The organism is Hymenobacter elongatus (genome assembly GCF_004745955.1).
Lineage (GTDB): Bacteria > Bacteroidota > Bacteroidia > Cytophagales > Hymenobacteraceae > Hymenobacter > Hymenobacter elongatus.
On record NZ_SRLD01000043.1, the window covers coordinates 1 to 43,245 of the forward strand.

Genomic DNA, 43,245 nt, shown 5'->3' on the forward strand with positions numbered 1-43,245 from the left:
TGCGCACCGACACCTGGAAGATGGAGCTGCCCCACGCGCCCTACCTGTTCATGCTGGCCGTCGGCGACTTCAAAGTCTACAAAGACACCTGGCGGGGCAAGGAAGTGAGCTATTACCTGGAGCCCAAGTATGCGCCTTTCGCCAAGCAGATTTTCGGCAATACCCCCGACATGCTGGAGTTTTTCTCCCAGCGTTTGGGCGTCGAGTTTCCCTGGAATAAATACGCCCAGATTGTGGTGCGCGACTATGTGAGCGGAGCCATGGAAAACACCACGGCCACCTTGCACGGCGAGTTTCTGCAGCTCACCGACCGCCAGCTCGCGGACCGCGACTACCAGGACGAGTCCGTTATTGCCCACGAGCTGTTTCACCAGTGGTTTGGCGACTACGTGACGGCCGAGAGCTGGAGCAACCTGACGGTAAACGAGTCGCTGGCCGACTTCTCGGAAGGGCTGTATGCGGAGCACAAGTACGGGGCCGATGCCGCCGACTCCCACAACCACCGCAACCTACGCAGCTATCTACGGAGCGCGCCCGACGCGCAAAAGCAGCTCGTGCGCTTCCAGTACGACCAACAGGAAGACATGTTCGACCTGGTGAGCTACCAGAAGGGCGGTGCCATTCTGGACATGCTGCGTACGTACCTCGGCGACGACGTGTTTTTCGCAGGCTTGCAGAAGTATCTGAAGGATAATGCTTTCGGCAACGGCGAAGCCCATCAGATGCGCCTGGCGATGGAAGCCGTATCGGGCCAGGACCTGAATTGGTTCTACAACCAATGGTACTTCAGCACGGGCCACCCGGTGGTGAGCATCGAGTATGCCTGGGACGCGGCCAAAAAGGTACAGTCCGTAACGGTGAAGCAGAACCAGCCGGGCCAGACGTTTCAGCTGCCCTTCGCCATCGACTACTACGTGCGGGGCAAGGTGCAGCGCCAACGGGTGCTGATGACCCAAACCAGCCAGACGTTTACGATGCCGCTGACAGCCAAGCCGGACTTGGTGAGCGTAGACGCCGAAAAGACGCTGGTATGGCAGCAAACCGACAATAAGCCACTAGCAGAATTTGCCTACCAGTATGCGCACGCGCCGCTGTATGTGGCCCGGCGTGAGGCACTGCTGGCCGCCGCTGCCAAGCAAACCACCGACCCGGCTGCGCTCAAGCTGCTGTTGACCGGCCTGAATGATACGTTCTTCAACCTGCGCATGGTAGCAGCCGAACGGCTGGACCTGGAGGATAAGGCAGTAGCCAAAACGGCACTGCCAGCACTGCGCAAGCGGGCTGCCACCGAAGCGCACCCACACACGCTGGCGGGCCTGCTAACGGCCCTCGCCAAAGGGCACGACAAGCGCGACGAAAAGCTCTTCACCCAGCAGCTGGCCAAAAGTCAGTCGTATGCGGTGCAGGCGGCCGCGCTGCAAGCCCTGGCCGCCGTGAACCCGCCGCTGGCACTAAGCAAAGCCAAGGCCTTGGAAAATACGGACCAAAGCAGCTTGCTGCAAGCAGTAGTGGGCGTGTACGCCCAAAGCGGGGGCTTACCCCAGTGGGCCTTCGTGCGCGACCATTTCGACGCGGCGCAGGGTCAGGCCAAGTTTGACTACTTCGAAGGAATGGGTACCATGCTCGCCCGCCTCGACGACCCCAAAGCGTTTGCCGAGGATGTCGACCGGCTCAAAGCCGTAGCAACCCAGTACAAGAAATTCGGTGTAGACCAGCCTGTTATCGGGATGCTGCAGCAGGCCATCAAGCAGCAAACTACCGGCACCAACGCCACCGTAAATCAGGAAGTAGCCACCAAAGCGGTAGCCGAAATTGAGGCACTGAAATAACGATTTAGCCGACTACACCTCAGCACAAAACGAGAAAAAGAGCCGTAGCTTCCAGCTGCGGCTCTTTTTGCGTAGTGCAAAACGGGTATCCTGGCATAGCCAGAAGCCCTGACCAATCAGGTCGTACTTCAGCAGGCTCCCGGCTTTGGTGCCAGCCGCTACCGCCATGGCCAGCGCGCCCGCATAGGCGTGGTAGCGTCGTCGGCTGCGTAGAGGCCCGGCACTGTGATACGCGGCATCTCCTCAACCTGGATGTGCCCCACCTCCGTAAGGCCGCACCCCAAACTGGCTGGCAGCGAGGAATGCAGCCCAAACGGCACCCTGGCAGATAGGTCGACCAGCGGCACGGCGGGGGACATCGGCAACTACCACTTGGTGCAGTTGCCCATTGGTGTGCACCATTTCGCAGGTTTTCGATTGTACGATGGAAACGCCCTGCGGCCCCAGCCACGCGGCCTGGTCGGGGCTCCGCATCGATGGGCCATGAGTGAAGAACGGTAGGCAGGGAGTGCAATGGCGAATCAGGTGGGTGAACTCGAAGCCTGTATCCCCGTGTAGCACTCCCCATAGCTGGTCGCGCACCTCGTAGCTACCCGCATGAGGCGGCGGGTGTCGTTGCGGGCTGGAAAAGCAGGTGAACTACTCCTATCCGGCCGCAGTTAGTAGCCTTGGCGCTGAGTGGGGAGTTTTGAGGAACCTACTTTCACTCTCATGCTGAGCCCCGCGAAGCATCGCTACCGCAATATCATTGGCTGCGCTTGCAGCAAGAGATGATTCGAAAAGCCGACGCCATAAGCAGCATGAGAGGAAAAATGAAATTACAGGCTCACTCCAAGCTTCTTTGCCACTTTCCGGCTACCTCACCCTATCATCTGGCGTCCTTCCTTCGTATGACTTGCGCTGTTTCTGCTGCTACGGTTTGTATGCGTATTCTTTCCGCCGGCATTCTGCTGCTGCTGCACATCGGGTATTCCGCAGCCGCGCAGGGCACCACGCCCCTGCCGTCGGCGTTGGTACTGAAGCCGGCTACGCAGCGTTTTACCTCGGCTGAGTTTCATGTGGCCCGCGTGGTAGATGAGCGCGCTACTCGCACAGCAGTGGCTTGGCTGCTGCCTTCGGCCGCCAAGACTGGCGTGGCTCCCACCGTGCGCCCCGTCGATTTTCAGGGTGGCGGACGGGCGGCCATTGAGTCATTTATACGCCAAATGCTACCATGCGCTACCAGCCGCCGGCCGCTCACTATTCGGCTGCAGGAATACCAGGTAATCGAAACAGCCGTTGCGGGCTCCGTGGGCCAGATAGAGGGCCGCGTAGTCGTGAAGATGGCCCTGGACTGGCAGCGGCAGGGCCAGACGATTTTCCTGACCACTTACCAAGGCGCGGCCCGCTACCGCCGGCCGGCCGGCCCGACCAGCGTAGCAGTGGTGGAGCCAGTGCTCCGGCAAGCGCTGGCCGAAGCCTTGCGCTACCTCCACAGTTGGGTAGAAACGCAGGCTCCCGGCAACGTGAAGCTGGCCACCGATCTGCGCCTGCGCTTCACCGATTACCGCGACCAGACCGAGTCGGACACGCTGTTCTACGACCCTGCCCGCCCACTCGTCTGGGCTGATTTCACGGCCCTGCCCCACACGGGGCCCTATGCGGCGGCGGTGTTTCCGAGCTTTGCCTATGCCGGGCAGCCTCGGGTGGAAAAGGGCGTTCTGGTGCTCCAGCTCAGCCTAAAAGTGTTTGTAGTGCGCAGCTCGTCTTGGGTATCGGCGCAGGCGCGCGGAGCCTACGACCTCAACCACGAGCAGCGCCACTTCGACCTGGTGAAACTTGTAGCAGAACGCTTCAAGCGCCGGCTCACCCCAGAGCGCGTTACCCTACAGGACTACAACAGCATTCTGCAGTACGAATACCTGCTAGCCTTTCAGGAAATGAACCGGCTGCAGGAGCAGTACGACGCCCAAACCCACGGCGGCCAGAACGAAGCGGTCCAGGAAAGCTGGAACCAGCGCATCACAGCCGAGCTGCGCCAGTACGGGGTAACCAGCGCGGGCCAAGCCACTCCGGCCGCCCCAGAATCGGGAAACTAACGCCACCGGCTGCGGCCTACTCGCGCACCAGCCGCTTGTTGACGGGCCCCTGGGGTGTGAGCAGCCGGATAACGTACACGCCCGCAGCCAACGCGCTGACGTCGATGGTGACGCTGATACGGCCCTGGTAAGGGAGCACCTGATACTGTTGCACCACCTGGCCCAGATTATTCAGAACCTGAACCGGCACCGGCGCAGCCACTGCAGACGGAACAGCCACGACGAGCGTAGCGGTAGCATGCGTCGGGTTCGGATACAGGTCGGCGGCGGCGCTGGTCACCGATTTGGCGCGGGTGGCCAGAGGCACGAAGTTGAAGAAGTAGTGCCGCTCCGATTTTTCCATTGCCTTCAGCATAGAATTGTAGCGCTTCAGCTCGCTACGCAGGGCGGCAGTGCCGTCGGGCGTGTAGGTAACGGCCGTTTGCTCGCTGCGCTCAATACCCCAGACGCCGTTGTTGCGTTGCTCCCAAGTGTCTTCCAGCACGGTGCCATAGTCGTCGAAGGTGACGGTGAAGTGGTTGAAGTCCTGCCACTGTCCGTTGATAAAATACTGGTCCCAGGACTGGTAGGAGCCATTGGGTTGCCACACGGCGCGGGTCAGCGAGTTGGTTTCCCAAGCCGTACCGCTCCACTCCTGCTCGGCGTAGCTGGTCGGCAGCTCGGTGGCCCAGTCGAACCAGACCAGATCAGCTATCCGGGTATCATTCACCCAGCCCCCATTGCTATACCGCTGACCGATGATAGAGCTCCACTGGTTGGTGGCATTCAAGGCATATAGGTTCCGGCGCGCCAAGCGGTAAGCGCCCTGCGCCCATTCTTCCAGAACTTCTTCAATCAGCACGCCCGCGGAGGAGTACGAATTGGTGGCGCGGTAGCCGCCATCGGTGCGCCAGGCATCGTTCACCCACGTCTGCGACACCACTACTGTGGCCCGGTCGCGGGCGTCATAAGTCCATAGAACCCGCACCAGATTGATCCAGGGGGCTGTTACAGTGTCCCGAATTTGGACTAGCTGCCCGGTCAGATTTCCCCGGCTATCAAACGTGAGCTGGTCACGGTCGGTACCTAAGGGGCCTTGCGTAGAGTCGCCGCTCAGGGTTTGGGTGGTGCGCCCGGCGTCGTCGTAGGTGTAGGAAAACAGCAATGGATACTCCCAGGTACTGGTCATGGGGTTCCAATAGTAGCGCATCTCCCGGGCGGGGCGCACGCTCGCGCCTTGCTGCCGATATCCCTTGGTGTCCCTGAATGCACGAGCACCAACTTTCAAAGGCAGAGGCAATCCGAGCTTGGAACTTAAGCGTTGGCGACCTGCCCCTTGGGCCCGTGCCGCAGGTGTGCCCACCACCACAGTCAGCATCCAACACAGGAACAGGAACCGATAATAGCGAGTATTCATCCTTAACGAGAGTGAGCAACGGATAAGAAAAAACCCATCGAATATACGCCCCAAAGGAGCGACGTTACAACTCAGACCCGGCAATTAACTCAATGAGGCTGCCGAGCAACATCGGCTGACGTGCCCTAGGGACACAAAAAATGACCGCAGCCAAAGGCTGCGGCCATTTCGACCACACATAGACTAGTACCAGGCAGCGGGGCCGCCAGATGACTCTAACTGACTTTGCTCAGCACTGATTCTTCCTTATCCGCTTTGTGCTGCTCGGCATCATCGGGAGGAGTGGTCACTTTGCCCTCCTGAATCTTCTCAGCCACTTTCGCCGCGTGCTCTACGGCCTCTACGCCATAGATATGCTTGAAATCATTGAGCGTGTCGGTTTCAACTTTCAGATCGTGCAGCAGCCCGTCGTGGATGTCATAGACCAAGCCATGCAGGTGGAGCGGATTGGATCGTTGCAGCGCGTTCTGGATGATGTTGGTTTTGGCTAGGTTCCGCACTTGCTCAATGACGTTGAGCTCGACCAGGCGCCGTAGCTGCTGCTCCTCGTCGGTGATGCTCATAAACTCCTTTTCGTGGAGGCGCACTACATCTTTGATGTGCGTGAGCCAGTTGTCAATCAGGCCGTATTGCTTGCTGCCTGCCGCTGCCGCCACGCCGCCGCAGCCATAGTGGCCCACTACCATGATGTCCTTCACTTCCAGCACCTCCACGGCGTATTGCAGCACCGAGAGCAAGTTCATGTCGGAATTTACTACGAGGTTGGCAATGTTGCGGTGAACGAACATTTCGCCGGGGCCAGTGCCGGTAATGGCGCTGGCGGGCACCCGCGAATCGGAGCAGCCAATGAACAGATAGCGAGGCTTTTGCCCTTTGGCCATCTTATGAAAATACTCCGGATCGGCGGCTTTCTTTTCGCCAACCCACTTGCGGTTATTCTCCAGGATTTCGTTCATCGGAGAAGATGAAGCGGTGGAATCGGAAGCGCTCATATGGTAGGTGGTGGTTAAATGTGATGGGATACGTATACCGGGAGCCTACGCCTAGTGGCCCAGCACTTCTACCCGCGGAATGCCCCGCAGCTCCAGCTCAATATTGCGCTCAGCAGCCGTGACACGGAAGCTCTCAATGGCTTCGAGCACATCGTAGTCGATAACCTCCGAGTCGGTGCCATCGAGGATAATACGGGAACCGGCCGGCAACCGCTCGAAAGTGGTGACGATGCTGGCCTTGTTGAGGAACGAAACATGCTCGCTGAGCTTGAGATGCACCACGCCCGGCTCATGGGTGGGCGCGGTGTGGAGGTAGTACGCCGATTCGAGGTTGGCCTTCAGAATATAGAAGATGCCGACGGCTAAGCCCACGGCAACGCCTTTGAGCAGATCGGTAAAGAGAATGGCTACCACTGTAATGATAAACGGCAGAAACTGCCCCCAGCCCAGCCGCCATTGTGAGTGGTACAGGGCCGGCTTGGTCAGCTTAAAACCGACCATTAGTAGTACTGCGGCCAGCGCCGAAAGTGGAATCAGATTCAGCACGGAGGCCAGGAACAGCAAGCTGCCCAGCAACAACAAGCCGTGAATAAAGGCTGACATCTTAGTTTGGCCGCCCGCGTTGATGTTGGCCGAGCTGCGCACGATAACCGCCGTCAGGGGCAGGCCGCCGAGCAGACCGCTAATCAGGTTGCCGACGCCTTGGGCTTTCAGCTCCCGGTTTTGGGCCGTGTGGCGCTTGTGCGGATCGAGCTTATCGACGGCTTCCACGCTGAGCAGCGTTTCGATGGAAGCCACGATAGCAATAGTGAAGGCTACTACATAGGTGTTGCCACGCATCAGGGCCGACCAGTCGGGAAACGTCAGCTCCTTGGTCAGGTCAGCGAAGGAGGAAATGCTGGGCAGCTTCACCAGATGCTCAGGCCGCACCTGCAAGTTAGGCGCTACCTGGCTTAGCAGCAGATTCAGTAGAATCGATAATACGACTACAATCAGCGCGCCGGGCACGAGACGCAGGGCAGTGATGCTGCGCACGGGCTTGCTTTCCCAAATCATGAGCACAACCAGGGAAACCAAGCCAATAAGGGCCGACCCCCAACTGATGGCATTGCTGGAGGCCACGATGGCACTAAACGTGTTCAGGCCATCGAACTGCAGGAAATCCATATCCTCGAAGTAGTCGGTATCGGCTCCGAAGAAGTGAGGAATCTGCTTGAGAATCAGAATCAAGCCGATGGCGGCCAGCATGCCCCGAATAACGGACGAAGGAAAATACATGCCTATGATACCCGCTTTCAGGAAGCCCAAAATCAGCTGAATAGTGCCCGCCACAACGGTAGCGGCCAGCACGGCCTCGAAGGAGCCCAGCGTGCTGATGGCCGACAGCATAATAGCCGTGAGGCCGGCGGCCGGGCCGCTTACGCTTAGCTGGGAGCTGCTGAGCCACGAGACAACCACGCCGCCCACAATACCGGTGATAACTCCCGACAGCAGAGGCGCGCCCGATGCCAGCGAAATACCCAGGCACAAAGGCAGCGCCACCAGAAACACGACCAGCCCCGCTGGCGCATCTTTGGAGAGAGAGTGCAGATAGTTAGCCGGAACCGGCGTGAGAGCCGGTGAGCCGGAAGTAGCAGAATCAGCCACGGGGGCCGGAGTAGTCTGGAGCATAAGGGAGTGGCATGCGGTAGTGAAAGCGCTGCCCGGATAAGACACAGGTTCGCCACGATGTGACGCGAAACTACGTTTCAGTAGTTAAGACGGCGTTAAAAAAGCATTAAAAGCAGATTAAAACGCGGCTATCCTTTTTCTACTCACGCAGCAAAGGCAGGGCTAAGGTTACCTTGGTGCCACTGCCCAACTCACTTTCCACCCGGATGTTGCCGCCGTGCAGGGCCATAATCTTGGCCGTGAGCGGCAGCCCGATACCATGGCCCGGCACGTTGCGCACGGCATCGGCCCGGAAGAATGGTACGAATACCTGCAGGCGGTCAGCTTCGCTCATGCCCACTCCCTCATCGCGCACGTGCAGCTGCACCTGCTTCCCCACGCAAGCCAAGGTGGCCATGATAGGCTGCTGGCTACCCTGGGAGAACTTACAGGCATTCTCCAGCACATTCAGTATTGCCGACAACAGCAGCGGCTCGTTGCCGCGCACCCCGAAGGCCTCCCCGTGAGCGGCTGGTTCTCCAAATTCCAGATCGATGCGGCAGGTGGGCTGCCGCCGCAGCACTTCCTCGTGGGCCTGCAGTAGCAGCTCATCGAGCCGCACCAGCCCCAGGGGCACCTGCGACGGGTCGTCGGAGGCACGGGCAATCTGGAGCAGGCCGTTGGTGAGGGCCGTGAGCATCCGGGCCGCGTCGAGCGTGCTTTGCAGCACCCGGCGATATTCGGTGAGGCTGCGCTCCTGCAGCAACGCTACTTCCAGCTCGCCGATAAGAGCCGTGAGTGGAGTGCGCAGCTCGTGGGAAGCATCGCGCACAAACGTGCGCTGCCCGGCAAAGGCGGTTTCAAGCCGGTCGAGCAGGCTGTTGAAGCGCTGGGCCAGGTGCGACACCTCGTCCTGCCCATCGGACTGCGACAGGCGGCGGTGCAAGTCGGAGGCCGTGATGCTGTCGACTTCCTGCACGATGCGCTGCATGGGCCGCAGTGCCTGCCGGGCAAAAAACCACCCACCAATGCCCACGATGCCAAAGATGATAAGCAGTCCCCCAGCCAGAATCTTGCGTAGCGTCCGTTGCTCCACCTGGCTGTCGGCATCCACCGACGAGGCTACCACCACGAAGTCGCCCCGACGGGCATCGCGGTAGAGCAACCCGACAGTCTGGCCATGGTTGGGCCGCAGCTCAACTGTTCTACCGGCTTCGCGCACCGCCGCCAGAAGGCTGCCGGGCACAGGCTGGCGGGTTTGCTGGCCTTCCCGAAATACGACGCGGTTGCTGGCATCATACACCCGTACCTCTTCGGCGGGCAGCGTCCGGTAGAACTGGCGCAGGTAGCGGCGGTACGAGGCGCGGCTGGCATCGTCGCCCCGGTTGGTGCCGTCCAGGTATACGTGCGCAACGATTCGGGCCCGGGCAAACAAATTGTCGGTGAAGTAGTTGCGGCGCGACTGGTAGGTAAAGAAGTAGATTGCCAGTGAAAATAACAGCAAAGTGACAGCCAGAATAGCTGCGAACTGCAAAGCCAGGCGCGTGCGTATGGTCACGGATATGAAGAGTAAAGAAGATGAATTGTCAGGCCGGCATACCTACACAACCTTTTCAGCCCGAAAAGGAACGGAGCGCTCGTCGGTTTTCTCTGGCAGTAGAAGTAACAGAAGCAGGCCAAAAGTAGAAAGAAGCAGTGGGTAGCCTACCGCGGCGGTGGCGGCACCCAAGCGTGGGCAGCGGGTGTCGGGCCAACCTGTCTCTACTGACGCCTGATAACGCCCGGCCCGGCTTACCTTTGCCGTGGCTGTCCCCTGTCCCGCTGCCTTCTCGATGAACGACCCGGCTATTCGCGCCTTCCTGTATCCGTTGCTCACAGAGGGCATCTACGTCGATGAGCTGCCCACGGGCACTACCCGCGCCGACGTTGTGCACATCACCCCCGATTTTATGCACGGCTACGAGATTAAAGGCGACGCCGATACCTTGCAGCGGGTCAAAAACCAGCTGCGCTGCTACGCGGAAGTGTACGATTTCGTCACGTTCGTTGTCACGGAGAAGCACCTAGCCAAGCTGCTGCCGTTGCTGCCGCAGTGGGTGGGCGTGCTCGTGGCTTCCGACAGCGGCTTGCGCCCCCACCGGCCAGCGGCCTACAATGCCACCGTGGAGCGGGCCCCGCTGGCAAGCCTGCTGCTGCTGGACGAGGTGAAGCAGTACCTGCTGGCTTTGGGCTGGCGCGGCGTCAGCCAGCTGCGGCGCGCCGAGGTGCTGCAGCTGCTACGCAGCACCCACACTATTTCCCTGTCAGGGTTGGCGCAATACGCACGGGAGCGGCTGATTTCGCGCATGCCCCAGCGCCTGCTCGACCGGGCCGAGCGCAAGCTGGAGCGGCAGCGGCTGGCCCCGCTGCGCCGCAAGCGCCGCCTGAAGCAAGCCGCGACCCGCAAAAAGCGGCGCGGCACCGCTGTCAAAAAATAAGCGTCAGCTGCTGGCCCGCCGTCGCCTCTGCAGTGTGCAGGTTGGATATCGATACGCCCAGCAGCCGCACGCCTTTGGCCAGGGGCAGCAGCGTGGTCAGCAGCTCGCGGCATATCTGCTCCAGCAGCGCTTTGCTACTGAGCGGCACCAGCGTGGTGCGGCTGCGCGTAATTTGCTGGAAGTCGGCGTATTTCACTTTCACCGTTACGGTGCGGCCCGCTAGGCCGCCGCGCTGGCAGTAGGCCCACACTTGCTCCAGCTCGGGCTGCAGGCCAGCCACTAGCTCGTCGTAGGTCCATAGATCCTGCTCGAAGGTATTCTCGGAGCCCACGGATTTGCGCAGCCGGTCGGCCTTCACGGGTCGGTGGTCTTCGGCGCGGGCAATGGCGTGGTAATAGGAGCCGGCTTTGCCGAAATGCTGCCGCAGCCAGGCTTCGGGCTGCTGGCGCAAATCGAGGCCGGTGAAGATGCCCAGCTCGTTCATCTTGGCAGCCGTGACGCGGCCCACACCGTGAAACTGGCCGACTGTCAGGGTTTCGACGAAGGCTAGGCCTTGCCCCGGCCGAATCAGGAACTGGCCGTTGGGCTTGCGGTAGTCGGAGGCCAGCTTGGCCAAGAACTTATTGTACGATACGCCCGCCGAGGCCGTCAGCCCGGTTTCGACATGAATACGGGCCCTAATTTCCTCGGCAATCCGGGTGGCCGAGGGCATATTCTTCAGATTGTGGGTTACGTCGAGGTAGGCCTCGTCCAGCGACAGGGGCTCGATGAGGGGCGTGTACTCGGCGAAAATGGCGTGAATCTGATTCGAAACAGCTTTATAGACCTCAAAACGCGGCTTCACGAAAGTCAGCGCCGGGCACTTGCGGATGGCGACCATAGAGGCCATAGCCGAACGCACGCCGTACTGGCGCGCCTCGTAGCTGGCGGCCGCCACCACGCCGCGCTGCCGGGAGCCGCCCACCGCCACGGGCCGGCCGCGCAGCTCGGGGTTGTCGCGCTGCTCCACCGAGGCATAGAAGGCATCCATGTCGAGGTGAATGATTTTTCGGTTCTCTTCCGGCGGCACTGGTGCGGTTACGTGAGGCTGCAAAGGTAGGCGGTGGCCCCAAGACCCGGACACAGCGGCCAGCACTTTCAGCCGGATTCACCGGCCACTGGGTCGCACGAGCGACCCTGACGCTGCATGAATTGGCCAACAGGGTCTCGGCAAGTAGCCGGAAGCGCCATTATCCGGGTGATATAAGCCCATTCCTCACTAGCAAGCAGGCAGCGGAGCCTGGAGCAGGATTCTGCGGTAGCTCTCGCCCATACGCCGGCTGCCGGACTGTTGCGGCTCTCCTTGCCAGCCACGCTGGTTCGTGGCCTGTATGTAGTTCGCACCACTGCGTATACGCAACGGCTGCTGGTGGAGTAAGCAACTTCGGCACTACCGGCCACCACCGGCCCGCAGTCGGGCCAGATGCCCTCCCGCGGGAGCCTGTGGCTATACTGCTACTCCTCGCGCATCACGTAGCCCATACCCACCAGCGTATGAATCAGCTTGGGCGTGAAGTCCTTGTCAACTTTTTTCCGCAGAAAGTTGATGTATACGTCGATAACGTTGGAGCCGGTATCGAAGCTCGTTTCCCAGACTTGCTCCAGGATATCAACCCGCGACACGACACGGCCCTGGTTCCGCAGCAGGTATTCGAGGAGGGCAAACTCGCGGGCCGTGAGCTGCACGGGCTGACCGGCACGATGCACCAGCTTGCGGCTGGGGTCGAGGGTAAGGTCGGCCAAGCGCAATAGAATTTCACTGGCCGGGCTGTCGTGGCGACGGCGCACCAGCGCCCGGATGCGGGCCAGCAACTCCTGAAAGGCGAAAGGCTTGACCAGGTAGTCGTCGGCCCCGGCATCGAGCCCCCGGATTTTGTCATCGGTTTCGCCCAGGGCCGTGAGCATCAGAATGGGAACGGAGGAATTCTGGGCCCGCACCTGCCGGCACACCTCCAGGCCGCCCAGGCCGGGCAGCAGGTTATCCAGAATCAACAGGTCGTAGGTGCTGCTCAGGGCCAGCCGCAGCCCCGTGAGGCCATCAGTCGCAATATCAACGCTATGCGTTTGTTCGGTAAGGCCCTTATGGAGGAACGAAACCACCTTGGGCTCGTCTTCGACCAGCAGAATTTTCATGAAAACGGGTTTCGGCTACTACAGGCAACTAAGGTAGGATGTTCAGGATGGCCCTTTTCTTTAGGCATGGCCTACTCTTGAACACTTCGCATACTAGTACAATTATTTATAAGAATCATTTAAATTTAACTTGACTTTATCAAACATATACAATACGTTTATGGAAATATTCTATTAAAGAAAACTTCTGCGCTTTCCCGTTCTGTTTCCTCTTTCCGCTCCTAATAAGGTCGGTAAATGAAACGGCTTCCTCTGCTCTCTAGCCACCGCTCCAATGTCTACCAGCCGTTCTTCGTTCCTGAGTTGTGTTGTATTCCTGTTTATTCTGTGGGGCCTCACGGGGTGCGTCACCCAGCAAAAGCTGCCGTATCTGCAGAGCACCGAGTACACGACGAAAGCTCCCACCAGCGTTCCGAATGCGCGGCAGGAGTACCGGATTCAACCCAGCGACGTGCTCAGCATCCGGGTGCAGAGCGTGCAGCCCACGCTGAACGATATATTCAATATCACTGATAACCGCTCCATGTTTTCGGGCGACCCCAGCAGCCTGTTTCTGGCAGGCTACTCCGTCGATGCCACGGGCTTTATCAACCTGCCCACGGTGGGGCGGGTGAAGGTGCAGGGCCTGACGGTGGAAGAAGCCCAAACCCTGGCCCAGCAGCAGGTCAGCAAGTTCGTGCGCGATGCCAACGTGCTGGTGAAGCTGCTCAGCTTCAAGATTACGGTGCTGGGCGAGGTCAACAGCCCGGGGCGCTACTTCATTTATAACTCCCAGGCCACGCTGCTCGAAGGCCTGGGCATGGCCGGCGACCTGACCGAGTTCGGCAACCGTCAGAACGTGAAGCTGATCCGGCAGACGCCCACGGGCTCGGAGGTGCTGCTGCTCGACCTGACCGACCCGACCCTGCTTCGCTCTCCTTATTACTACCTGCTGCCCAACGACGCCCTCTACGTGGAGCCGATGGCAGCCCGCACCACCCGCGGCAATGCCAATAACCTGGGCATCGTCTTCGGCGGCATTTCGGCCATGGTGCTGCTGCTGAGCTATCTGAACATCTTCTAATCACCGCCTGGCGGCCTCTCCTAAAACCACACCTGGCATGGAACAACGCGCTACTTCCTCCTCCGACGAACTTGACCTGCACGAGCTGTTTTTTAAGCTACGCAACCGCTGGCCCTTATTTGCAGCGTCGCTCCTGTTGGCGGGCCTGCTGGCGTTTTTGTACCTGCAGGTGAAAGCCCCGGTGTACGACTTCCGCTCGTCGATGCTGCTCGGCAATCAGGGGTCGGGCTCGAAGCGGGCTCAGGAGCTGCTCCAGATTCTGGAAGTACAGGAGAAAGGCGTAAAAATGGAGGACGAAGTCGGGCTCCTGAGCTCAACCGACGTGGTGCAGCGCGCCCTGGTGCGGCTGCCCTTCACCGTCTCCTATTATGCGGTGCCGAACTCGTGGCTCAACTCCCTGAAACAGCTACAGGTGCGCGAGCGGCCCGTGGGCGCGGTGCCCTTCCGCGTGGTTCCTGACCCAAAAGTGCCGCAATTGACGGGGGTGGAGGTGGCCGTAGAGCCGCAGCCCAACGGCCGATTTCGGGTGCGGGCGCAGGCCAAGCGCGGCCAGCTGTTTCAGCTCCACACCGGCGAGATGGTGCGGGAAGTGCTCGACGTGAACCTCGACCAGACGGTAGCGGCCGGTGATACGCTGCGCACGCCCCTGCTCACGGCCGTCATTCAGGCCGAGCCGGGCTACCCGGCCGGCTCGGCCGATGAGCGCTATTTTTTCACCCTCAACAACCTGGGTGACCTGACGGGGGCCTACCAGGGCGGCCTGGCCGTGCGGCCCATCGAGCACGATTCCCGCATTGTGGAGCTGACCCTCAAGGACGTGGTACCGATGAAGGCCACCCAGTTTCTAGACACCCTGATGGCGGTGTATATCGAGGATGATCTGCGGGAAAAGAACATTACGGGCTACAAAACGGTGGAGTTTCTGGACAAGGAAATCGCCAAGCTCTCCGACTCGCTGCGGCACTCGGCGGCAGCGCTCAGCTCCTTCCGCTCGGCCCGGGGCGTGGTCGATGTGGGGGTTCAATCCAATGAAAGCATCCGCCAGCTCGGCGACCTGGGCATGCTGCGGGCCCGCGCGGCCACCAGTCGCAAGTACTACCAGAATATGCTCTCCTACTTGCGCGCCAACCAGGGGGTGACCCAGGTGGTGTCGCCGAGCAGCGTGGGCATTGACGACCCGGTGGTCAACAACCTCATTATGCGGCTCACGGACCTGAACGGCCAGCGGGCCGCGCTGGGCGTGAATGCCAGCAGCAACAATCCGCTGGTAACGGTGCTCGACGAGCAGATCCGGACCTCCAAGCAGGCCCTGATGCAGACGCTGACCAACATGACCCGCGCCACCGACATTTCGCTACGCGACCTGGACCAGCAGCTGGGCCGGGTGCAGGGCACCATCAATGCCATGCCCGAAAACGAGCGGCGGCTGGCCTCCCTGAAAAACAAGAGCGACTTCAACGACAAGAACTACAACTTTCTGGTGGAGAAGCGCGCCGAAGCCGCCATTGCCCTGGCCACCAATGCCACCGATAAGAAGGTGATTGACAAAGCCAAAATGAGCGGTGGCGGGGCCTCCGCTCCCAAGCCCGGCCTGGTAGTGCTGATAGCGCTGCTGGCCGGGCTGGCCACCCCAATGGCCCTGACGCTGCTGCTGGCCAAAGCCAACCGCCGCATTCAGAGCAAGGAAGACCTGGCGCGTATTACGGGAATACCGCTGCTGGGCGTGGTCGCCCACGGCTCGCACGGCGACAAAGAACGGATGCTGCGCGAACCCAAAGGGCCTATTGCGGAGTCGTTCCGGTCGATTCGGGTGAACCTGCAGTACCTATCGGCGGGGCTCGACAAGAAGGTTATCGGGGTTACGTCGTCGGTGCCGGGCGAGGGCAAAACGTTTTGCGCCGTGAATCTGGCGGCCGAGCTGGCCCAGAGCGGGCGGCGGGTGCTGCTGCTGGAGTGCGACCTGCGCCGCCCCACGGTAGCCAGCTACTTCGGGCTCGACTCGCACGATGAGCACGGGCTAAGCGCTTACCTGATAGGGCACAGCACGCTCGCCGAATGCGTGTATGCCAGCGGGGTGCCCAACCTGGATGTGGTCTGCTGCGGCCCCATTCCTCCGAACCCAACCGAGCTGCTGGAAACGCCCCGCATGGAAAACCTACTTACTCTGCTCCGGGCCGAGTACGACTATGTACTGGTCGATACGCCGCCGGTGGGCTACGTGGCCGAGTTCTTCGTGCTGCTGCGGCATCTGGAGGCCAACATCTACGTGGTGCGCCAGAACTACACCGACAAGGGCCTCGTGAGCCAGATCGATGAGCTGCACCAAGAGCAGAAGATAAAGCAGATCTATATGATTATCAATGACATGCACTTCACCAAAACGTACGAGTACCGCTACAAGAAAAAAGCCTATGCCTACGGTCGCTAGCTGCTGCTCAGCCGTCTTTCCCTCTCGCCCTTCGCCTCTCTAGTATGGCTTCCGTAAAAAATCTGACGACGACCACGCTGCACAGCATGACCTGGACGACGGCCGCCACCATCATTACCTCGGTGCTCCAGATCGGCTACACGGCCGTGATGGCCCGGATGCTGCCGCCGGCTGCTTTCGGGCTGGTAGCCCTGGCAGGCGTAGTGCTGCGCTTTGGTGGTTATTTCGCCCAAATGGGGATGGCGCAGGCCATTATTCAGAAACCGGAGCTGACGGAGGAAGATATTCGGGCGGCCTTCACGTCGTCGGCGCTGCTCGGCGGCTTTTTCACAGCCGCTATGGTGCTGGGCGCACCCCTGACCCGCTTCGTATTCGACCAGCCCGAAGTGGTACCGCTGGTTCGCACGTTGGCGCTGGGCTCATTCGTGGCCGGGCTTATTTCTACGGCCATGAGTCTGTTGCGCCGCAACATGCAGTTCCGGACGCTGGCTATTATGGATGTGGTGGCCTACGTGCTGGGCTACGGCGGCGTTGGCGTCGTGCTGGCGTGGCAGGGATTCGGCGTCTGGAGCCTGATATGGGCCACCCTGAGCCAAGGTATGATTCTGGGGGTGCTGGCCTATGCCGTTACCCGGCACAGTGTGCGTCTGTACTTCAGCTGGGCACACTACCGGCCCCTGCTCTCCTACGGGGCGCGCATTTCCTTCACTAGCTTTCTGGAATTCATTACCGGCTCGCTCGATACAATGGTTATCGGCCGCGTGCTGGGCACGGCGCTGCTGGGCATCTACAACCGGGCCTACATGCTCATCAGCCTACCGCTCTATCTGATAACGAACAGCGTCGCCAAAGTTATTTTCCCGGCTTTCAGCCAGCTGCAGGCCAATCTTGGCAAGCTGCGGGCGGTGTACCTGGCCAGCATCACGCTGGTGGCAGCTGTGGTGCTGCCGCTGGGAGCCGGCATGGCCGTGGCCGCGCCAGAGCTGGTACGGTCCCTGCTCGGCCCCGACTGGGATGCTTCGGTGCCCGTGCTGCGCGTGATGAGCGTGCCCGTAGCCTTGAGCATGATTACGATGTTTGCCGGGGTAATGTGCGACGCCCGCGCGCAGCTCAACCAGAAGATTGTGGTCAACATCGTGACGCTGGTAGCGCTGGTAGCTTGTTTCTGGCTGCTGCGGGGCTATGGCCTGCTGGGGTTTGCGTGGTCACTGCTGCTGAATGAGCTGCTGCGCATGGTGCTGTTCACTTACCTGATGAACCGGGACCTGGCCATCAGCTACAGCCGCCAGCTCGTCACTTACTTGCCCGGCCTCTGGCACGCGGCAGCGGTGGGTGGGGCGCTGGCCCTGGTTCGGTGGGCAATAGCGCCCCTGCAGCTGCCCGTATTTGTGGCCCTGGGGCTACTAGCTTTCACCGGGGCCATTGTGCTGGCCATCGTGATGCTGGCGCTGCCGCTGCCGCTGCTACGCCACGAGATGCACCGCGTCCTGAGTCGCCTGCACCCCACGGGAGCCGTGGGGCGGCAGCTGAACCGCTACATGCGCTTTCTGGAGCCGAGCGCGGAGTCGGTACCAGCCGAGTTTCACAACGCCTCCACCTCGATGCAACCCTAAGCAGGGGGCTATTTCCGTTCTATCCTTCTCCTCCGGCCTCGCTTTCTGCTGCCCGTCTGCTGCCCGTAGCTTTCCATTCCGATGAAGATAAATCTACGTTTTCTGTATGTGCTACCCCTGCTGGCCGTGTTTCTGACCGACCGGGCATTGGGCGAATTTGTGTTCGGCACGGAAGAAGTGCGGCCGCTGGAGCTACTGTTCGTGTACGGGCTGGCTGGCTGCTCTATTCTACTGGTGTTGAGCTACTACCGACGGCTGGAGCGGATGATGCAGCTCTGGTTCTGGCTGGTTATTGGCTGCGTGGTGGGCCTATGCCTGGAGTCGTATAGCGGCTGGGGCGTGTGGGCCAAGTATCCGCACGTATTCAGCAAGTTTAGCGTGATGCTGCCGCTGTTTGGCCTGTATGCCTACTACCGGCGCTACCCGGCTCCATCGTACCGGATACTGGTGGCCGTGATATTCCCAGGCCTGCTGCTGAGCCTGGTGGTGTTTCATCGGGACGCGCTTTCGCTCGGCTCCTTTCTGGAAACGGAGCGGGGCTTTAGCGTCACGTCGGCCTATCTGCTGCTGCTCATCGCCCTGTTTTGCCTGAACTGGTATCTGACCCAAGGCCACTTGCTGAGCGGGCTGAGCTTTCTGGTGGCAATGGCCCTGATTGTGTTTCTGCAGCACCGCACCGTGTGGGTGTGCTCGGCGCTGGCACTGGCCCTGAATCTGGCGCTGCTGGCCCTGCGCGTGCCGGAAGCGCACCAAATGGGCCGCCGCCTGACGCTACTAGGTACCATGTCGTTGGTGCTGGGCATGTCGAGCGGCCTGGCGGTGGTGCTCGACAACCCCGAGGTAGTGCGCAAGTTCATCGCCAACTTCGAAGACCTGCAACACCCTACCACCCAAGGCACGGGCACCTTCCGCATGCAGCAGCACGAGGCCTATGTGCCGCTGCTGGAGGAGCGCCCCCTGGCGGGCTGGCGGCTCGAAGGCTTCCAGGTGCCCATTCAGATGTATGATGAAGCCGGCGACCAGGTCTGGCCCGATTTCACGGGACACCATTTTCACAGCTTCTATCTGGACCGGCTCTTCTACTTCGGTATTGTGGGAGTGCTACTGGTGGCCTTCATACCGCTGTTTGCGCTGGGCCGCATCCTGCTGCGGCTCACACCCCTGTCGCCCGACCTGGTAGCGCTCCTCTCTTTTACCAGCACTTTTTTCGTGTTCGGCTTCTCCTACGACTGGCCCAGCTACTTGTACGGCGTCCTGGGCCTCATGCTGGCCGCCGTTTCCTACCAGCTGCACTCCGCCCCCACCGCGCCGTTGCCGGGGCGCCTGCACCGCCGCCCTACCGCCGCCTCACCTATTCCCGCCTGAGGCCTTCCAACCCTTCCCCGCTTCTTACTTCTCAAGCCCCTTCACTATGAAAGTCCTCTGGCTTGCCGCGTTTCCTGCCCCTCACGAAGCTCATCCGGCCCCCGTGCCCTGGATCTTCACCTTGGCCGAGCTGGTGTCCCGACACCCCGAGGTGGAGCTGACCATTCTCAACTTCGCGGAAGATATTACTGTACCCGTCGATGAGTTCGACAACAACGGCATCCACTTCATTTATCTGCGTGTGCCCCGGCGCCGGCACGATATCCTGTCGCTCTATCAGTGGCGCATCGCCATTATGGCCAAATACCTGCGCCAGCACTACCACCACTACGACCTGATTCATCTGCACGGCTCGGAGCTGCAATACCAGGTAGCATCCGCCGGCCTCGATATCCCGCAGCTGCTTTCGGTGCAGGGCCTGGTGTCAGAATACGCCAAGGTGGTGCCCAATCCGGTATCGAAGCTGAAGTTCCTGTGGATGCTGGCCGGCTACTACGAGTGCAAGTACATGCCGGGCATTGCCCATTTCTCGTGTCGCACGCATTGGGACAAAGCGCATATCGCCCGGCTAAACCCGCAGGCCACCATTCACCACAACTGGGAGTCGCTGCGCTCCGAATTCTTCGCGGCCCCCACTCCCACAGCCCCAAGCGGCCGGCCGCAGGTACTGTTTCTGGGCGGCCAGCAGGAAATGAAAGGCTTTCGGGAAACCCTGGTGGCCTTCGACCTGGCCCGGCAGCGCCAGCCCGAGCTGAAGCTGGTTTTCGGCGGGCGCGTTAACGAGGCCGAGGTGGAACAGGCCGTGCAGCAGGCCGGGCTGCGCCACATTCGCCCCCAGGATGTGGAGTGTCACGGCTTTCTGACGGCCGACGGTCTGGCCCAGCTGTGCCACGAGTCGCTGTGCCTGCTCCATCCTTCCTACATCGACAACAGTCCCAACACGATTTGTGAGGCCCAGGTGGCGGGCCTCCCCGTTGTGGCCTCCAACGTGGGCGGCGTCAGCTCCCTCATCGAGTGTGGCCACACCGGCATCCTCACCGACCTGAACCCGCGCAACCTGGCCGACAAAGTGCTGCTGCTCCACGACGACCCGGCACTGCGGCACCGGCTGGCCACGCAGGCACAAGCCGTGGCCCAAGAGCGCCACAACCCCGCCTCGGTGCTGCAAAAAACCCTCGATATCTACCACGCCATTCTCTAGGGCAGCCCGTCTGCCCTGCGGCCTATGCCACACCCCAACGCTTCTGCCCCGGCCACCCCAGCCGTTTTACTCCTGCTCTTCAACCGGGCCGATACGACGCGGGCCGTGTTCGAAACCATCCGGCAGGCACGGCCCGCCCGCCTGTACCTGGCGGCCGACGGCCCGCGCCCCGGCCACCCCACCGACGCGGCCACCTGCGCCGCCGCCCGCGCCGAAGTAGCGCACGTCGATTGGCCTTGCCAGGTGCACACCCTGTTTCAAACCCGCAACCTGAACTGCGGCGTAGGTCCGGCCACGGCCATCAGCTGGTTTTTCAGCCACGAAGAGGAGGGCATTATTCTGGAAGATGACTGCGTGGCCGCGCCCGATTTCTTCCGCTTTTGCGCCGAGCTGCTGGCGCGCTACCGTCATGATGCCCGGGTGCTGCACATTGGCGGCAACAACTTCGGCAGCGAAGCCCGCCAGCCGCTGCTCCCGGGAGCCGACTCCTATTACTTCTCGGGGCAGGTGAACAGCTGGGGCTGGGCCTCGTGGCGGCGCGCCTGGCGCTTGTTCGACTTTGAGCTGACCCACTTTGAAACGCTCCGGACGCAAGGTGTGCTGCGCAAGCACTATGGCGGCTGGCTCGAAGAGCAGTATTGGCTGCGCCAGTTCGCGGCCGTGCGGCGCGCCCCGGCCCCGCCCGATGTGTGGGACTACCAGTGGCATTTCGCCGTGGCGGCCCACGCGGGTCTTACCATCGTGCCGGCCGTGAATCTGGTGGGCAATATTGGCTTTGGCCACTATGGCACCCACACCCACGACGCGGCCGACGACTTCGCGGCCGTGCCCACGGCCGCGCTGCCCCTACCGCTGCAGCACCCCGTGGCCGTGCAGCGCGACTGCCCCCGCGACCAGCGACGCTTCCGTGAGTTCCTGGCCGGGCGCGTGGCCGCCAAAGCACGGCGGCTGCTCCGGCGCTTTCGCACGCCCGGACTTTCGGCTGCGCCGCCGCCCGTCCCACTTCCCGCGCCTGTACCCGCGCCGGTGCGGGCCGCCACCACGGCCGATGCATTCCTATAATTCTTCGAGCTCCTTCTCACCCCTGACTCCTACTTGTATGCTGTATATCGTTATTCCCGTTTTCAACCGGCTGAAATATACCCGCGAGTGCCTGTTGTCGCTGCGCGCCCAAACCCGGACGGATTTTCGGATTGTGGTCGTGGATGATGGCTCGACCGACGGCACCGACCAGATGCTGGCCCGCGAGTTTGGGGAGGTGGCTGTGGTGAAAGGCGACGGCAACCTGTTCTGGACGGCGGGCGTGAATGCTGGCATCCGGCACGCGCTGACGCTGGGGGCCAACCGCATCATGACCATGAACAACGATGTGCTGGTGCTGCACGACTTCGTGGAGCGGATGCTGTTTTGGGCCGAGAAGCACCCGCAAGCGGTGCTGGGCGCGCTGGAGCTGGATGTGGCCACGGGCAAGCCTATTTATGGCGGCGAGCGGCTCGACTGGCGTACCAATACCCGCCACGACCTGCTGGCGGAGCTGCCCGAGGCCGACCGCCACGGCCTGCACCCCGTGACGTATCTGCCCGGCCGGGGCCTGCTGATTCCGCTGGAAGTAATTGAGAAAATCGGCCTGTTCGACGAGAAACGCCTACCCCACTACCTGGCCGACTTCGACTATACCAGCGTGGCCCGTCTGCACGGCTTCGCGGTGTATTGCAACTACGACGCCCGCCTGAGTACCTACCCCGACGAAAGCGGCCAGGAGCAAACCCGCCGCCACCGCAGCCTGCACGGCTATTATCAGCATTTGTTCGGCATCCGGGGTGGTGGCAACCTGCGCAACTTTACCCATTTCACCCTCAAGAATTGTCCGCCGCGCTATATGCCCTATTACCTGCTCAATGGCTACGCGCGTCGCCTGGTGGGGTATTTTCTGCACTAACGCCTTTTTCCTTCCGCCTCTTTCCCTCACCTCCAGCCTACTCCTGCACCATGGTTATTCTTACGAAAGATTTCGACGGCTTCGGCAATCATTTGCTGCTCACGTCCCACTTCATTGCCAATACTGCCGAACACAACTACGAGCTGCTCATTCCCAGCTTTGGGCCCTACGCGCCGTTTTTTGAAGGCACGGCCCGCGACGATTTTGAAGGCCTGCCAGTGCGGCTGCGGGCGGCCCCGGCCGACGTCACCAGCCTACTGTACCAGGCGCTCCAATCCCGCTGGGGGTTTGGCATTCTGAACCGGCTGCCGTGGCTACAGCGCCGGCTGGGCCTGCGCATTCAGGGCGACGAGAATGACCGCAACAAAGACCTGAACGACCCAGCGTATCTGACGGAAGCCCGCAACGGCTGCCTGCTTATTCACGGCTGGCTGTTCCGCGACAAAACTAACTTCGTGCGGCACAGCGACCTGCTCCGGCGTATTTTCCGCCCCATTGCTCCCCATCAGCAGGCCATCGAGCAGGTAGTGGCCCGCAACCGGCAGGCGGCCGACGTGCTGGTGGGCGTGCACATCCGGCGCGGCGACTATGCCGGCTGGTATGGCGGGGCGTATCTGTATAAAAATGCGACCTACGTGCGCGCCATGCGGGAGATGAAAGCCCTGTTTCCGGCCCATGTGCGGGTGCGGTTCCTGCTTTTTTCCAACGAGCCCATCAGCGACACCGAATTTGCGGAATTCGATACCGGCCGCTCTACCAACCATCCCGTGGAAGACCTCTACGCCATGGCCGGCTGCGACTACATCATCGGCCCGCTGAGCACCTACTCCATGTGGGCTTCCTTCTACGGTCGGGTGCCGCTTTTCCACCTGCACCGCCCCGATCAGGCCGTGACGGCCCTCGAAGATTTCACGGTATTCGAAGACCAGAAGACAGAACAGTGGCAGTCGGATCTGGTGGTATAAACAGGTATCGGGCAGCCTGTTTTGCCTGTTCTACTCGGTTTAGCGTCCGCCAGATGAGCATGACAATTCCCAAACACGCTTTAAGCGGCCAACCTCAGCACTCCGCATAGCTTCACCTTACCACCGCTCGGAATATGCCTGCTCAACGGTCTGCCTTCTCCAACCAAAAGTACGTTTCTGCGCGGGCCACGGCACGGCGGCGCGGCGTGTATGGTCGCATCTGGCTGGTTTTGCTCACGGGCCTGAGCCTGCTGGTAGGCCCTTCCCGGGCCGTGCCGGCCACGGGGCCCGCCCCCCTCATTATCCGGCGCGGGGGCACCTACACGGGCTCCTACCGGAGTACCGACTCCCAGGTTCCGTGCATCACCATCGCCACCAAGGAGCCCGTAACGCTGCGCAACTGCGTGCTGAGCGGGGCCGGCAACCTGATTGAGGCGAAACAGGGCTGGGCCCAGCTCACGGTAGTCGACTGCCGGGGCTACAGCTTGCTACCGTCCCAGGACCAGGTGCAGCGCGGCTACTTTTTGGTAGCCGATGCGGCCCAGTCGGTGCGAATCGAAAACAACTACTTCGAGCAGACGGCTGGCATCAGCATTTACCAATGGAATGGCGACGGCTCGGCGGCGCAAACGCTGACCGTGCGCTACAACCAGGCAAAAAACATCGATAGCCGCTACCGCAACGGCGGCGGCACCCTCACCAATTTTCTGGGTCTGAACGGCGTACGGGGCCTGCGCAACCTGGAAATTGCCTGGAACGAGGTAATTAATGAGCCCAACAAAAGTCTGGTAGAGGATAATATTGCCCTCTACAACTCCGGCGGCACAGCCCAGAGTCCGTTCCGGATTCACCACAACTACGTGCAGGGCGCGTACCCTTACCCCGCTACAGCGGCCAAATTTTCCGGCACCGGTATGATTGTAGATGGCGACCAGGCCAGCAACCAGGGCTTCATCGAAGCCTATAACAACCACTTCGTCTCGACCTGCAACTCGGCCATGAACATTGCCAGTGGCCACGACGTGTACTACCACGACAACCGGCTCGTGACCAGCGGCCTGCTCCCCGACGGCAGCCACTTACCCTCCGCCTACACGGGAATAGCCGTTTTCAATGCGTACAATCAGGCCAGCTTCGGCAACTTCAAAGTGGACAACAACACGATTGGCTACGTGCAATGGGGCCGCAACAGCCCCTACCAGGACCGCCAGGACGAGGCCGACTACGGCTTCAAGATCCTGACCAACACCCAGCACCTGCCCAACCCCATCACCCTGCAAACCGAAAAAGACGAGTATATCCGCTGGCTCGGTAAAGTACGCAAGCAGGGCATCCGGCTCGGCCCGGCCGCGCAGCCGCTTCTGTCCTCGTCCAGCGTGGCAGAGGCAGCTCGTTGAGAACAAGTATGGCCTTAAAGCCGATGAACACTGGCGTTTTTTGAGCACGCTTTGCCTGCTCAGCACGCCGTGCCTGATCCAGTGGCCGCGCAGACGGCCTTTTGGCATCGTGCCCACAAGCCCTAGTAAGGGTACACCGACTGGTAATATTTCACCGTTTCCTGAATGCCTTCATTGAAATCGGTGAAGTGGAAACCGGGCAGCACTTGCCGGAAGCGGGTATCGTCCATTACTTTTTTCGGGGCTCCGTCGGGTTTGCTATGGTCCCATACTACCTGGCCCCGATAATCGAACTTGGTCTGGATGATATCGACCAGCTCTTTCACCGTCAGGCCATCATTCTGGGCCAGGTTCAGGGGCTGGCTCAAGCCTTCCCGGTCCGGATTCTGCAATACTTCCCAGATCAGTCGGCCAAAATCGGGGGCGTAGAGCCACTCGCGCACCACTTTGCCCGTGCCCCACACCGACAGTTCGGGCTGCCGGCTGTTTTCGGCCTTCACAAACTTCGAAATCAGGGCGTTCAGGGCATGGGCCTTGTTCGGATCGGTAGAGTCGTGGGGGCCATACATATTGGGCGTCAGCAGATGAATGCTGCGCACGCCATATTGCATCTGGAAGCACTCTGCTGCCGCCCAGAGCAGGCGGCGGCTGGTGCCGTAGCTGAGCACCGAGCGGTGCAGATGCCCATCCCACCACTCATCTTCGCGGAAAATATCGGCCGCCGCTGGGTAAGCACAGTTAGCAATTGGATTGATGACAACTGCCTGCGGGCAGGCGTCGGCCACAGCCTCGTACATGCCCAGTATCATGCGGGCATTGTCGGCTACCACGGTGGCGGCTTTCTCGGTTACGTAGTTGAGGCTACCCACATGGGCGGCGCAGTTGATGATAAACTCGGGCTGCCGCGCCCGCAGAAATGCGGTTGTGGCGACTGTATCGCGCAAGTCGAGCCCGCCGCTCAACGACGACTCGATGGGCACCACGCCGTGCTGGCGCAATACCTGACCCACATTGCGACCGGCAAAGCCCGTGGCACCAAAGAGAACTACTTTCATGGGGTCAGTGCTACCAGCCTTGCGTGATGAGGTCAATGATATAGCCGACTTGCTCCGAGGTAAGGTCGTCGTGCAAGGGCAGATGAATCTGGGTTTCGTCAAACCGCCGCTGATTCACCAGGTCCGGGCGCTTGCCCCCAAAAAGCGTGTTGTTGTCGATGCCATCGTGCACCACGGACGCGGCTACGCCCTTGGCTTTCAGGGCCCGAATGAACTGCAGGCGGTTTTCGACGTGCAGGCCAAACAGCCAGTGGGCGCTTTCCCGGTCGGCTTGGTGCTCAAATAAGTGCAAGCCAGGTACCTGCCGCAGGCCCGCTTCGTATTGGCGCACCAGCGCCCGGCGGCGGCTCATGCGTTCCTGAAACCCTTGCAGATTGGCCAAGCCCAAGGCGGCGGCATAGTCGCTGAGGTGGTATTTGTAGCCCACATCGGTCAGGTCGTACTCCCGCTCCCCGATTTCGGATACCGGCGAGTTGGCGCGGTCGATGCCGAACCAGCGGCGCCGGAACACGTGCTGCGCCTGCTCCGGGGTGCGGGCGCACAGGGCCCCGCCGTCGCCGGTAGTCAGGTGCTTGATGGCCTGAAAGGAGAAGCAGGTGAAGTCCGAAATAGAGCCAATCGGGCGGCCTTTATAGGTAGCACCTGGCGCGTGGGCCGCATCCTCGATAACAACCAGCCCGTGCCGCCGGGCAACAGCATGAATTTCGTCCAGGTCGCAGGGGTAGCCGCCCCAGTGCACGGCCATAATGGCTTTGGTGCGCGCCGTGATGCGGTGCTCGATGTCGGCGGGGTCGATGTTGCCGGTTTCGTACTGAACATCGGCAAAAACCGGCCTGGCTCCTACCTGCACCACCACGATGGCCGAGGCAATAAAGGTTTGGGGCGCCAGAATCACCTCGTCGCCGGGGCCCACGCCGGCCACTTCCAGCGCCAGGTGCAGGGCGCTGGTGCCGCTGTTGAGGGCGGCCGGATGCAGCATGCCCAGCTCTGCGCTCAGGCGGGTTTCAAATTCCTTCACCAGCTTGCCCTCACTTAGGAAGGTGCTGTGCAATACGGCCTGCACGCGCTGTGCCGCTTCGGGGTGCACAAACGTGGTAAACATGGCAATGGGCGCTGCAACCGACTCAAGAGGCCGCGCCGCCGATGCTGAAAGAGTAGCATGATCCATCATAATAAGGCAGAACAAGAGAGTACAAAAGAATACCGCAAGGTGAATCTCATGTCGAATTAGCATTATTTATTTAATATAAAAAATTTTAATAGTTATATTTTATCCTTTTCGCGCCGTAGACTTTGCTTCCTTAAATGAATGCACTCAGCCAAACAGCTTTTCTAAGTGCTTTGGCGTCACTCCTTTCGTTCCCAGGTAGCCGACTGCCACAAGCTACAGAGGATAGGCAAGGCATGCGCAGACTAATGCGTCAGGTGAGTAGCAACATATATACAGAGCAGCTACACGAATACGAAACCTAGGAGCTAACAGACCGGGCAGCACTCAGCAGGACACCCTCTGGCCCCTATTGGGAGGCAAAAGCGCTTACATGGTAGCAAGCCATCCGAATTCGGGAGTGGGCGCTGCTTGCCTGTTGCCGGAGGCATACTGCTAATTACTAGGAGAGTATCAAAATTTTGGCATTCAGTCGCCGAGACTGTTACGCACCAGTGCCCGAAAATCGCGCCTATCTGCCCAAAAATGCAGACCGACTAATATTCATTTAAATTTCATCTTTCTTAAACACAATTATACAAATTTTCATCACCCCCTTGCTAATTCGACAACTTTTGTACATTTGCATTGAACCTCTTTAACCATTATATAACTTTTCACAGTTGTTAAATGGTCAGGTTTTTCAAAAAGTGCTTATAAGACGTTCATTCTTCGTTTTCAATTGCACCGTATGATGAGCCGAATTTAGCTGGGCAGCCCGACTGCCAGCAGACCGGGACGAGATGTGCAGGAAGCCAAAAATCCTCAATTAGAATCAAAAAACAAGGTTTCTAAAAAATTGAGATGACAGAGAGGGATGAAAGGCGGAGTTGGGAGGCAGCTATTTGGCGCCGGATAGAAGAAGCCCTCACCCCCGAATTCCGTCACTAGCACTCAGAAGCCCCATTTTGAAATAATAGAACAAATTTAATTCAGGCAACTGGAACAAATTGGCTTCCGCCCTAGTTTAACCGTTCATTCATATATAGTTTTTTTCTTTCAAAAGCTCACAGAATGCAAAAAGGCACTGAAAACCGTTCTTCTTTCACGCTCAGCAACCGCTCCGGTGCTTGCTTTTTGCCTTTATCGGCGATGATGTTCATTTTCCTGCTGTTGTGCACCGGTCTTAACCAGGTGCAGGCACAGGCTCCCAGCGTGAGCTACGCCGGTCCATTGGTTATCACGCAAGGTGGTACCTACTCGGGCAACTACCGCAGCACCGACTCTAGCGTGCCAGCCATCCGGGTCCAAACCACGCAGCCAGTTATCATTGAGAACTGCATCATTGCTAGTGCAGGCGAGATGATTGATGCCCGCTACAGCGGCACGAGCCTGATTATCCGCAACAACCGCGGCTACGGCCTGACCCCCAGCGTCGATAATAAGGAGCGGGGCCACTTTGTGGCAACCAACCAGTCGAAGTCGCTGCGGATAGAAAACAACTACATGGAGCAGACGACCGGCATCAGCGTCCATATGTGGACCGGTGACGGCTCGGCTTCCCAGACGCTGACCGTGCGCTACAACCAGGCAAAAAACATTGATGCCCGCTACCGCAATGGCGGCAACACGTTCGGCAATTTTGTGGGCCTCGACAAGGTGTACAACCTGAAGAACATGGAAATCGCCTGGAACGAGGTGGTTAATGAGCCCAACAATAGCCGGGTGGAAGACAACATTGCCCTCTATAGCTCGGGTGGTACGGCCGATAACCCGTTCCGCATCCACGACAACTACGTGCAGGGCGCGTATCCCTTCCCGGCTACGGGCTCCGAGTTCACCGGCACGGGCATGATTGTGGACGGCGACCAGGCCAGCAACCAGGGCTTCATCGAAGCCTACGATAACCACTTCGTCTCGACCTGTAACTCGGCCATGAACATTGCCGGCGGCCACGACGTGTACTACCACCGCAACCGCATCGTGACCAGCGGCCTGATGCCAAACGGCACTCGCTTGAACTCTACCTACACGGGTATTGCCGTATTCAACTACTACGGTCAGGGAGCCAGCTTCGGCAACTTCAAGGTGGACAACAACACGATTGGCTACGTGCAGTGGGGCCGCAACAGCCCCTACCAGGACCGCCAGGACGAGGCCGACTACGGCTTCAAAATCCTGACCAACACCCAGCACCTGCCCAACCCCATCACCCTGCAAACCGAAAAAGACGAGTATACCCGCTGGCTCGGCAAAGTGTCGCAGAACGGCCTGAAAATCGGGGTTGGTGGCTCTAGCAACCCTACCCCGACCAACACGCCGCCCACGGTGAGCCTGAGTGTGCCCGCCACGGGTACGGTAGGCGCCGCCCTGACGCTGACGGCCACGGCCGCTGATGCCGATGGCTCGGTAAGCAAAGTGGAGTTCTTCAATGGCGCTACCAAGCTCGGCGAAGATACCTCGGCTCCTTACGCTCTGAACTACACGCCGACTGCCGCTGGCACCCTGAACCTGACGGCGCGGGCTACCGACAACGCTGGCGCAGCTACCGCAACGGCAGCTACTTCGGTTACCATCACGGCGGCCTCCACGGGTGGCGGCACAGGTGATGGCACCGGCACGGGTACCGGCACCGGCACTCCGGCCAATGCTACCTTCTTCCGCGCCCTGAACCTGGGTGGTGGTGCTACGACCATCGATGGCCGTACCTGGGAAGCCAGCGACAACGCTGCTAACTTCCAAATCAACGGCGCTTCCTTCGAAAATCAGAGCATTGCGCTGAACCCTGCTACCGACGCGGCCCGCGCTTCCATGATCCGCTCGTCGGTATACGACGGGGCTATCAGTGCGACGGTGAGCAACGTGGCCAACGGTACGTACCTGGTGTACCTCTATGTATGGGAGGACAACAATGCGGAAACTTTTAACATCAGCATAGAAGGCCAAACGGCACAAAGCGGCTACAACAGCGGCAGCGCTGGTCGCTGGGACCGTCTGGGCCCGTTCACGGCCAACGTTGCGGACAGCAACATCAGCATTGCTACCACCGGTGGCTACGCCAACCTGTCGGGTGTCGAAATCTGGAAGCAGGGTACCGCACCCGCCAATACGCCGCCCACGGTTAGCCTGGCAGCTCCGGCCACGGGTGTAGCTGGCACTGCCCTGAGCCTGACGGCTACGGCTGCCGATGCAAACGGCTCGGTAAGCAAAGTGGAGTTCTTCAACGGCGCTACCAAGCTCGGCGAAGATACCTCGGCTCCTTACGCCCTGAGCTGGACGCCTACCGCCGCCGGCACCTACAGCCTGACGGCCCGCGCTACGGACAATGCTGGTGCTACGGCTACGTCGGCCGCCGCTTCGGTGAACGTGACGGCTGCTACCAGCACGGCTACCCGCACCTTCTACCGCAGTGTCAACTTGAACGGTGGCGCTATTACGCTGGACGGCAACGCCTGGCAGGGTAGCGCAGCTCCCAACTACACGACCAACGGCACCAAGTTCGCCAACCAGAACGTTGTGCTGAACCCCGCTACGGATGCTACCCGGGCGAACATGATTCGCTCCTCGGTGTATGCTCCCGCCCTCAGCTTCAAGATGACTTCGGTTCCGAACGGCTCGTATGAGGTGTTTGTGTATGTGTGGGAAGACAACAACGCGGAGACTTTCAGCCTCTCGGTGAATGGTCAGTCGGCCCAGAGCAACATCAACAGCGGCACGGCTGGTAGCTGGAAGAAGCTGGGCCCATATGCTGCCAACGTAACGGCCGGCACCATCAGCATCACCAGCACCGGCGGCTACATCAACTTATCGGGGGTGGAAGTGTGGCGCAAGAACACCGGCACGGCGCTCAACGTGGCTCCTGCTGCCGCTAAGTCGACGGCCAGCGTATCAACCTTCCCTAACCCGGTGGTGGATGAGCTAAGCCTGGAAGTTGACGTACCGCAGACCGAGACCATGCGCGTCGCAATGCTCAACCAGAACGGCGCTACCGTGATGAACTCTTCCCTGACTTTTGCGCAGGGCACTTCGACCGAGCGTTTGGCAGTGCAGCAGCTGCCCGCCGGCCAGTACTACCTCAAGTTTCTGGATGGCTCCTTGGCCGGTAAAACCATGGCCGTCCTGAAGTAACGCCTGCGGCCTGACCGCCAATTCGTTGACACAAAGCCTGCTCCCGCAAAGGGGGCAGGCTTTTGTTGTTTTCAGCCACTGCCAGGCTTGGAACAGCCCCACGGTACGCTGCAGCTTACAGACTAAAGTTTATTCAATTTAATATTCAAATAGGTAAATAAATTTTCGGAAGCTGTTGCTATTGTAAATATAAATACAATAATTTGTCAATAAAGTTCTACTTAAGAAAGCAGTAGGCAAACATGTAATCACTGTACTCACTCACTGTCTATGAAGCGCGCACTCATCACCGGTATCACAGGGCAGGACGGAGCTTATCTGGCCGAACTGCTGCTCTCCAAGGGCTACGAAGTTCACGGCATTAAGCGCCGCTCGTCGCTGTTCAACACCGACCGTATCGACCATCTCTACCAGGATCTGCACGAGCAGCATGTGCGCTTCCGCCTCCACTACGGCGACTTATCCGACGCCACCAACCTGATCCGCATCGTGCAGGAGGTGCAGCCCGACGAGATTTACAACCTGGGGGCCATGTCGCACGTGAAAGTATCGTTCGACATGCCCGAGTACACCGCCGATGTAGATGGCGTGGGCACGCTGCGGCTGCTGGAAGCCATCCGCATCCTGGGGCTTTCGGCCAAAACCCGCATCTACCAGGCCTCGACGTCGGAGCTCTACGGGCTGGTACAGGAAGTGCCGCAGCGCGAAACCACTCCTTTCTACCCTCGCTCGCCCTACGCCGTGGCCAAGCTGTATGCGTACTGGATTACGGTAAATTACCGGGAAGCTTACGGCCTCTACGCCTGCAACGGCATTCTTTTCAACCACGAGTCGCCGCGCCGGGGCGAAACCTTCGTCACGCGTAAAATCACCCGCGCGGCGGCCCGCATTGCGCTGGGTCTGCAAGCCAAGCTGTACCTGGGCAACCTGGATTCGAAGCGCGACTGGGGCCACGCCAAAGATTACGTGGAAGCCATGTGGCGCATGCTCCAGCAAGACCAGCCCCGCGACTACGTCATTGCCACGGGTGTCACGACCCAGGTGCGCGAGTTTGTGCGGCTGGCATTTGCGGAGTTGGGCATCGAGCTGAACTTCAGCGGGGAAGGCGTGGCCGAAGTAGGCCACGTAGTAGCCTGCCACAACCCCGATTTCCAGGTAGCCACCGGCAAAATAGTAGTGGCCGTGGACCCCGCTTACTTCCGGCCTACGGAAGTGGAGTTGCTCATCGGCGACCCAACGCGCGCCCAAACCGAGCTGGACTGGCACCCCACATACGACCTACCGGCCCTGGTCAGCGACATGGTACAGAGCGACTTGCGCCTGTTTCAGCGCGACGCGGTGCTCGTAGAGGCCGGCCATTCGGTGCTCAACTATCACGACGAATAGGCTGCCGCCCTGGCGGCTGCCGACCACGGCGCAACCCCTCGTTATTCTCTTCCCTTTTTGGTATCTTTTTACTGGCGCCGGTCGGTGTGTATCCGGCTGGACTACTAGTTCGGTCTTTGTGGCACATCTCGTGCTCCATTTCTTCCCCTTCTGTTTGTGTTATGGAAAAAAATGCCAAAATCTACGTGGCGGGCCATCGTGGTATGGTAGGTGCGGCTTTGGTGCGCAAATTGACCCGCGCGGGTTACCCCAACCTAGTGGTGCGTACCTCGGCTGAGCTGGACTTACGGGACCAAGTGGCCGTAGCCGAATTCTTTGCCCAGGAAAAACCCGACTATGTGCTGCTGGCCGCGGCCAAAGTAGGCGGCATCGTGGCCAACAACACCTACCGCGCCGACTTCATCTATGAAAACCTGATGATTCAGACCAACGTCATTCATCAGAGCCATGTGCACGGGGTAAAAAAGCTGTTATTTCTGGGGTCGTCCTGCATCTATCCGCGCCAGGCTCCGCAGCCCATTCGGGAAGATTACGTGCTGACCGGCCCCCTGGAACACACCAATGAGCCGTACGCCGTGGCCAAAATAGCGGGGCTGAAGATGTGTGAGGCTTACCGGGCACAGTACGACGACAATTTTATTGCCGTGATGCCTGCCAACCTCTACGGCCCCGGCGACAACTACGACCTGCACAACTCCCACGCGCTACCGGCCTTGCTGCGCAAGTTCAGCGAGGCCGTAGCCGGCGGCCACGACCGGGTGGAAGTGTGGGGCACGGGTAAGCCGCGCCGCGAGTTTCTGCACGTCGATGATCTGGCCGATGCCTGCCTGCACCTGATGCTGCACTACAACGACGCCGCCCCCGTGAACGTGGGCCCCGGCCAGGATCTTACCATTCAGGAGCTGGCCGAGCTTATTGCGGAGCTGGTGGGCTTTACGGGCGAAATCGAGTTCGACTTTTCGCGACCCGATGGCACTATGCGCAAAGTATTGGACGTGAGCAAGCTGCACGGCCTGGGCTGGCACCACCGCATTCGGCTGGAAGCGGGCCTCCGGGCCGTGCTGGATTCGGAAGAATGGCGGGCCGTCTCGCCCCGCCGCACGCTGGTGCCCCAGCCTTCTGAGTAGCTCCGTCCCTTTTAGCCTACAGACTTGTTCCTGAATAAAGCGAAACGAAAAAAGGCCGTCATGCTCATCTGGCGTCCGCTTGTCGAAGCATCTCTACCGCGGTGGTAAGTAGCATTGCGGTAGAGATGCTTCGACAAGCGGACGCCAGATGAGCATGACAGCCAAATTTTAGCATCGGGTCCTAATTCAGGAACAAGTCTTACACCTATTGCCCACCTTCTACACGCTGTGCTATGCCTGAACTGGTAACAAAAGGCCAACGCTGGGTGAGCCGGCGCCTACGGGAGCTATTGCCGTACCGCGGGCACTACCGCCCCCTGGGCGTGCATACCACCAGCCAGAACCTGGCGGCTACGCCCCGTCGCGGAGCCTCTTACGTGGAACTGTATGCGCCGACAACGACGTACCTGGCCGTGAATGACGAGCTATACGCCCACACCACCGACTACGGCGGCCTGCACGCCAAACCCAACCGCACCGAACACGCGCCCGCCGCCTTCGTGCTGACGCTGGAGCACGGCCGCCTGCTGGCCGACAACAACCAGAGCGTCGCCATTATCAGCGCCGACAACAAGCTGGTGGGAGATGTTTCCTTCCAGTACGACGGGCGGCGCTCGGACCTGGCCCGGCCGGAAGACAACAATGTGTTTCAGCTGCGCTGGTTTTCGGCCCCCGTGCGGGTGCGGGGCACGGTGTGTAGCCTGCTCTCGGGCGGCGGCGCGGCCGTGGGCAACTATTACCACTGGCTGATCGACTCGCTGCCGCGCCTGCACCTGCTCAAGGAAGCCGGACTGTGGGACTCGGTGGATTACTTTCTGATCTATGACCGGAACCGGCGCTTTGTCGTGGATTCGCTGCTGGCCATGGGCATCCGGCCCGAACAGCTGCTCGACCTGAGTACCCACCGCCACCTGGTAGCCGACCGGCTGGTGGTGACGTCGCCGGTGCGGGGCTCCGGCACGCACACGCCCGAGTGGGCCTGCTCCTTCCTGCGGCGGGCGCTGTTGCCGGCCGCTGCCCCGGAAACATTCAGCCCCTACGTGTACCTCAGCCGCAGCGACGCCCCGGCCCGCCACGTGCTCAACGAGGCGGCCGTGGAAGAGATGCTCCGGCCCTACGGATTTCAAACCCACGTTCCGGGCCAGTATACGCTGGCCCAGCAGATAGCACTGTTTGCCGGGGCCCGGCTGGTGGTGGCTCCTACGGGCGCGGCCCTGGCCAACCTGGTTTTCGTGCCGCCCGGCACGCCGGTTATCGAGTTGTTTCCCAAGCACTTCACGGTAGTAGAATACCCGGAGCTTTGCCACCGCCTTGGGTTGCCCCACCAGTTTTTGGTAGCCGATGCCGCCCGTGGCGAGCTGCACTCGCGCCGCGAAGGCTGGCGCGAAGACCTCACCATCGACCTGGTAGCCCTTGAACATTGCCTACGCCAAGCCCTACCTACCGCCGCCACGCACTCCCACTGACTACTCTACCAACCACACTCCTTTTCTTCACGCTCTATGTCGTTCCTGCGTAATTTTTTATTCCGAGCACGGCGTCGCAGCGGTAGTATACTGCGCGACTTAGTACCCTACAACGAGCATTACCGCCCCACGCATATTCATGTGAACAGCCAAGCGTGGGCGGACCGACCGGAAAGTGATGCTACCTACAGTGAAATCTATTCGGGGTATGTCTCTGAGCTACAGGTCCCGAAGGAGTTCATTGTGCTGCGGCCTTCCTACTACGACCCGATGCTGGAACAGGAGCAGGTGCCACCGGTTTTTGTGCTCACTCTGCCGGGAGGCCGCATCAATGTTGACAATGGCAATAGCGTCGCTATTATCGCCGCCGACAACGGCTTAGTGGGCGATGCATCGCTGCAATTCTCGGCCAGCAACTATTCCCTGGCTCCGGCCGCTACAAATCCGGTGCTACGGCAGCGCTACTTCCAGCCCCCCGTGCGGGTGCAGGGTACCGTGTGCAGCCTGCTTTCGGGCGGCGGCGCAGCCATGGGCAACTGCTACCATTGGCTGCTCGACTCGCTGCCCCGGCTGCACTTGGTGCAGGAAGCAGGCCTCTGGAATTCTATTGACTGCTTCCTGATTTATAGCCGTAAGCACCGGTTCGCCGTCGAGTCGCTGTTGGAGCTGGGCATCCGCGATGAGCAGATTCTGGACGTGCAGCAGCATTCACACCTCCAGGCCGAGCGGCTGGTGGTCACGTCGTCGGTGCGGGGCGGTGGGCACCATGCCCCGCTGTGGGTCAGCGACTTCATGAAACAAGCCTACATGCCAGCGGCCGCAAAGCTGACGCGGCGGTACAGTCCTTTTGTGTACATCAGCCGCCGCGATGCGGCCTTCCGTCGGGTGCGCAACGAGGCCGACGTGGAAGCCCTGTTGGCTCCTTATGGCTTCGAAACCTATGCACTCAGTGAGCTGAGCCTGCTCGAAAAAGCGGCGCTGTTTGCCGGAGCCCGTGTAGTGATTGGCCCCGTGGGAGCCGGGCTGGTGAACATTCTCTTTTGCGCGCCGGGCACTTCCCTTATCGAGTTTTTGCCCCGCAACCTCGTGGTAGGTGACTACCTCGATTTGACCACCCGCCTGCACATGGCACACTACCCACTTATTAGCTGCCGCGACGACGCCTCGGGCCGGAAAGCCTCTGCCGACCGCCAAGACGACCTAACCGTGGATCTGCAAGCCCTTGGCACAGCCTTGCACCAAGCGCTGCGCCAGCCCCAGATGCAGCCTGCTTGAGGGCGGCATTGCCAAGCCGATTTTAATTTCCAACTCGCTCCGTAGGTGCTTCTTCCGTTCGCTTCCAGCCGTCCTGCTTATGCCTTCCGTTCTGCTCTCTATCGTTACCTGGAACAGCGCCGCTGTTATTGAGGCTTGCCTGCACTCGGTGCTGGCCCAGCGCTACACCGACTTCGAAGTGTGGGTAGTCGATAACGCGTCGGCCGATGACACCCGGGAACGGGTGGCGGCGGTGGCGGCTACCGATGCCCGCGTGCAGCTACACAGCCTACCGCGCAACACGGGCTTTTGCGGCGGCCACAACTATGCTCTTGACCGCACCTACTCGGAGGCTGTGCTGCTGGTGAACCCCGACATTGAGCTGGAGCCCGACTACCTGGCCCGCGCCATGGCTACCCTGCGCACCGATGCGCGCATCGGCACGGTCTGCGGCCTGCTGCTACAGAGCCACGAGGCGAATCCGCGCATCGACAGCACCGGCATGGAAGCCTTGCCGGATGGCCGTTTTCGGCTGCGGCACCACGGCCAGCTCCTGCTTACCGCCGGCCTCGCGGCGGGCCCCGTAGATGGTGCGGATGGGGCTTTGCCCCTGTACCGGCGGACTTTCATTGACGACTTGCGGGTGGAAGGACAGTTCTTCGATGAGCGTTTTTTTGCGCACAAAGAGGATTGGGACATTGCCTGGCGCTCCCGGCTTTTTGGCTGGCACACGGTGTTCGAGCCGGCCTGCCGGGCGCTACACCCCCGCGAGTTTCGACCGGCCAATCTACGGGTGCGCCTTCGCCTGAGCGGTACCATTAAAGCGGATGCCGTAAAAAACCAGTGGCTGCTGCTGCTCAAAAATCCGCCCCGCCGCGACCTGCCAGGAATGTGGCTGCGGGCATTGCCCCGCCAACTCGGCATTCTGCTGTATTGCCTGGTGCTGGAGCGGGCTTCGCTGCGGGCCTATGCCTATATCTGGCAGCACTGGAGCAGTATTCTGGAAACGCGCCGCCTGATCCAGACCCGTGTTCGGCAGCAGGAGGCGCAAGGGTTTTTCGGCTTGTCCACTGAGCCGCTAAGCCCGGGGTCTCGCGTGACGAATATGGCTACCGACCTTGTGTAGCTGTAGCAGCACCTAGCCATCGATATACACAAGCCTTATAAGCCACTAAGAGGCTATCCAAATAGGGCTTAATTTAGGGGCATGGCGACGACGCAAGAATTTACCATTTCCGATGCGCTCTGGACGCGGCTGGCCCCGCTTCTGCCTGTTCACGTCCCGAAGGCGCACCCGTTGGGCCGCCACCGCCAGCGCCTTGCTGACCGCGACGTGTTGGATGCCATATTGTTTGTGCTGCGCACGGGCTGCCAATGGAAAGCCTTGGATGCGACCGGATTGGTGAAAGGCTCCACGGCCCACAGCCGCTTTCAGCAGTGGGTAGAGGCCGGGGTGTTTGCCCGGCTCTGGGACGAAGCCTTGCAGGACTATGACGACTTGATTGGCTTAAACTTCGCCTGGATGGCGCTCGACGGCTCGCTGCACAAAGCGCCGCTGGGCGGGAAAAAAAACGGGCCCCAACCCCACGGACCGGGGCAAAGGCGGCGTCAAGCGCAGCTTGCTGACCGAGGCGCGGGGCATCCCGGTGGGCCTGGTGCTGGACGGGGCGAATCGGCATGACATGAAACTGACCGAAAGCACGTTGATGAGCCTGCCCCCGGCAGCAGAAGCGGCCTGCGCTACTCACCGGGACGCCGGTCACGCGCAACAGCTGTGCCTGGACGCGGGCTACGACTACGCCCAGGTGCGCGAAATCGTGGCCGCCCACGGCTACACGGCCCACATCCGGCCCCGGGGAGAAGAAGCGCAGTCCAAGAAAGCGGGCCAAAAGGCCCGCCGTTGGGTGGTCGAGCGCACCCATTCCTGGCTCAACCGCTTCCGCCACCTGCTCACCCGCTGGGCCAAGAAGCCCGAAAACTACTTGGCCATGCTGCATTTTGCCTGCGCTCGAATCACCTGGTACAATTGCCTATTTGGATAGCCTCTAAGCAGGCTAGCGCTGCCCATTGGGCACGCATAGCTCTTTTAGTGGGCACTACCCATAGCCGCCTGGCTGTAGCCGGGCGACTGTACGCGTTCTATGTGTGGCTTTCCGTTGGCTGTTGCTACGCTCTATTACAGGATTTCCGGTGGTTTACATGTAAGAATGCCTCTTTTATAAAATTTTGCCATCAAATAATATGCCTTTAGAAATGTTTAATACAAATTAAAATTAAAAACTTGCAATAAATATAAAAATCGTTAGCTTTGGTAAGGGTACTATTCTGTTGGACTTTACAAAGCTTGCTTATGAAAACTCTGTCTACTCTTTCGTACGGGCTGCGCCTGGCTGTTTGTTGTGCAGTGGGGGTGCTAGCCGGTGGGCTGCCGCTTGTTTCTACCCCTTGCCAGGGAGCAACCAAGTCCCCAGACAATAGCCTTGTGGCCACCGAACGGCCCATTACGAGCCTGATTCGGCCGATGAGCCCCGCCGACATTGCTGCCACTTCAGCGGTAGTGAGCTTCACGCTGGTGAATGCTGATACTGACCAGGATATTCAGCTGTTGGCCGCCGGGGCGACGCTGAATCTTGGGACGCTGCCGACGCGCAACCTGAATATTCGGGCTACTACCGATCCGGGCGTGGTGGGCAGCGTGGTGTTTGCCCTGAGTGGCACCCAAACGAAGAATCTCACTGAAAGTGTGGCTCCCTATGCGCTATTCAGCGATTTTCAGGGCGACTACTTCGTTTGGACGCCCGCCGTGGGTGCGTATTCTCTCACAGCTACGCCCTACTCCGAGGCCGGAGGTGGCGGCGAGGCTGGCACTCCCCTCACGCTAAATTTCACCGTCATTGACCCCACTGCCACCCTAACGAGCTTTATCTTGGTCGATGCCGACACCGACCAGGATATCCAGACCATTGCGTCGGGGGCTACGCTAAACCTGACGACACTGCCCACGCGCAATCTGAATATTCGGGTCAATACCAATGCCTCGCCGGTGGGCAGTATCGTATTCGCGCTGAGCGGGCAGCAAACGCAAAGCATAACCGAAAGTATTGCCCCTTATGCGCTATTTGGCGACTTCCAGGGCAATTATAACGTCTGGACACCAACGGTGGGCACCTACTCGCTCACGGCCACACCCTACTCGGAAGCCAACGGCGCGGGCAACCCCGGCACGGCGCTGTCAATCAGCTTTAGCGTGGTCGACGTCAATGGCAGCGTAAGCAGCTTCACGCTGGTGAATGCCGACACGGACCAGGATATTCAAACCATTGCGCCGGGGGCCACGCTAAACCTAGCGACGCTGCCGACCCGAAACTTAAATATTCGGGCCAATACCAGCCCGGCCACAGTTGGCAGCGTAGTGTTTGCCATGAGCGGGCAGCAGTCGGGAAGCGTGACGGAAAGCGTGGTTCCGTACGCCATGTTTGGAGATGTGCAGGGCGATTATAACGTTTGGACCCCTGCCGTTGGCACCTATACGCTTACGGCTACCCCGTTTCCGTTGGCTGCTGCTGGTGGCACGGCCGGTACGGCTCTCACGCTCAGCTTCAGCGTAGTAGATAATGTCAATCCGCTGCCAGTTACCCTCACGGCTTTCACGGTGCAGACGCAGGGCCAGGCCGTGCAGTTGAGCTGGAGCACGGCCAGCGAGCTGAATAACCGTGAATTCGTGGTGCAGCGCAGCTTGGATGGGCGCATATTCGCGGACCTGATTACGATTCCTGGCCAGGGTAGTACGGCCACGGCCCACCAGTATGTGTACCTCGATACCCAGGTTCCTGCTACGGCTACGGTATTCTACTACCGGTTGCGCCAGATTGATTACAGCGGCGAATCGGTCTTCTCGCCCATCCGGACCGTGACCGTGCCAGCGGACGTGAGCCTGCTCCAGGTCTATCCGACGGTGGTAGCCGATGGGCGGCTGCACTACCTGCTGGCAGGCGAGCCCCCGCACAACGGTCAACTGGAGCTGTTTACCATGCAAGGCCGACGAGTGGGGCTGTATCCGGTAGTCACCGATGCTTCCGGCATCATACCAACCAAAGACCTGCCCGTGGGTGTCTACATGGTCCGTTTCACGTCCGCGGCCGGCAGCGCCATGACGCGGTTCGTGGTACCCTAAGCCAGTAACTACTCTACTCCCACCACCGTCGAAAAAGCCAGGCCGCCGAATGGGCAGCCTGGCTTTTTTGACGGTCATTGAATGGATTCTCTACCCTGCTATGACGGCAGTCGGCCGGGTAAGAATGAGCGGTACGGCACGGCGGTAGTAGTAATGCCAGTAGCAGGTTCAGAAGGGAGTTACGCTACGTGACGTAAGTAGCACAGGTCGCCACGAGCGCGGCGGCGGGCCTTTTTCTGTGTTCTGGTTGTTATTACGTCAGGCTATATAGCCAGGAAGTAAAGTGAATGTCATGCTTCGACAAGCGGGCGCCAGATAAGGCATACCGTTCGCAGAAAGCAACATACCCTCAAAAGCGCCATGGGCCACACAGCCTACAGCAGGCTGCTTAGGCTTGTTGGAAATTGCACTTCCTCGACAAGCGGATGCCAGATCAAGCAGGACACGGAAATCAAACTGCCACACAAGCTTTTAGAAGCGGAGCAGCTTGAGGCGAGTGGTGAGCGCAGGGCTTTTCAACGACAGGTAATAGACGCCTGGTGCCAGCATCTGCCCCGACCAATCCAGCACCAGCTCTCCAGCTTGCGCATCCACGGGTTGGGCACCGCTGGCGACCATACTCCCCAGCGCAGAAACCAAGGTGTAGGTGATGGTTCCGGCTTCTGCTGCGGGCAATGCCACTACGAAGCGCCCATCGTACGATGGATTCGGATAAGCCCGCGCCGCACCGCTGGCAGCCACGCGTAGCTGTCGCGTAGCCTGAGCCTGGGTGTTTGGCAGTGGCTGTCCGAGCACGTTAAAGCTCACCGTCAGAGCTTTGCCAGCATCTCCCACTGCGCCCGCTTCAGCGTAGGGCGTGGCCGTAATGGTATACGAACCAGTTGTGGGGATCCAACCATTATAGTTGCCGTTGGCATCGGAGAACAGCGCGTAGGGGGCCATTGATTCGGTACGTACCTGCTCTTGGGTCCCGGTTAAAACCACTGCTACGCTGCCCACCACGGCCGGGCTGGTATTGACCCGAATGTTCAGGTTTTGGGTCGGTAACGCCGCTAAATCGAGCATAGCACCTGACGTAATATCCTGAATATCTTGGTCGGTGTCGGCATTGACCAGCGTGAAGCTCGTCACTGTGGCTTGTGTAGCAGTGTTCACGACAGTGAAAGTCAGCGTGAGCGGCGAGCCGGCGGCCCCGCCCCCACCCGCTTCGCTGTAAGCAATAGCGGTGAGCGAGTACGAGCCTACGGCGGGGGTCCAGGCGTTATAGTCGCCGCCCGCATCCGAAAACAGCGCGTATGGAGCCTGCGACTCAGTCTGGTCGCGGGTGTCGGCACCAGTGAGGCTGAATCGCACGCTGCCCACGGCAGCAGGCGTAGTGGTAGCTCGGATATTCAGGTTGCGCGTCGGCAAGGTCGCCAGGTTCAGCGTTGCGTCCGTTGCCAGCGGCTGAATGTCCAGGTCGGTGTCGGCATTCACCAGCGTGTAGCTTGTCACGGCTGGTGGGGGCGGCGGTGGGGGCAGCGGGGCGAAGGTGGCTGTTATGGTCTTGGCAGCTGTCATGGCCACGGCCAGCGGGTTGGCGCTGCCCGTGGCGTCGCCGCTCCAGCCCACGAATTGCTGCCCGCTGCCGGGCGTGGCCGTCAGCGTCGCCACCGTCCCGGCGGCATACGTGGCCTGGTCCGGGCTCCGGCTCACCGTGCCTGCGCCACTGGCGGCAGTAGCCAGTGGATAGAAAGTACTCACCGGGGTGTCAAGTAGGGCTTGCAAGGCCGTGTACCAACGGGCCGCCATCCTCTCTTCGCCGACCTCGTTTAAGTGAATACCGTCGTAGGTTTCGGTAACTGGGTTCACTCCCGTGTTGTGGTCCACGATAGTCACGGGCGACTGCGGCGTCGATTTTTGCTGGGCCAGCTCCGGCAGCAGCGCATTCAGAGCCGTAATGTTTTCATTGCCAGGGCTGAGGGAAGTCGGCAGCAGCTGGGCGAGCAGAATCTTCACCGTAGGATGACCCATGCGCGACGCGTCGATGATTTCGCCCAGCTCAACACGGGTACCAGTGAGGCTGCTGTTCTGAATCATATCGTTGGAGCCGATGTGCATCAACACCACATCGGGTTTGTAGGTGGCGGCCCAGCCCTGAGCAGAAAACAGCAGCCAGCCAGCCCTAGTGTCCCTCGTGGTCGAGGTCAAAATCGGGAGTTGGCGTCGGGCCTTGGTAATTACCCTGCTGCGAGCCCACGAAATCGACGCTGTAGCCGCCCGCCTGAAGCTTCTGCCACAGTGGCCGCCGGTAGGAATTATGCTTGTCGTCCCCTTGCGTTGCAGACGACCCCAGCGGCATGATTTTCACTTGAGCCGAAGCACACTGCGGCCCCAGCAACGCCAAAACCATGTGCAGCGCTACCAGATGGCGGCCACGAAGAAAATATGAAAAGAGGTGGAAAAAGGGGGCGTACATAGGTGCAACATAAAGAGTGGTGATATGGACAAATCTGTCATTCTAGTGCTTAGTCAGGAGAATTAGCTGTACAAACCTTTTGATAGTGTCGGGTTAGTTTCTCACATGCCTTATCGAGCGAGAATTGCCAGTTGACTGTTGCTCGCCGGGCGTTGCGTTCCGCCACACAGGCGTCGACGTGCGCGCTCAGGTCGTCCTGGGTGGGGATGCGCTGGTGCAGGCACTGGCGGGCGATGGCCGAGAGTTCGAGTTCGACCATGTTCAGCCAGGAAGCATTTTTGGGCGTGTAATGGACCTCGAAGCGGGCAGCCAGCGCGCGAGCCTGTTCGGCGGGCAGATGCTGGTAAAAGACGGCATGGGTATGGGTATTGAGGTTGTCCTGCACCAGCACGATTTTCTTGGCCTGCGGGTAAGCGGCGGCCAAGCCGCGCATGAAGCGGCAGTAGTCAGCCCCGGTGCGGCGGGCCGAGACCTCGACCAGGCGC

Annotated in this window: 32 protein-coding genes; 20 read left to right on the plus strand and 12 right to left on the minus strand. The window is 60.2% G+C overall.

What is annotated here, in order from left to right; all coding sequences use genetic code 11:
- Positions 1 to 1,829 (plus strand): M1 family metallopeptidase (locus E5J99_RS17740; RefSeq protein ID WP_135499160.1); only part of this gene is annotated, 1,829 nt, incomplete at its 5' end.
- 158 nt (positions 1,830 to 1,987) lie between these two features.
- On the opposite strand, the gene E5J99_RS17745 is transcribed toward E5J99_RS17740, so the two are convergent.
- Entirely contained in the window at positions 1,988 to 2,188 is a 201-nt protein-coding gene (locus tag E5J99_RS17745) for a hypothetical protein (protein ID WP_135499161.1), read from the minus strand.
- A gap of 564 nt (positions 2,189 to 2,752) precedes the next feature.
- Here E5J99_RS17745 and E5J99_RS17750 point away from each other — a divergent pair.
- Positions 2,753 to 3,907: a hypothetical protein gene (locus tag E5J99_RS17750; protein WP_135499162.1), complete on the plus strand. Its 1,155-nt coding sequence runs from the start codon at positions 2,753 to 2,755 to the stop codon at positions 3,905 to 3,907.
- Between the two features lie 16 nt (positions 3,908 to 3,923).
- Here the strand turns inward: E5J99_RS17750 and E5J99_RS17755 are convergent, their stop codons facing one another.
- From E5J99_RS17755 to E5J99_RS17770, 4 genes are all read right to left on the minus strand, one after another.
- Positions 3,924 to 5,174, minus strand: a complete 1,251-nt coding sequence (locus tag E5J99_RS17755) for a T9SS type A sorting domain-containing protein (protein ID WP_167852201.1) — start codon at positions 5,172 to 5,174, stop codon at positions 3,924 to 3,926.
- Between the two features lie 344 nt (positions 5,175 to 5,518).
- Entirely contained in the window at positions 5,519 to 6,295 is a 777-nt protein-coding gene (locus E5J99_RS17760) for a carbonic anhydrase (RefSeq protein WP_317128838.1), read from the minus strand.
- Between the two features lie 51 nt (positions 6,296 to 6,346).
- Entirely contained in the window at positions 6,347 to 7,966 is a 1,620-nt protein-coding gene (locus E5J99_RS17765; protein ID WP_135499164.1) for a SulP family inorganic anion transporter, read from the minus strand.
- Between the two features lie 139 nt (positions 7,967 to 8,105).
- On the minus strand, positions 8,106 to 9,449 hold the full coding sequence (locus E5J99_RS17770) for a sensor histidine kinase (RefSeq protein WP_135499165.1): 1,344 nt from the start codon (positions 9,447 to 9,449) through the stop codon (positions 8,106 to 8,108).
- A 298-nt stretch (positions 9,450 to 9,747) separates the two neighbouring features.
- On the opposite strand from E5J99_RS17770, the gene E5J99_RS17775 reads away from it, so the two are divergent.
- Positions 9,748 to 10,422 (plus strand): sce7726 family protein, encoded by a 675-nt coding sequence (locus E5J99_RS17775; protein ID WP_135499166.1) that lies wholly within the window; start codon positions 9,748 to 9,750, stop codon positions 10,420 to 10,422.
- Here the strand turns inward: E5J99_RS17775 and dinB are convergent.
- Entirely contained in the window at positions 10,412 to 11,515 is a 1,104-nt protein-coding gene (gene dinB, locus E5J99_RS17780; RefSeq protein ID WP_262713041.1) for a DNA polymerase IV, read from the minus strand. The genes E5J99_RS17775 and dinB overlap by 11 nt on opposite strands.
- A 401-nt stretch (positions 11,516 to 11,916) precedes the next feature.
- Positions 11,917 to 12,594 carry a response regulator gene (locus tag E5J99_RS17785; protein ID WP_135499167.1) on the minus strand — a complete coding sequence of 226 codons (678 nt, stop codon included), beginning with the start codon at positions 12,592 to 12,594 and terminating at the stop codon, positions 11,917 to 11,919.
- 274 nt (positions 12,595 to 12,868) lie between these two features.
- Here E5J99_RS17785 and E5J99_RS17790 point away from each other — a divergent pair, with 274 nt between their 5' ends.
- The 9 genes from E5J99_RS17790 (at position 12,869) to E5J99_RS17830 (ending at position 24,565) form a co-directional block, all read left to right on the plus strand.
- Positions 12,869 to 13,657, plus strand: a complete 789-nt coding sequence (locus E5J99_RS17790) for a polysaccharide biosynthesis/export family protein (protein WP_135499168.1) — start codon at positions 12,869 to 12,871, stop codon at positions 13,655 to 13,657.
- Between the two features lie 37 nt (positions 13,658 to 13,694).
- Complete coding sequence (locus E5J99_RS17795; RefSeq protein WP_135499169.1) at positions 13,695 to 16,085, plus strand: polysaccharide biosynthesis tyrosine autokinase; 2,391 nt, start codon at positions 13,695 to 13,697, stop codon at positions 16,083 to 16,085.
- Positions 16,086 to 16,129: 44 nt separating this feature from the next.
- Entirely contained in the window at positions 16,130 to 17,698 is a 1,569-nt protein-coding gene (locus E5J99_RS17800; protein WP_135499170.1) for a lipopolysaccharide biosynthesis protein, read from the plus strand.
- A gap of 81 nt (positions 17,699 to 17,779) precedes the next feature.
- Positions 17,780 to 19,063 carry an O-antigen ligase family protein gene (locus tag E5J99_RS17805; protein WP_135499171.1) on the plus strand — a complete coding sequence of 428 codons (1,284 nt, stop codon included), beginning with the start codon at positions 17,780 to 17,782 and terminating at the stop codon, positions 19,061 to 19,063.
- Positions 19,064 to 19,109: 46 nt separating this feature from the next.
- Positions 19,110 to 20,264, plus strand: a complete 1,155-nt coding sequence (locus E5J99_RS17810; RefSeq protein WP_135499172.1) for a glycosyltransferase family 4 protein — start codon at positions 19,110 to 19,112, stop codon at positions 20,262 to 20,264.
- A gap of 24 nt (positions 20,265 to 20,288) precedes the next feature.
- Positions 20,289 to 21,326 (plus strand): nucleotide-diphospho-sugar transferase, encoded by a 1,038-nt coding sequence (locus tag E5J99_RS17815; RefSeq protein ID WP_210114478.1) that lies wholly within the window; start codon positions 20,289 to 20,291, stop codon positions 21,324 to 21,326.
- A gap of 37 nt (positions 21,327 to 21,363) precedes the next feature.
- Positions 21,364 to 22,203: a glycosyltransferase family 2 protein gene (locus E5J99_RS17820; RefSeq protein WP_135499173.1), complete on the plus strand. Its 840-nt coding sequence runs from the start codon at positions 21,364 to 21,366 to the stop codon at positions 22,201 to 22,203.
- A 50-nt stretch (positions 22,204 to 22,253) separates the two neighbouring features.
- A complete protein-coding gene (locus E5J99_RS17825; protein WP_135499174.1) occupies positions 22,254 to 23,168 on the plus strand; it encodes an alpha-1,2-fucosyltransferase in 915 nt (304 codons plus the stop codon).
- A 134-nt stretch (positions 23,169 to 23,302) separates the two neighbouring features.
- Positions 23,303 to 24,565 (plus strand): hypothetical protein, encoded by a 1,263-nt coding sequence (locus E5J99_RS17830; RefSeq protein ID WP_135499175.1) that lies wholly within the window; start codon positions 23,303 to 23,305, stop codon positions 24,563 to 24,565.
- 122 nt (positions 24,566 to 24,687) lie between these two features.
- Here E5J99_RS17830 and E5J99_RS17835 read toward each other — a convergent pair whose 3' ends face one another.
- Together E5J99_RS17835 and E5J99_RS17840 are read right to left on the minus strand one after the other, a co-directional pair.
- Positions 24,688 to 25,620 (minus strand): NAD-dependent epimerase/dehydratase family protein, encoded by a 933-nt coding sequence (locus E5J99_RS17835; protein ID WP_135499176.1) that lies wholly within the window; start codon positions 25,618 to 25,620, stop codon positions 24,688 to 24,690.
- 10 nt (positions 25,621 to 25,630) lie between these two features.
- Entirely contained in the window at positions 25,631 to 26,722 is a 1,092-nt protein-coding gene (locus E5J99_RS17840) for a DegT/DnrJ/EryC1/StrS family aminotransferase (protein ID WP_167852202.1), read from the minus strand.
- A gap of 1,119 nt (positions 26,723 to 27,841) precedes the next feature.
- On the opposite strand from E5J99_RS17840, the gene E5J99_RS17845 reads away from it, so the two are divergent.
- The 8 genes from E5J99_RS17845 (at position 27,842) to E5J99_RS17880 (ending at position 40,302) form a co-directional block, all read left to right on the plus strand.
- Positions 27,842 to 30,895, plus strand: a complete 3,054-nt coding sequence (locus E5J99_RS17845; RefSeq protein ID WP_135499178.1) for an Ig-like domain-containing protein — start codon at positions 27,842 to 27,844, stop codon at positions 30,893 to 30,895.
- A 270-nt stretch (positions 30,896 to 31,165) separates the two neighbouring features.
- Complete coding sequence (gene gmd / locus E5J99_RS17850; protein ID WP_135499179.1) at positions 31,166 to 32,281, plus strand: GDP-mannose 4,6-dehydratase; 1,116 nt, start codon at positions 31,166 to 31,168, stop codon at positions 32,279 to 32,281.
- A 161-nt stretch (positions 32,282 to 32,442) separates the two neighbouring features.
- Entirely contained in the window at positions 32,443 to 33,408 is a 966-nt protein-coding gene (locus tag E5J99_RS17855; protein ID WP_135499180.1) for a GDP-L-fucose synthase family protein, read from the plus strand.
- 233 nt (positions 33,409 to 33,641) lie between these two features.
- On the plus strand, positions 33,642 to 34,874 hold the full coding sequence (locus E5J99_RS17860) for a glycosyltransferase family 61 protein (protein WP_135499181.1): 1,233 nt from the start codon (positions 33,642 to 33,644) through the stop codon (positions 34,872 to 34,874).
- A 36-nt stretch (positions 34,875 to 34,910) separates the two neighbouring features.
- Complete coding sequence (locus E5J99_RS17865; RefSeq protein WP_135499182.1) at positions 34,911 to 36,149, plus strand: glycosyltransferase family 61 protein; 1,239 nt, start codon at positions 34,911 to 34,913, stop codon at positions 36,147 to 36,149.
- A 79-nt stretch (positions 36,150 to 36,228) separates the two neighbouring features.
- Positions 36,229 to 37,254, plus strand: a complete 1,026-nt coding sequence (locus E5J99_RS17870) for a glycosyltransferase family 2 protein (protein ID WP_135499183.1) — start codon at positions 36,229 to 36,231, stop codon at positions 37,252 to 37,254.
- An 81-nt stretch (positions 37,255 to 37,335) separates the two neighbouring features.
- A protein-coding gene (locus E5J99_RS17875) for an IS5 family transposase (RefSeq protein ID WP_394345957.1) occupies positions 37,336 to 38,170 on the plus strand; the annotation gives its coding sequence in 2 pieces (ribosomal slippage) (positions 37,336 to 37,686 and positions 37,688 to 38,170; 834 coding nt in all).
- A 440-nt stretch (positions 38,171 to 38,610) separates the two neighbouring features.
- A complete protein-coding gene (locus tag E5J99_RS17880) occupies positions 38,611 to 40,302 on the plus strand; it encodes a T9SS type A sorting domain-containing protein (protein WP_135499185.1) in 1,692 nt (563 codons plus the stop codon).
- A gap of 471 nt (positions 40,303 to 40,773) precedes the next feature.
- Here the strand turns inward: E5J99_RS17880 and E5J99_RS17885 are convergent, their stop codons facing one another.
- The 3 genes from E5J99_RS17885 to E5J99_RS17895 form a co-directional block, all read right to left on the minus strand.
- Complete coding sequence (locus E5J99_RS17885; RefSeq protein ID WP_135499186.1) at positions 40,774 to 42,492, minus strand: InlB B-repeat-containing protein; 1,719 nt, start codon at positions 42,490 to 42,492, stop codon at positions 40,774 to 40,776.
- Positions 42,467 to 42,760: a hypothetical protein gene (locus E5J99_RS17890; RefSeq protein WP_135499187.1), complete on the minus strand. Its 294-nt coding sequence runs from the start codon at positions 42,758 to 42,760 to the stop codon at positions 42,467 to 42,469. The genes E5J99_RS17885 and E5J99_RS17890 overlap by 26 nt, the downstream gene beginning before the upstream one ends.
- Positions 42,761 to 42,809: 49 nt before the next feature.
- Positions 42,810 to 43,245 (minus strand): transposase (locus E5J99_RS17895; protein WP_210114479.1); only part of this gene is annotated, 436 nt, incomplete at its 5' end.

What these genes read in the sequence shown, in the direction of transcription:
- E5J99_RS17795 (WP_135499169.1), top strand. Translation starts at nt 13,695, where the DNA reads ATGGAACAACGCGCTACTTCCTCCTCCGACGAACTTGACCTGCACGAG.
- E5J99_RS17820 (WP_135499173.1), top strand. Translation starts at nt 21,364, where the DNA reads ATGCTGTATATCGTTATTCCCGTTTTCAACCGGCTGAAATATACCCGC.
- E5J99_RS17860 (WP_135499181.1), top strand. Translation starts at nt 33,642, where the DNA reads ATGCCTGAACTGGTAACAAAAGGCCAACGCTGGGTGAGCCGGCGCCTA.
- E5J99_RS17760 (WP_317128838.1), bottom strand. Translation starts at nt 6,295, where the DNA reads ATGAGCGCTTCCGATTCCACCGCTTCATCTTCTCCGATGAACGAAATC.
- gmd (WP_135499179.1), top strand. Translation starts at nt 31,166, where the DNA reads ATGAAGCGCGCACTCATCACCGGTATCACAGGGCAGGACGGAGCTTAT.
- E5J99_RS17750 (WP_135499162.1), top strand. Translation starts at nt 2,753, where the DNA reads ATGCGTATTCTTTCCGCCGGCATTCTGCTGCTGCTGCACATCGGGTAT.
- E5J99_RS17765 (WP_135499164.1), bottom strand. Translation starts at nt 7,966, where the DNA reads ATGCTCCAGACTACTCCGGCCCCCGTGGCTGATTCTGCTACTTCCGGC.
- E5J99_RS17835 (WP_135499176.1), bottom strand. Translation starts at nt 25,620, where the DNA reads ATGAAAGTAGTTCTCTTTGGTGCCACGGGCTTTGCCGGTCGCAATGTG.
- E5J99_RS17840 (WP_167852202.1), bottom strand. Translation starts at nt 26,722, where the DNA reads ATGTTTACCACGTTTGTGCACCCCGAAGCGGCACAGCGCGTGCAGGCC.
- E5J99_RS17785 (WP_135499167.1), bottom strand. Translation starts at nt 12,594, where the DNA reads ATGAAAATTCTGCTGGTCGAAGACGAGCCCAAGGTGGTTTCGTTCCTC.
- E5J99_RS17745 (WP_135499161.1), bottom strand. Translation starts at nt 2,188, where the DNA reads ATGTCCCCCGCCGTGCCGCTGGTCGACCTATCTGCCAGGGTGCCGTTT.
- E5J99_RS17870 (WP_135499183.1), top strand. Translation starts at nt 36,229, where the DNA reads ATGCCTTCCGTTCTGCTCTCTATCGTTACCTGGAACAGCGCCGCTGTT.
- E5J99_RS17865 (WP_135499182.1), top strand. Translation starts at nt 34,911, where the DNA reads ATGTCGTTCCTGCGTAATTTTTTATTCCGAGCACGGCGTCGCAGCGGT.
- E5J99_RS17855 (WP_135499180.1), top strand. Translation starts at nt 32,443, where the DNA reads ATGGAAAAAAATGCCAAAATCTACGTGGCGGGCCATCGTGGTATGGTA.
- E5J99_RS17810 (WP_135499172.1), top strand. Translation starts at nt 19,110, where the DNA reads ATGAAAGTCCTCTGGCTTGCCGCGTTTCCTGCCCCTCACGAAGCTCAT.
- E5J99_RS17815 (WP_210114478.1), top strand. Translation starts at nt 20,289, where the DNA reads ATGCCACACCCCAACGCTTCTGCCCCGGCCACCCCAGCCGTTTTACTC.
- E5J99_RS17825 (WP_135499174.1), top strand. Translation starts at nt 22,254, where the DNA reads ATGGTTATTCTTACGAAAGATTTCGACGGCTTCGGCAATCATTTGCTG.
- E5J99_RS17830 (WP_135499175.1), top strand. Translation starts at nt 23,303, where the DNA reads ATGCCTGCTCAACGGTCTGCCTTCTCCAACCAAAAGTACGTTTCTGCG.
- E5J99_RS17790 (WP_135499168.1), top strand. Translation starts at nt 12,869, where the DNA reads ATGTCTACCAGCCGTTCTTCGTTCCTGAGTTGTGTTGTATTCCTGTTT.
- E5J99_RS17805 (WP_135499171.1), top strand. Translation starts at nt 17,780, where the DNA reads ATGAAGATAAATCTACGTTTTCTGTATGTGCTACCCCTGCTGGCCGTG.
- E5J99_RS17890 (WP_135499187.1), bottom strand. Translation starts at nt 42,760, where the DNA reads ATGTACGCCCCCTTTTTCCACCTCTTTTCATATTTTCTTCGTGGCCGC.
- E5J99_RS17800 (WP_135499170.1), top strand. Translation starts at nt 16,130, where the DNA reads ATGGCTTCCGTAAAAAATCTGACGACGACCACGCTGCACAGCATGACC.
- E5J99_RS17845 (WP_135499178.1), top strand. Translation starts at nt 27,842, where the DNA reads ATGCAAAAAGGCACTGAAAACCGTTCTTCTTTCACGCTCAGCAACCGC.